50 protein-coding genes and 3 pseudogenes (2 of these 53 running past the window's edge) are annotated in these 56,975 nt (G+C 64.0%); 22 read left to right on the top strand and 31 right to left on the bottom strand.

All coding sequences use genetic code 11. The features are described from left to right. Positions 1–1,735: the 3' portion of a cytochrome c oxidase subunit I gene (ctaD, locus tag EKH55_RS20035; RefSeq protein ID WP_151612727.1), read on the top strand. The gene continues 779 nt to the left of window position 1, outside the view; the window shows 1,735 of its 2,514 coding nt (coding positions 780–2,514); the start codon falls outside the window, past its left edge; the stop codon is at positions 1,733–1,735. Further along, positions 1,732–2,076 (top strand): hypothetical protein, encoded by a 345-nt coding sequence (locus EKH55_RS20030; RefSeq protein ID WP_151612725.1) that lies wholly within the window; start codon positions 1,732–1,734, stop codon positions 2,074–2,076. The genes ctaD and EKH55_RS20030 overlap by 4 nt, the downstream gene beginning before the upstream one ends. A 173-nt stretch (positions 2,077–2,249) precedes the next feature. On the opposite strand, the gene EKH55_RS20025 is transcribed toward EKH55_RS20030, so the two are convergent. The 5 genes and pseudogenes from EKH55_RS20025 to EKH55_RS30315 all read right to left on the bottom strand — a co-directional run. Continuing rightward, entirely contained in the window at positions 2,250–3,809 is a 1,560-nt protein-coding gene (locus EKH55_RS20025; protein ID WP_192803845.1) for a PQQ-dependent sugar dehydrogenase, read from the bottom strand. Beyond that, positions 3,806–4,267: a DUF2231 domain-containing protein gene (locus tag EKH55_RS20020; protein ID WP_151612724.1), complete on the bottom strand. Its 462-nt coding sequence runs from the start codon at positions 4,265–4,267 to the stop codon at positions 3,806–3,808. Before EKH55_RS20020 ends, EKH55_RS20025 begins: the two co-directional genes overlap by 4 nt. A 126-nt stretch (positions 4,268–4,393) precedes the next feature. Further along, a complete protein-coding gene (locus tag EKH55_RS30070; RefSeq protein WP_269808420.1) occupies positions 4,394–4,516 on the bottom strand; it encodes a hypothetical protein in 123 nt (40 codons plus the stop codon). An 87-nt stretch (positions 4,517–4,603) separates the two neighbouring features. Beyond that, a pseudogene (locus EKH55_RS30320) lies at positions 4,604–4,801 on the bottom strand (thiamine pyrophosphate-dependent enzyme); the annotation flags it as partial. 412 nt (positions 4,802–5,213) lie between these two features. Further along, a pseudogene (locus EKH55_RS30315) lies at positions 5,214–6,143 on the bottom strand (thiamine pyrophosphate-binding protein); the annotation flags it as partial. A 241-nt stretch (positions 6,144–6,384) separates the two neighbouring features. Between EKH55_RS30315 and EKH55_RS20010 the strand changes: the two are divergent. Both EKH55_RS20010 and EKH55_RS20005 read left to right on the top strand, forming a co-directional pair. Next, a complete protein-coding gene (locus tag EKH55_RS20010; protein ID WP_151612722.1) occupies positions 6,385–6,828 on the top strand; it encodes a PPC domain-containing DNA-binding protein in 444 nt (147 codons plus the stop codon). Positions 6,829–6,831: 3 nt separating this feature from the next. Beyond that, positions 6,832–7,851, top strand: a complete 1,020-nt coding sequence (locus EKH55_RS20005) for an SDR family oxidoreductase (protein WP_151612720.1) — start codon at positions 6,832–6,834, stop codon at positions 7,849–7,851. 107 nt (positions 7,852–7,958) lie between these two features. Here the strand turns inward: EKH55_RS20005 and EKH55_RS20000 are convergent, their stop codons facing one another. The 14 genes from EKH55_RS20000 to EKH55_RS19935 all read right to left on the bottom strand — a co-directional run bounded on the left by EKH55_RS20000 (position 7,959) and on the right by EKH55_RS19935 (position 23,802). Further along, a complete protein-coding gene (locus EKH55_RS20000) occupies positions 7,959–8,987 on the bottom strand; it encodes a trans-3-hydroxy-L-proline dehydratase (RefSeq protein ID WP_151612718.1) in 1,029 nt (342 codons plus the stop codon). A 13-nt stretch (positions 8,988–9,000) separates the two neighbouring features. Next, positions 9,001–10,689: a cis-3-hydroxy-L-proline dehydratase gene (gene lhpI / locus EKH55_RS19995; RefSeq protein ID WP_151612716.1), complete on the bottom strand. Its 1,689-nt coding sequence runs from the start codon at positions 10,687–10,689 to the stop codon at positions 9,001–9,003. After that, on the bottom strand, positions 10,686–11,687 hold the full coding sequence (locus EKH55_RS19990) for a 4-hydroxyproline epimerase (protein WP_151612714.1): 1,002 nt from the start codon (positions 11,685–11,687) through the stop codon (positions 10,686–10,688). Before EKH55_RS19990 ends, lhpI begins: the two co-directional genes overlap by 4 nt. Positions 11,688–11,701: 14 nt before the next feature. Continuing rightward, positions 11,702–12,946 (bottom strand): NAD(P)/FAD-dependent oxidoreductase, encoded by a 1,245-nt coding sequence (locus EKH55_RS19985; protein WP_151612712.1) that lies wholly within the window; start codon positions 12,944–12,946, stop codon positions 11,702–11,704. Between the two features lie 101 nt (positions 12,947–13,047). Next, entirely contained in the window at positions 13,048–14,001 is a 954-nt protein-coding gene (locus tag EKH55_RS19980; protein WP_151612710.1) for a dihydrodipicolinate synthase family protein, read from the bottom strand. Positions 14,002–14,177: 176 nt separating this feature from the next. Continuing rightward, complete coding sequence (locus EKH55_RS19975; RefSeq protein ID WP_151612708.1) at positions 14,178–14,888, bottom strand: GntR family transcriptional regulator; 711 nt, start codon at positions 14,886–14,888, stop codon at positions 14,178–14,180. A 76-nt stretch (positions 14,889–14,964) separates the two neighbouring features. Further along, on the bottom strand, positions 14,965–16,212 hold the full coding sequence (gene lhgO, locus EKH55_RS19970; protein ID WP_246231952.1) for an L-2-hydroxyglutarate oxidase: 1,248 nt from the start codon (positions 16,210–16,212) through the stop codon (positions 14,965–14,967). 76 nt (positions 16,213–16,288) lie between these two features. Next, on the bottom strand, positions 16,289–17,245 hold the full coding sequence (locus EKH55_RS19965) for a YihY/virulence factor BrkB family protein (RefSeq protein WP_151612706.1): 957 nt from the start codon (positions 17,243–17,245) through the stop codon (positions 16,289–16,291). A 103-nt stretch (positions 17,246–17,348) separates the two neighbouring features. After that, complete coding sequence (locus EKH55_RS19960) at positions 17,349–18,311, bottom strand: DUF3618 domain-containing protein (protein WP_151612704.1); 963 nt, start codon at positions 18,309–18,311, stop codon at positions 17,349–17,351. Then, the gene (locus EKH55_RS19955; protein WP_151612702.1) at positions 18,308–18,727 is read right to left on the bottom strand and encodes a phage holin family protein; all 420 of its coding nucleotides are present in this window, start codon (positions 18,725–18,727) and stop codon (positions 18,308–18,310) included. The genes EKH55_RS19960 and EKH55_RS19955 overlap by 4 nt, the downstream gene beginning before the upstream one ends. After that, positions 18,720–19,301, bottom strand: a complete 582-nt coding sequence (locus tag EKH55_RS19950; RefSeq protein ID WP_151612700.1) for a nutrient deprivation-induced protein — start codon at positions 19,299–19,301, stop codon at positions 18,720–18,722. The genes EKH55_RS19955 and EKH55_RS19950 overlap by 8 nt, the downstream gene beginning before the upstream one ends. 506 nt (positions 19,302–19,807) lie before the next feature. After that, positions 19,808–22,690, bottom strand: a complete 2,883-nt coding sequence (locus EKH55_RS19945; protein WP_151612698.1) for a cation-translocating P-type ATPase — start codon at positions 22,688–22,690, stop codon at positions 19,808–19,810. A 419-nt stretch (positions 22,691–23,109) separates the two neighbouring features. Then, positions 23,110–23,331 carry a hypothetical protein gene (locus EKH55_RS19940; protein ID WP_151612696.1) on the bottom strand — a complete coding sequence of 74 codons (222 nt, stop codon included), beginning with the start codon at positions 23,329–23,331 and terminating at the stop codon, positions 23,110–23,112. A gap of 183 nt (positions 23,332–23,514) precedes the next feature. Beyond that, positions 23,515–23,802 (bottom strand): hypothetical protein, encoded by a 288-nt coding sequence (locus EKH55_RS19935; protein ID WP_151612694.1) that lies wholly within the window; start codon positions 23,800–23,802, stop codon positions 23,515–23,517. A gap of 112 nt (positions 23,803–23,914) precedes the next feature. Here EKH55_RS19935 and EKH55_RS30310 point away from each other — a divergent pair, with 112 nt between their 5' ends. Further along, positions 23,915–24,862 (top strand): Crp/Fnr family transcriptional regulator, encoded by a 948-nt coding sequence (locus EKH55_RS30310; protein ID WP_427915869.1) that lies wholly within the window; start codon positions 23,915–23,917, stop codon positions 24,860–24,862. A 108-nt stretch (positions 24,863–24,970) separates the two neighbouring features. Here the strand turns inward: EKH55_RS30310 and EKH55_RS19925 are convergent. The 3 genes and pseudogenes from EKH55_RS19925 to EKH55_RS19915 all read right to left on the bottom strand — a co-directional run. After that, positions 24,971–25,468: pseudogene (locus tag EKH55_RS19925) on the bottom strand (hypothetical protein); the annotation flags it as partial. 79 nt (positions 25,469–25,547) lie between these two features. After that, a complete protein-coding gene (locus EKH55_RS19920; RefSeq protein ID WP_151612692.1) occupies positions 25,548–25,769 on the bottom strand; it encodes a DUF378 domain-containing protein in 222 nt (73 codons plus the stop codon). A 51-nt stretch (positions 25,770–25,820) separates the two neighbouring features. Next, positions 25,821–26,276 (bottom strand): fasciclin domain-containing protein, encoded by a 456-nt coding sequence (locus EKH55_RS19915; RefSeq protein WP_246231988.1) that lies wholly within the window; start codon positions 26,274–26,276, stop codon positions 25,821–25,823. 206 nt (positions 26,277–26,482) lie between these two features. On the opposite strand from EKH55_RS19915, the gene EKH55_RS19910 reads away from it, so the two are divergent. From EKH55_RS19910 to EKH55_RS19890, 5 genes are all read left to right on the top strand, one after another. After that, a complete protein-coding gene (locus EKH55_RS19910; protein WP_151612688.1) occupies positions 26,483–27,073 on the top strand; it encodes a helix-turn-helix domain-containing protein in 591 nt (196 codons plus the stop codon). A 328-nt stretch (positions 27,074–27,401) separates the two neighbouring features. Then, the gene (locus tag EKH55_RS19905; protein ID WP_345790242.1) at positions 27,402–28,628 is read left to right on the top strand and encodes an NRAMP family divalent metal transporter; all 1,227 of its coding nucleotides are present in this window, start codon (positions 27,402–27,404) and stop codon (positions 28,626–28,628) included. Between the two features lie 175 nt (positions 28,629–28,803). Continuing rightward, positions 28,804–29,760, top strand: a complete 957-nt coding sequence (locus EKH55_RS19900; RefSeq protein WP_151612684.1) for an SDR family oxidoreductase — start codon at positions 28,804–28,806, stop codon at positions 29,758–29,760. A gap of 501 nt (positions 29,761–30,261) precedes the next feature. Then, positions 30,262–32,037, top strand: a complete 1,776-nt coding sequence (locus EKH55_RS19895; protein ID WP_151612682.1) for an SLC13 family permease — start codon at positions 30,262–30,264, stop codon at positions 32,035–32,037. A gap of 238 nt (positions 32,038–32,275) precedes the next feature. Next, positions 32,276–33,298: a glycerophosphodiester phosphodiesterase family protein gene (locus EKH55_RS19890; RefSeq protein ID WP_069457656.1), complete on the top strand. Its 1,023-nt coding sequence runs from the start codon at positions 32,276–32,278 to the stop codon at positions 33,296–33,298. A 203-nt stretch (positions 33,299–33,501) separates the two neighbouring features. Here the strand turns inward: EKH55_RS19890 and EKH55_RS19885 are convergent, their stop codons facing one another. Beyond that, entirely contained in the window at positions 33,502–34,338 is an 837-nt protein-coding gene (locus EKH55_RS19885; RefSeq protein WP_246231986.1) for an endonuclease/exonuclease/phosphatase family protein, read from the bottom strand. A 34-nt stretch (positions 34,339–34,372) separates the two neighbouring features. On the opposite strand from EKH55_RS19885, the gene EKH55_RS19880 reads away from it, so the two are divergent. After that, on the top strand, positions 34,373–35,311 hold the full coding sequence (locus EKH55_RS19880) for a putative bifunctional lysylphosphatidylglycerol flippase/synthetase (protein ID WP_192803844.1): 939 nt from the start codon (positions 34,373–34,375) through the stop codon (positions 35,309–35,311). Here the strand turns inward: EKH55_RS19880 and EKH55_RS19875 are convergent. After that, positions 35,209–36,786, bottom strand: coding sequence for a phospholipase D-like domain-containing protein (locus EKH55_RS19875; protein ID WP_151612678.1), 1,578 nt, complete (start codon positions 36,784–36,786; stop codon positions 35,209–35,211). The two genes, EKH55_RS19880 and EKH55_RS19875, sit on opposite strands and share 103 nt — an antisense overlap. Positions 36,787–37,147: 361 nt before the next feature. Here EKH55_RS19875 and EKH55_RS19870 point away from each other — a divergent pair, with 361 nt between their 5' ends. The 3 genes from EKH55_RS19870 to EKH55_RS19860 all read left to right on the top strand — a co-directional run bounded on the left by EKH55_RS19870 (position 37,148) and on the right by EKH55_RS19860 (position 39,796). Then, positions 37,148–37,576, top strand: a complete 429-nt coding sequence (locus EKH55_RS19870) for an FKBP-type peptidyl-prolyl cis-trans isomerase (RefSeq protein ID WP_151612676.1) — start codon at positions 37,148–37,150, stop codon at positions 37,574–37,576. A 305-nt stretch (positions 37,577–37,881) separates the two neighbouring features. Then, complete coding sequence (locus EKH55_RS19865) at positions 37,882–39,270, top strand: DUF2254 domain-containing protein (RefSeq protein WP_151612674.1); 1,389 nt, start codon at positions 37,882–37,884, stop codon at positions 39,268–39,270. Between the two features lie 124 nt (positions 39,271–39,394). Beyond that, positions 39,395–39,796 carry a hypothetical protein gene (locus EKH55_RS19860; RefSeq protein ID WP_151612672.1) on the top strand — a complete coding sequence of 134 codons (402 nt, stop codon included), beginning with the start codon at positions 39,395–39,397 and terminating at the stop codon, positions 39,794–39,796. Between the two features lie 55 nt (positions 39,797–39,851). Here EKH55_RS19860 and EKH55_RS19855 read toward each other — a convergent pair whose 3' ends face one another. Beyond that, entirely contained in the window at positions 39,852–40,061 is a 210-nt protein-coding gene (locus EKH55_RS19855) for a dodecin (protein ID WP_069457663.1), read from the bottom strand. A gap of 298 nt (positions 40,062–40,359) precedes the next feature. On the opposite strand from EKH55_RS19855, the gene pepT reads away from it, so the two are divergent. Continuing rightward, positions 40,360–41,592, top strand: coding sequence for a peptidase T (gene pepT, locus EKH55_RS19850; protein ID WP_151612670.1), 1,233 nt, complete (start codon positions 40,360–40,362; stop codon positions 41,590–41,592). Here pepT and EKH55_RS19845 read toward each other — a convergent pair. From EKH55_RS19845 to EKH55_RS19830, 4 genes are all read right to left on the bottom strand, one after another. After that, complete coding sequence (locus tag EKH55_RS19845; protein WP_246231950.1) at positions 41,589–42,440, bottom strand: N-formylglutamate amidohydrolase; 852 nt, start codon at positions 42,438–42,440, stop codon at positions 41,589–41,591. The genes pepT and EKH55_RS19845 overlap by 4 nt on opposite strands. A 22-nt stretch (positions 42,441–42,462) precedes the next feature. Next, positions 42,463–43,809, bottom strand: a complete 1,347-nt coding sequence (locus tag EKH55_RS19840) for a glutamine synthetase family protein (RefSeq protein WP_151612666.1) — start codon at positions 43,807–43,809, stop codon at positions 42,463–42,465. A gap of 133 nt (positions 43,810–43,942) precedes the next feature. After that, complete coding sequence (locus EKH55_RS19835; protein WP_151612664.1) at positions 43,943–44,605, bottom strand: cysteine hydrolase family protein; 663 nt, start codon at positions 44,603–44,605, stop codon at positions 43,943–43,945. Beyond that, entirely contained in the window at positions 44,602–45,531 is a 930-nt protein-coding gene (locus EKH55_RS19830) for a MurR/RpiR family transcriptional regulator (protein ID WP_151612662.1), read from the bottom strand. Before EKH55_RS19830 ends, EKH55_RS19835 begins: the two co-directional genes overlap by 4 nt. Positions 45,532–45,724: 193 nt before the next feature. On the opposite strand from EKH55_RS19830, the gene EKH55_RS19825 reads away from it, so the two are divergent. From EKH55_RS19825 to EKH55_RS19810, 4 genes are all read left to right on the top strand, one after another. Next, complete coding sequence (locus EKH55_RS19825; protein ID WP_151612660.1) at positions 45,725–47,596, top strand: branched-chain amino acid ABC transporter ATP-binding protein/permease; 1,872 nt, start codon at positions 45,725–45,727, stop codon at positions 47,594–47,596. A gap of 22 nt (positions 47,597–47,618) precedes the next feature. Continuing rightward, positions 47,619–48,782 (top strand): ABC transporter substrate-binding protein, encoded by a 1,164-nt coding sequence (locus EKH55_RS19820; RefSeq protein WP_151612658.1) that lies wholly within the window; start codon positions 47,619–47,621, stop codon positions 48,780–48,782. 72 nt (positions 48,783–48,854) lie between these two features. Further along, a complete protein-coding gene (locus tag EKH55_RS19815) occupies positions 48,855–49,592 on the top strand; it encodes an ABC transporter ATP-binding protein (protein ID WP_151612656.1) in 738 nt (245 codons plus the stop codon). A 131-nt stretch (positions 49,593–49,723) separates the two neighbouring features. Beyond that, positions 49,724–50,611, top strand: coding sequence for a branched-chain amino acid ABC transporter permease (locus EKH55_RS19810; RefSeq protein WP_192803843.1), 888 nt, complete (start codon positions 49,724–49,726; stop codon positions 50,609–50,611). Between the two features lie 82 nt (positions 50,612–50,693). On the opposite strand, the gene EKH55_RS19805 is transcribed toward EKH55_RS19810, so the two are convergent. Further along, a complete protein-coding gene (locus EKH55_RS19805) occupies positions 50,694–52,655 on the bottom strand; it encodes an elongation factor G (protein ID WP_151612654.1) in 1,962 nt (653 codons plus the stop codon). Between the two features lie 288 nt (positions 52,656–52,943). Beyond that, the gene (gene hutC / locus EKH55_RS19795; RefSeq protein WP_106407788.1) at positions 52,944–53,645 is read right to left on the bottom strand and encodes a histidine utilization transcriptional repressor HutC; all 702 of its coding nucleotides are present in this window, start codon (positions 53,643–53,645) and stop codon (positions 52,944–52,946) included. 388 nt (positions 53,646–54,033) lie between these two features. Here hutC and repA point away from each other — a divergent pair, with 388 nt between their 5' ends. From repA to repC, 3 genes are all read left to right on the top strand, one after another. After that, entirely contained in the window at positions 54,034–55,230 is a 1,197-nt protein-coding gene (repA, locus tag EKH55_RS19790; protein ID WP_151612652.1) for a plasmid partitioning protein RepA, read from the top strand. A gap of 3 nt (positions 55,231–55,233) precedes the next feature. Continuing rightward, positions 55,234–56,238, top strand: coding sequence for a plasmid partitioning protein RepB (gene repB, locus EKH55_RS19785; RefSeq protein ID WP_069457667.1), 1,005 nt, complete (start codon positions 55,234–55,236; stop codon positions 56,236–56,238). Between the two features lie 156 nt (positions 56,239–56,394). After that, positions 56,395–56,975 carry the beginning of a plasmid replication protein RepC gene (gene repC, locus EKH55_RS19780; RefSeq protein ID WP_151612650.1) on the top strand. It continues 715 nt past the right edge of the window, so the window shows 581 of its 1,296 coding nt (coding positions 1–581); it begins with the start codon at positions 56,395–56,397; its stop codon lies off the right edge, out of view.

Genomic DNA, 56,975 nt, shown 5'->3' with positions numbered 1-56,975 from the left:
GTTCGGACATCCGGAGGTGTATATCATCTTCCTGCCGGCGGCAGGGGCGATCTCAACCATCCTGCCTCCCCTCGCCGGGGCCCCGCTCGCCGGCTACCGGATGATCGTGGCTGCTCTTGTCGCCATGGCATTCCTGTCTTTCGGGCTATGGGTTCATCACATGTACGCAGCCGGGATCCCGCACGTGGCGCTGTCCTTCTTTTCGGCCGCCAGCGCGCTCGTCGCGGTGCCGACGGGCATTCAGATCTTTGCGTGGCTCGCCACCCTCGCCCAAGGGAGCGCGCGCTTCTCCGTACCGATGCTGCACATGTTCGGCTTTCTGTGCACCTTCGTGATCGGTGGACTGACCGGCGTGATGCTGGCCATGGTCCCGTTCGACTTGCAGGCCCACGACACGCATTTTGTGGTGGCGCACCTCCACTATGTGCTCATTGGCGGTTTCGTCTTCCCGATGCTCGCCGCCACTTATTACTGGCTGCCGCATCTGAGTGGCCGCCAACCCGTGCAGCATCTTTCATACGCGGCTTTCTGGATGGTGTTCATCGGTTTCAACGTGACGTTCTTCGCGATGCACCTGACCGGGTTGCGGGGCATGCCGAGGCGCATCTTCGAGTATCCGATCGAATCCGGCTGGGAGACGCTAAATTTCATCTCCTCGATGGGAAGCTTCGTGATGGCCATGGGCTTCGCGCTCGTCGCTCTCGATTTTATCTTGCTCTTCCGCTTCGGTCGTCGTCGTCGTCGCAACCCGTGGGGAGCCGGTACGCTGGAGTGGGCGATGGCGACGCCGCCTCCGTCCTACAACTTCGCATCGCTTCCTTCGATCGAACGTCGCGCCGACCTGCTCGACCCGGACCGATTGGGCTCGCAACTGGCGTCGGGCAAGGGCTATCTCGGCGCGCCTAACCGTGGCCGCATGGAGTTGCTGGCTGTCGAGATGATTTCCGGCAACCCGGAGCACGTCGTGCGCCTGCCGAGGCGGACTTTCCTCCCCATCTGGACAGCCGCCGCCACAGGATGTTTCTTCCTGTCCCTGCTTTTCAAGCTTTATTGGCTGACGCCAATCACCTTCGCATCCGTCATCCTGCTGTTTCTGCTGTGGAGCGGGGATACAGCCGAAAAGACCGATGTCGGGGATCTCCCGGTCGGGGGCGGACTAAAGCTTCCGCCGCATGGCGAGACAGCGCGTCCACCGTCCTGGTGGGCTATGGTGTTTGCACTGGCCGCTGATGCGACGGCCTTCATATCGCTGTTGTTTGGATGTTTTTTTCTCTGGGTGTCCGCACCGAACTGGCCACCGCAGCAGCTCCCTCAGGTCGCGTTGGCGGGTCCGGCCATCGCGGCCATCGCATTGCTCGTGGCAGCCTGGGCGGGCCGATCCGCAGCGGCCCGTAGCCCGGATGCGATCGGCTGGCTCGCGCTGACCGGCTTCGCGCAGCTCGTCGCTGCGGCCACCCTGACGTGGCTTGCGGTGGCTGCCTTGCCGGATCCGCGCAGCCATGCGGCCGTGTCGAGCGTCTTTGTCGTTCTGGCCTATGCTGGCCTACGCAGCGGGCTTGGCATGGTCATCTCCGGCTACGGCATCTGGCGGATTCGGCGCGGCTACGTCTCTGAAAGGCGCAATGTAGATCTTCGCCTAGGAGTGCTCTGGCACGACTACAGCGCCGTGGCGGGCTTAGCCGCCGCGGGTTTCCCATTCGTCATGGCAAGCCTCGCCGGTGAGCTTTCTCGATGATCAACAATCCCCTCATGTCGATCATGGCTGGTCTTCTGCTCTGGAGCGTCGTGTTTGTGGTGCTCTATGGCGTTCAGGCGACCGGCTGCCATCTCGCCGAAGACAAGGTGTCGGCGCTCGGCGATTGGCCGGGACTTCGCGCAACTCTCACGGCGTTGTTTCTCGTTTCATTTGCAGCCGTCGTACTATTCTATTTTTTGGCGAGGCGGAGGCATCGGCGCCCCGACACCGGCACGGAAGCTTTCAGACGCGAGGTTGCAATGCATGTATGGCTGGCCGCCGCCATAGCGACGCCGTTCTGTTTCGGCGGTGTCGTTTGGCTGTCGCTCTGCGGCACGTAATCCAATCACGTCAGTCGCCTCGTCTCCGAGCAATACGGTCAGGCGCTCGCACCAATGCGTTCAAGGTGAGGAACTCGGGGACGCGGAAGATATCGGCATCGGCTCAGAGCTGTTGGCGATTCCGCAGGTTCAAGCGACCGACTACCTGCGCCGGTGACTTGTTTTCTCCCGCCCTATTGCGCGCCCTCCGGGGACGTCGCCGGGGCAGTCTCCATCTGCGCCGGTCTCGGGGGCTGAGCACGCCCGCCTTCGGCCGCCGGCTTGGCTTGCAGCGGTTCGGCCGGTTGAGGCTCGGTCGCGCCCGTCGCGGTGGCGTCGGTCTCTTCTCCGACGTCGCTGGTGAGCGTATCCCCTTCCTGTCCGTCCGAACCGATCGGGCGCGGCGTGACCGAGCCGTCGGCCGCCGCGACACGCCAGACCGTGTTGCCTGCGTCATCGGCAATGAGGAGGGCGCCGGTGCCGTCGATGGCGACGCCCACCGGCCGGCCGCGAGCCTGGTCGCCATCGAGGAACCCGGTCACCACGTCCTCCGCCATACCGGCCGGCCGGCCGTTCTCGAACGGTATGTAGACGACCTTGTAGCCGTTGAAGGTATTGCGGTTCCAACTGCCGTGCATTCCGACGAACGCGCCGTTGGCGTAGGGCTGCGGCATGGCGGAGCCGTTGGTAAAGGCGAGTCCGAGCGCGGCCACGTGGCTGGACAGAGCGTAATCGGGGACAATCGCCTTTTCCACCATCTCCGGCCGCGGCGGGTGGACCCGTTCGTCCACGTGATCGCCGAAATAGCTCCACGGCCAGCCGTAGAAACCGCCTTCCTGAACCGAAGTCATGTAATCGGGCACGAGGTTCGGCCCGAGCTCGTCGCGCTCGTTGACGACGGTCCAGAGGGCGCCGGTTTCGGGGTGAAAGGTCAGGCCGTTGGGATTGCGCAGACCCGAAGCGAAGACGCGAGCGGCACCCGTTTCGCGGTCCACCTGCCATATGGCGGCGCGCCCCTTTTCAGCCTCCAGCCCACGCTCGCCGACATTGGAGTTGGAGCCAACCGAAGCATAGAGGAAGCGCCCTTCGGGGCTGAGGGCCAGGTCCTTGGTCCAATGGTGGTTGATCGGCCCGCCGGGAAGCGGCGTCAGCACACTCGGTGCGTCCGTGATCTCTGCCTGGCCAAGCTCATAGGGATAGGCGAGGATAGCATCGGCCGCTGCCACGTACAGCGTTCCCTTAGTCCATGCCACGCCGAAAGGAGAATTGAGCCCGGTCAGGAGATCGCGTCGTTCGTCCACCTGGCCATCGCGGTCGGTGTCTCTAAGCAGCGTGATGAGGTTGCTTTCCTTCTCGGGACCGCCCCCGCCGCCGCGCGCCATCGACATGATCCAGTCCCGGATCATGTCCTTGGGCCTCGAGACCGGCTTGCCGGGCGGTGCCCGCCCCTGCACGACGAGCACGTCGCCGTTCGGAAGGGTGTGGACCGTGCGCGGATTGACGAGATCCCTCGCATAGGCGGCAACGACCAGGTTCTCCGGCACGTCGGGCTTTTCACTTTCCTGCCATCCGACGACCTCGGCGATCTTCATGTCGGGCAGCAGTTCCGCAGAGGGTTCTGGCAGAACCGGATCGGGCCCGATCTGCCGGGAGACGTCGAAATCGGCACCGTCCTCGCCGCAACCGGCAAGTATTGGCAGGCTGACGCAGCCTGCGGCGAGCGCGGAGGCGCGCAGCATGGCGGTTCTGTTCATGATAATCCACTCCGGGCGTATCGATGGGTGCGGGGTCGACGGACGAGCAATCCGTCGATCACGGCGATGATGGCGATAAGAAGCACGGTCGCCGCCGACAGCGTCAGTCCCCACGGCACGACGGCGGTCCACCCGTCGCCGGCGTGGACAAGACTGTTCAGGAAGGCAAGTCCGAGGATCAGGACATACCCGACCGCATGGAGCCAAATCGTCCGCCCTGCAAAGCGGGCCGGGCGAAGCAGGAACTCCACCGCGCCGACCACCGCAGCGATGACACCGAAGACAAGGCCGACGAGCAACAGCCATTCGGAGAAGTTCTGCCACATGAGAAAGCCGGTTTGCCAAAAGGCGATGTCGGTCAAAAGCGTCAGCGTGAAGCAGACGACCGGAAATTGCGCGAACAGCGAATGGAACGGGGTTACCACGATTACGGCGGGGCGAGAGTCCTCCAGGGTCATCGGAACCTCCTGCTGCATGTCTTTCGAAAGCGGGGCACTAGGGCGAAACCTCATGCTTGCGCATTTGTTCCTCATGCCAGGCGGCCACATGAAGCCGCGCTTCCCGCCTGCTTGCGTCTTCGCCCATCACACAATCTCCCGCACCGTATCCGAGGCGATGGTGAGCGCGATCTTGCCCCGTGCCGGCGTGCCGCGGGCAAGCGACTCGGCAAGGTGCGCCGCCTGTTTCAGGGTTGCCTTCGGCGGCATCGGCGGCTCATGCGGGTCGACGACCGCCTCGACGAGCACCGGGCCTGGCGCGGCAAGCGCCTCACGAAGGGTTTCGGCGCATTCGGCCGCATCCTCGATGACGAAGCTCTTCAGCCCGAAGCCCCTGGCGACGGTGGCGAAGTCGATCGGCTGCAGATCGCAGACATATTCCGGATTGCCGAGGAAGACCATCTGCTCCCATTTGATCTGACCGAGCGTATTGTTCTTGATGACGACGATCTTCACGTCGAGGCCGTATTTCATGCAGGTTGCAAGTTCGCCCATCAGCATGGTCAGCCCGCCATCGCCGATGAAGCAGATGACCTGCCGACCGGGGGGCTGCGGCGATCGCGTAAGGCAGGCCGCAGGCCATGGTGGCGAGATTGCCCGAGCAGGAGAACCGCATGTTGCCCCGGATCATCAGGTGCCGGGCGGCCCAGGTGGTGATGGTGCCGGAGTCTGCGGCAATGATGGCGTCGTCCGTCAGGAGCTTGTTGAGCTCGTGCGCCACCACCTGGGGCTTCATCGGCATGTCCTGGCGGGTGCCGCGCTCGGCCATTAGGTCGCGCCACTCCTTCATGCCGGCCTGCGCCGTTTCGAGGAAGGAGCGGTCCTCGCGGTAATCGAGCCGCGGCAGCAGCGCCGCCAGCACCTTCGCGGTATCGCCGATAAGCGCCGCCTCAACGGGGTAGCGCAAGCCGACGCGCTGCGGATCGAGCTCGATCTGCACGGCGCGCGCCTGCCCCGGCTCCGGATAATATTCGATATAGGGAAAGTTGCTGCCGGCGATCAGCAGCGTGTCGCATTGCTCGAGTGCCTCCTGTGAGGGCTTGGTGCCGAGCAAACCGATGCCTCCGGTAGAATAGGGACTGTCGTCCGGCAAGACGGCCTTGCCGAGCAGCGGCTTGACGACGGGCGCGCCGAGCCGCTCGGCCAGTGCGGCAATTTCCTCCCGAGCGCCAAGCGCGCCCCGGCCGGCAAGGATCACCGTCTTTTTGCCGCCATTGAGGATGGAAGCGGCGCGGGCGACTTGCTCGTCGCTCGGCAGCTGCGCCGAGACGGCCATCAAATCGGAGACATGTTCGGCCACATTGCGCTTGGAGCGACGGCTCGAATCGACCGGCATGGATTGCACGTCGACCGGCATCGTGACGTGCGCCACGCCTCGATAGGCGAGTGCCGTGCGGCAGGCGAGCTCGACCGTGTTCTCGACATGGTTCGTCCCCATGACCCGGGCATTGTAGACGCAGACGTCGACGAACAGCTTGTCGAGCTCTACGTCCTGCTGGGTATAGGTGTGCAAAAGGTCATGGAACTGCAGACCGGTAATGGCGAGCACCGGCTGGCGATCGAGCTTGGCGTCGTAGAGCCCGTTCAAGAGGTGGATGCCGCCGGGGCCGGATGTGGCGATGCAAACGCCGAGCCTGCCGGTCCACTTGGCATAGGCACACGCCGCAAGCGCCGCAGCCTCCTCGTGCCGTACCTGGATGAAGCGGATCTGGTCCCGCCGAGTGCGCAGCGCCTCGATGATGCCGTTGATCCCATCGCCCGGAATGCCGAAGATCGTATCGACGTTCCAATCGATCAATGTGTCGACAAGGACGTCGGCTGCAGTTGGTTTGGCCATCGCTATTCTCCGGATTTCTATGGAACAAATTGCTGTCTATCGGCCCCCCGCCGGTAGCCCCCCTTGAGAGTAAACCGAGCACCAAAACTTATGTTCCCGGCGGATGCCGCCACGGTCCCGGTCACGGAACAAAGACCGTCCGCTCGGGTTTGCCGAACGACACTGCGTGCCGCGGCGGGCAAATTCGTCAACTGCCGCACGGACCACCGCGCCGGCGGCTCCGATCCGTGGAGGTCAAATCATGCAGAGCAAGCTTCTCGCCGGGAACGACGGCCAGCGCACCTTTGCCCTCGTGCTGGAAACGGGCGATAGGGTGATGGCGTGCCTTTCGGATTTCGCCGAGCGCGAGCAGCTGTCGGCATCGCAGTTTTCGGCGATCGGCGCCTTCAGCGATGCGGAAATGCGCTACTTCGACTGGGAGGCAAAGACCTATCTTCAAATTCCCGTGAACGAGCAGGTGGAGGTCGCCACTCTCAACGGCGACGTGGCGCTCGCTCCGGACGGAAAACGCGCCATCCACATCCATGCCGTGCTCGGGAGACGCGACGGCAGCGCCATTGCCGGCCACCTCGCTGAAGCGCACGTCAGGCCCACGCTTGAGATCGTGCTCACGGAATCCCCGGCACATCTGCGCAAGAAGCACGACCCGGAGACAGGATTGACGCTGATCCATCCGGAGGCCTGAACCATGACCGGACGCGCTTTCAAAACCAGAGGAAATGTCGTCGTCGTGACCGGAGCTTCGGCCGGCGTCGGCCGCGCCGCCGCGCGCCGCTTCGCTCGCGCCGGTGCCGCCGTGGCCCCGATCGCCCGCGATGCCGCCTCGCTTGAGGAAACGGCGGCGGAGATGGAGGCTGCCGGCGCGAGAGCTCTGGCGATCCCGGCCGACGTCGCCGACGCCGACGCCGTCTTTGCAGCTGCTGAAGAGGTAGAAGAAAAACTCGGTCCCATTGATGTCTGGGTGAACAACGCAATGGCAACAGTCTTTGCACCGGTCGCGGACGCGACGCCTGAGGAGTTCCGGCGCGTGACGGAGGTCACCTATCTCGGCTACGTCTACGGGACCATGGCGGCGCTGCGACAGATGCGCCGCCGCAACCGCGGGGTGATTGTGCAGGTCGGATCCGCGCTTGCCTATCGCGGCATTCCGCTCCAGGCGGCCTTTTGCGGGGCAAAGCACGCCATCCGCGGATTCACGGATTCCTTGCGCTGCGAGCTTCTGCACGAGAGTAGCGACATTCGCCTCACAATGGTGCAGTTGCCAGCTGTCAACACGCCGCAATTCGACTGGGCCCGCAGCCATCTCGACCATGAACCCCGTCCGGTTCCTCCGGTCATACAGCCGGAAACGGCGGCGGCGGCCATCTTCAGGGCCGCGCACCAGCACGATCGCGAGATCTGGGTCGGATTCAGCACCGTCAAGGTCATCCTCGGAAACATCGTTGCTCCGGGCTTTCTTCACCGCCTCCTGTCAAGGCAGGCTTTCGAGGCGCAAGAGACGCAACGACTTTTGCCGGCCGACCGGAAGGACAATCTCGAAACGCCCGTGCGGGGTCTGCACCGCACGCGCGGGTCCTTCGGCACCGAGGCCAGCACCTTCGCGTCCGTCGTCTCCGGCCGGGCCGCACGCGTTGGCGCCGCTTCGCTCTTTCTCGGGCTGATCGCCGCCGGCAGTTGGCTCGCGAGGCGGCGATCGGCACCGCGTTAGAGCGCCGATCTCCCTGTATCAGATCGGCGCTCTAATGCTTTCTTTTTGACGCATGATCTTATCGATCCTCGTTTCACTCCGGTCGGATCATGCGCTAGCCTGCTCATTCAACGCGCACCCCAGGTGTCGGTCAGACGATAACCCTCCGGCCACGGATCCGACGGATCGAGCATGTGCTGGTGGATGCCGGTGATCCAGGCGCGGCCCGAAATTTCCGTCAGAATGGCCGGCCGGTCGCCGACCCTGGTCGTGCCGACGATACGGCCGGAAAAGGTCGAGCCGATCAGCGATACCGCCGTCAGTTGCTCCCCCTCGCCCATCTCGCCGCGCGCCTTGAGCACGGCCATCCGCGCCGAGAGCGCCGTGCCCGTCGGCGAGCGGTCGATCTTGCCCGGCTGGATCGCGACGGCCGCACCGGTGCGAAGGCCCTCTTCACCGCGCTCGACGGCGCCGGCGAAGAGGCAGAAGGAGAAATGCTTCCAGTCGGGGTTATCCGGGTGATGGAAGCCGAGCTGGGTATTGGCCGCCTTGGTGATCCGGACCCCGAGGCGGGCAATGTCATGCGCCTCCTCCGCAACGAGCCCGAAGCCCATGGACGGCGCATCGACGATCACGAAACTGTCGCCGCCATAGGCGGTGTCTACGGTCAGAGTGCCGAGCCCCTCGACCTCCAGCTTGGCCCCCAGCCGGTCGGCAAAGCTCGGCAGGTTGCGGACTAAGATGCGTTCGGCCTTGCCGTCGCGACACTCCGCGCGCACCCGGACGAGCCCGCCGGGGGCTTCCAGGGTGATCTCCGTCACCGGCTCCTTCATCGGCAGAATGCCGCTGTCGAGCAGCACCGTCGAAACGCAGATCGCATTGGACCCCGACATCGGCGGTGTGTCTTCCGGCTCCATGATGATGAAGGCCGCGTCGGCCTCCGGGTGCTTCGGCGGCACCAGGAGATTGACGTGGCGGAAAACTCCGCCGCGCGGCTCGTTGAGGACGAAGTTTCGCAGGCTCTGGTCACGGGCGATCCAGCGGCTCTGCTCCCAGATCGTCTCGCCGGGCGGAGGCGCGACACCGCCGACGATCACGTCGCCGACCTCACCTTCCGCATGAGCAGAGATCACATGAATGGTCTTGGTGCTGCGCATCGAAATCTCCCTCTCAGGAAAGCCAATCCGGCAGCCGCGCGGGGACACGCCCGGTCAAAGCCGCCTCGACGCAATCGGCGAGGCTGCCGAAACGGACGCGGCGACCGGAGAGAGCGGGACCGTAATGGGCGTATTTGCCGGAATTCGTCATCACCGCGCGGGTCGCCACCGGGAACACCGGTTCCGAGATCGAGCACCAGCAGAGATCGGGCAGGACCTCCACGCCGCTTGCCTCGAGCCGTGCGAGCGTGCCATCGCTGCGTGCCGCCGCGATCACCTCCTGCCCCGCCGTGACCAGCACGGCGACGCCCGGGTGCCGCCTGCGGCCTGAAAAGGCCGCAGCCAGGGCGCGACATTCCGGCAGCGAGGCGTGCGGGCTGCCGATGGCGACGAGTTGCACCTCCTCCGGCCCTTCGTTCAGGAGCGACCAGGCGGCGATCATGTCGGCACGGCTGATCTTCGCCCTGTCCGCGTCGGCAGCGGCGCCGTCCGCCTCGGGCGTCACGCCCTCGATATGCAGCATCGGCGCGGCCGACGTCGTGCCGAAGGCGGCACAGAGCGCCTTCAGGTCATCGCGCGAGGGCTCTGCCGGAGCGAGACCGCGAAGGAGCGGAATGCAATCGGGGGCGACCCGACCGGCGAGATAGCCGATCAGCGGCCAGAACGCATCGTCCACGCCGTCGGGCAAGTCCACGTCAATGACGCGCCGGGCCTGGCGATTGTGATCGAGATAGACACCGGAGCGTGGCGCCCGTCCGGTGAGCGCGATGCAGAGGTCGAGAAAATCGGGGTGCTTGGCGGTGCGCGCGCCGAGCACGCTGTTGGCGAAGGTCACGGCGTTCGACTCCGCCCAAGCGATCACGTCGCCGGCCACGGGCGCATCGCCGAGCAGATAGGGCGCGCAGGTAAAGCTCGGCCGGCATCCCATGCGGACATAGGCGTCGGCAAGGCGCGCCGCCGCCTTGCCGAAGGCCGGCGGAACGCCCTGCTGCGGCCAGTTGGCGTAGTCGACGGAAATGGCGTTCATGGTGGTCGGCACTCGGACCTTGGAACCGAGTTCGGCCATCCTCTCGGCAAAGGTCAAGTTCGCGGGGCTCGCATAGATGCAGCCGTCGATATGGCCGCGGGTCACGTCCACGAGATCGCGCGCGCCCTGCGCGACCGCCATGGCGCAGATGATGCGCATGGCCTGCTGCACCGCAATGCCCTCGCGCCCGTCCAGCATGGCCCGGTCCGCCTCCGAGAGGTCGAGCACGGCGGTGGCGGGCGGGGAGACCGGGATCGTCAGGCCGTCGGCTTCTATCGCGTCGTCGCCAATCCGGGCCGACTTCGCTCGAGAAACGGCCGCGAAGGCATCCGGCGCCAGGCGCAGGACCGGCAGCGTTTTTTCGAACATCTCGGACGCGATCAGCGCGCCGAGCGTCAGCACGTCCTCGGCCTCCGAAAATATGAGCGCGGCGGGGGCACGACCGGTCAGCACGAGGTCCAGGAGCACGCCCGACCCCGAACAGGACCCGCGGCTCGACGGCATCATGAGAATGGACCCGCCGAGCGAGGCGCCATGCAAAGGGTGGTGCACGTCGATCACACACCCGCTCGCGGGATCGACCCCGCCCCAGAAGCTCAGCGCCTCGTGCGCAACGATGACCGGCCCCTCGGCCGAGCCCCTGAGAATACCGCGGGCGGGGTGCCGCTCGCTCATTTCACCACGAAACCATGCGCGAAGGGATCGCGGTCGTCGATGAAGATCGTGTTGTAGCCGGTCATCCGCGCCCAGCCGGCGACCGACGGGATGATCGCATCTCGACCCGCGACCTCTGTCGCCGCCTCGACCCTACCTTTGAACAGAGAGCCGATGATCGATTCATGCACGAATTCGTCGCCGATCTTGAGCTTGCCCTTGGCGGCGAGTTGCGCCATCCGGGCGGAGGTGCCGGTGCCGCAGGGCGAGCGGTCGATCGCCTTTTCGCCATAGAACACTGCGTTGCGGGCATGGGCGCCCGGCTGCGTCGGCCTGCCCGTCCACTGGACATGGCTCAAACCCCGGATCTCCGGATGGTCCGGGTGGATGAATTCGTACTTGGCGTTGAGGGCGGCCCGCAGCTTCGGGCTCCAGCCGACAAGTTCCCCCGCCGTATGGTCGGCCATGTCGCGGAAGTTCTTCTGCGGCTCGACGATGGCATAGAAGTTGCCGCCATAGGCGACGTCCACGACGATTTCGCCGAGCCCCTCGACCTCTGCCGTCAGCCCTTCCGCATGAAGGAAGCCGGGCACATTGGTAAGCCGCACCTCCTCGACGAAGTGTCCTTCCTGCCGGTAGGTGATGTCCACCCTGCCGGCCGGCGCGTCGATCGACAGTTTCCCGGGCTCGCGCGGGGTGATCAGGCCGTTTTCGATCCCCATGGTGATCGTGCCGATCGTTCCGTGCCCGCACATCGGCAGGCAGCCTGAGGTCTCGATGAAAAGCACCGCCACGTCGCAATCCGGCCGCGTCGGCGGATAGAGGATGGAGCCGGACATCATGTCATGGCCGCGCGGCTCGAACATCAGGCCGGTGCGGATCCAGTCGAACTCGCGCAGGAAATGCGCCCGCTTTTCCAGCATGGTGGCGCCCTCAAGACGCGGGCCGCCGCCGGAAACGAGCCGGACGGGGTTCCCGCAGGTATGCCCGTCGATGCACGAGAAGGTGTGGGTGGTCATGCTCGAAACCTCTGTCAGAATCTTTGCGGCGAAAAGGATGCGATGTCGATAGCGGGTGTCGCGCCGGTCAGCAGATCGGCGACGATGCGGGCGGTGCCGGCGGATTGGGTGAGACCGAGATGACCATGGCCGAAAGCATGGATCACCCGCGGCGTCGCACGGGCGCGGCCGATCGCCGGTAGGCTGTCCGGCAGCGAGGGGCGGAATCCCATCCACTGGACGCCGCCCTCGGACTTCAGCCCCGGCAGGAAGGCCAGCGCCTTCTTCAGCATGGCCTCCGACCGCCGGAAATTCGGCGGACGTTCGAGACCGCCGAGTTCGACGGCGCCGCCGACGCGGATGCCGGGCGCGAGCCGCGTGACGACGAAGCCGTGGCCTCCGAAGGTGATCTGGGTGCGCAGATCGAAGGCATCGGAGGGAAGCGTGGTGTTGTAGCCGCGCTCGGTCTCGAGCGGGATGCGCTCGCCAATGGTTCTGGCAATCCGGTGGGAGAAGGCCCCCGCCGCAAGCACGACCTGCGCCGCCCGTCGGGCTCTTCCGTCCCCAGTCATCACGTCCACCCCGCCCTCGACTGGCTGAAGCGCTTTGACCTCCGCCCGTTCGATCGCGCCGCCTTTTGCGCGGAGGTGATCCGCCAGCGCCAGCGTATAGAACTTGGGGTCGGCTATGGAATACCAGCCGGGCGTGAAGGTCCCGTGGGTGAAGCGCGGCGCGAGGCCCGGCTGGATCTCGGCCATGCCGGCCGCGTCGAGGTGGCGGAACGCGATGCCGTGCTCCGCCCGCGCCCTCCAGCCGCCAAGCGAAGCCTTGAACTCCGCTTCGCCCTCATAGACCTGGAGGTTGCCCTCCTTGCGCAGCATCGGCATCGTGCCGGTCTGCGTCAGGAACGGCTCCAGTTCCGCCTTCGAGAGATCCATCAGGGCCGTTTGCGCAGCCATCGAATGGGCGACGCGCCCGGGCGCGCAGGCGCGCCAGAAACGGAACATCCACGGCGCGATCTGGAGCGCATAGGCGGGCGGCACCGTCAGCGGCCCGAGCGGATCGAGAAGCCATTTCGGCGCCTGCCTCAAGATTCCCGGCGAGGCGAGCGGCAGGATGTCGGTAAAGGCGAAGGCGCCGGCATTGCCGGCGGATGCGCCGGCGGCAGGCCCCTGCCGGTCGAGCACGGTGACCGACAGTCCGCGCGCCTGCGCGGCAATCGCCGCGGAGAGCCCGATGACCCCGGCACCGATCACGATGACGTCTGCTTCGCCCGTCATCGGCGGCGAGTAGCGCGGTGGTCGCGCTTCGAGATGACGGCCATTCGCGTTCCCTTTGTCAAAACCGTCAAGCGTGGAGCGTCCGACTTCGGCGTCACGCGCTAGGCCTCCACGGTGCCGGAGCGCTTGCTCCACTCGGCATACCAGCTGTTGAACAGCTTGAACTGTGCCTCGACATAGCCGCGCTGGCTATCGGTCAGCACATCGGTTTCGTTGAAATGGAGGATATATTCCTTCTCCCCTTTCAGCACCATCATGTGCTTGAAATAGAGGACGAGGTCCGGGCCTTCGTCGAAGGAGGAGAGGACTGCCAGCGCCTGCTCCAGTTCCAGTGCGCGCCGGCGTGCTTCCACATCGCCGCGGGCGGCAGCCTCCGAAAGTTTGCAGAGGTGGATCACCTGCTTCGGCAGGACGTTGCCGATACCGGTGATTGCACCGGTCGCGCCGCAATTCACGTAGCCGTGGAAGACGGCGGTGTCGACGCCGATCATCAGCGAAACGCCGTCGTCACGGCTGGTGATGTGTTCGGCCGCATAGCGCAAGTCGGCAGGTCCGCCGAATTCCTTGAACCCGACGAGGTTCGGATGCTCGGCGCGCAACGCGAAGAAGAGATCGGCTCGGGTGGCGAAGCCGTAATAGGGGCTGTTGTAGATCACCGCCGGGGTGTTCGGGGCGGCAGAAAGAATCGCCTTGAAATGCGCCTTCTGCGCGGCGAGCGAAGGCCCGCGGGAGAGGACCCGTGGGATCACCATGAGACCCCCGGCGCCCACCTTCTCCGCATGCGCCGCATGCGCGACGGCCGAGGCGCTGTTGACGGCACCGGTGCCGACGATGACGGGCACGCCCGCCTGCACCAGCCGTTCGACACCTTCCATGCGCTGCGCGTCCGTCAGCAGCGGCCAGTCGCCCATCGAGCCGCAATAGACGACCGCGGACATGCCTTCTCCGATCAGCTCCTTGCCCTTGCGGACAAGGGCATCGAAGTCCGGGCTGCGGTCTTCCTTGCAGGGCGTCATCAGCGCCGGAATGACGCCGGAAAAAATCTTCGCCTTCATGTGCGAACTCCTGTTGGCTGTCGCGCATCGGCTCGACGATCAGAACCGATTTTCGGGAATCCCGGCGCGGTGGTTCAAAGACTTGCAGCGGGAAAAGGCGCCGCCACTGGCGCGTCTTCCGACCGTTCCAGGAGAGATAATACACTTTGTATTTTATTTGTCGACAGAAATCCGGATCACAGGCTGATATTCAGCCGCCCCTTGCGGGCGAAGAGCGTCCGTATCTGATCGACGATCTGCTCGGCATGCGTCCGGGCCAGCCGGTCGGCGGTCTCGACGTCGCGTGCTGTAATGGCGGCGATCATCTCCTCGTGCTCGTCCACGAAGCGCTGCGGCAGCCGGTCGTCATAGGACTGGTAATAGAGCCGAAGGATGCGCCGCCCCTCGTCGAGCAACCGGTTGAAGAGACCGGTGAAATAGGCATTGCGTCCGGCCTCGGCGATGGCCGAGTGGAAGGCGGCATTGGTGGCGATCATCGCCAGCGGGTCCTGTGCCTCGACAGCGGCCTTGAACTCCGCCTGGCGGGCGCGGATCACCTCCAGGTCCTCAATGCGGTGGTGCTCGGCCGCCAGTCGCGCCGTCACCCGATACATCAGCACCAACGCGTCGAAATAGGTGTGCAGATTGAGGAAGTCGATGTTCGATACCATCGTCGACCGGTTCGGAAGCGTGTCGATCAGCCCTTCGCCCGCGAGCCGGACAAGGGCCTCGCGGATCGGTGTGCGCGACAGCTTGAAACGTTCGGCGAGTTGCACCTCGTCGACGGGGCTGCCGGGAGGCAGCACGAGATCGAGGATCTCATCGCGCAGGGTGTCATAGACCATCTTGACGCCGGAGCCGCGCTTGCGCTCCGGAGTGAAATTGGCGTCGGTGTCGTTTCGGGTCATCTGGCATTCCTCTTGTCGACAAGAGAAATACGTTGCCGCGCCGGTGGGAGCAACACCGTTCGCCGATCAAACGGCTTCAGGATGGGTCCGCGGTCTCGCGCGTCACCCGGTTTTCGAGCAGACGATCGACGATCATGGTTGCAATGGGGATGGCGGAGGTGGCCGCCGGCGATGGGGCGTTGCAGACATGCAGCATGCGCTCGGAGGCCACGAACAGAAAGTCGTGCACGAGGGTTCCGTCGCGCATGACCGCCTGCGCCCGGATGCCGGCGCCCGGCCGCGTCAGATCGGCAAGCGTTAGCGACGGACAATATGTGCGGCACTTTTCGAGATAGCGCCGCCTGGACAGCGAACCACCGAACTCGTCGAGACCGGAGCGCCAGTTCTTGGCCAACACCCGCCAGAAGCCGGCAAAGCCGGTCATGTCGGCCATGTCCTTCCAGTCGACGCTGCCCTTTTCATAGCCTTCGCGGGCGAAGCCGAGCACGGCATTCGGCCCGACCGTGACGCTGCCATCGATCATCCGCGTCAGATGCACGCCGAGAAAGGGCAGCTCCGGATCCGGGATCGGATAGATCAGGTGCCGGACGATTGTCGCCCGGCTTGCCGGCAGCGTGTAATATTCGCCCCTGAAGGGTACGATCCGGTGATCGATCGCCAGGCCCGCGAGAAGCGCCAGCCGGTCCGATTGCAGGCCGGCACAGGCGACGAGCCGAGCGGCGCGGAACGTCTCGCCGCCCGCCTCGACCGTGACGCCGCTCTCCCGCTCGTCGATTGCGGTCACCCGCGCCTTGAACGCGACTTGGCCGCCCCTCTCGACGATCTCCGCGGCCATGGCCGCGCAGACGGCGCCATAGTCGACAATGCCGGTGGACGGCACAAGCAATGCGCCAAGTCCCGTGATCGACGGTTCGGCAGCCCGCAGCCGACCATGATCGAAATGTTCGAACCCGATTCCGTTCTGCACGGCACGGGTGGCCAGCGTCTCCATGCGTTCCATTTCGAGATCGTTCGTGGCGACGAGAAGCTTGCCGCACTCCTCGAAGGCGATCCGGTTGCGCGAACAGAACTCCTTCGTCGCCCGCGCTCCCTCCCGGCAGAGCCGCGCCTTCAGGGACCCGGGCTGATAGTAGATGCCGGCATGAATGACGCCACTGTTGTGACCGGTTTGATGAAGGCCCGGCCGATCCTCCTTTTCCAGCACGAGCAGCCGCGCTCCGGGCTCCCGCCGGATTAGTTCACCGGCCGTTGCCAGGCCGATGATCCCGCCACCGATCACGCAGTAGTCATAGTCGTTCCGAGCAACCATCGCGCGCTTCAACATTGCGACCGCCTTCGCTGTGGAATTCCGCACCGCTACTATAGGAGGAATGGGCGGCGGAGAGAAAGGGCCGCCATCGCTAATCCTTCGCGCCGCCGGCCCTGTCCGTGCCGGCGCCTTGGCCGGCTTGTCCAGATTCCCGCGCCGTCTTTTCCAGAACGGCGTTGAGTTCCGCCCCGACGATCACAATCAAGGTGGAGAGCCAGGTCCAGAGCATGAAGCCGATCGCGGCACCCAACGTGCCGTAGGTCGCATTGTAGTTGGCGAAGTTGTCGATGTAATAGGAGAACAGCACCGAAGCGGCCAGCCACGCGACCAGGCTGAAACCCACGCCCCAGGCCAGCCACTTGAGCTTGCCCGGGTCGCGGCTCGGACCGTAGCGATAAAGCACCATGATTCCCGCGCCGACGACCAGGAGCAGCACGGGCCACCGCACGAGCTTTGCCAAGTTTTCCAGCCAAAGCTCACCGGGGAACAGAGCAAAGAAGGCAGGCAGGATCGCGATTGCCGCGATGAGGACGGCAATGAGCAGGAGGCCGCCCAATGTGAAACCGAGGCTCAACAGCGTCAGCCGAACGATGCCGCGCTCCTCTTCCTCGTCATAGGCGATGTTCATCGCCTCGAACAACGCCGAAATCCCGTTGCGCGCGCTCCAGAGCGCGACGAGCAATCCCGCCAGGAAACCGATGCTGAGGCTCGATGCCCTCTGCGAGACCAATGTATTCAACTGGTCCGTGACGATTTCGAGCGACTCGGACGGCAGCACCGCCGAAAGGAAGGCGATCTGATTGGCAATGGTGGCCGGATCCGAGACGAGGCCATAAATCGAGACGAGCGTGGTCAGCGCTGGAAAAAGAGAGAGAATGAGGTAGAAGGTGACGCCCGCCGCCACCAGCGTTACGCGGTCGTCCCTGATCTGGGCAACGAGACGCCAGAAAACGTCGCGCAGGTCATTGAGCGAGATCGGATTTCGTGCCCCCTCCGCCTCCTGGCGCGTGCCTTTCGTCGCCTCGTTTGCTTCTTCGCGAAGGATCATCTGACGATTCCCGCTCGTTTGCCGATCAGCCTGTCGAAGCCCTTCGCTTTGCAGCGCCCCTCGTCGTTTCAGACGCGCGGCGCTGCCGGACCGACGGCACCGATCACTCCCGCAGCGTTTCCCGTAGCCGCTCCAGCGCCGCGTCATGGGCTTCGAGCGCGGCATCGCTCGATTTCTGCACGACCTTCTCGGCAGCACCCACAGCCTCGCTGGCCGCTTCACTCGCCCTGTCGGCGATATCTTCGCGCACCCGGTCCGACGCCTCCCCCATAGCCTCGTCCTCGGCTTCTGTGCGGGGTAGCGCGGCTCCGATGGCAGCGCCGACGGCGAATGCGAGCGCTCCGCCGACCAGAGGCTGATCGCGAAAATGCTTGAGGATGGCTGCGTTCAGGCGGGCAGTCTCCTCTCCCACCGACCCGCCGGCGGTGCGTACGCTACCGGCGACGGATCTGCCGGTTTCGGCGATGGAGTGGGCCATGCGGCTCGTCGATTCGCTCACCTGCCGCCATGTCCGCGATGTCCAGCCGGTGGCCTCTTCGAAAAGAGCGCCGGTTTCGTCGCGTATGTCGTCGATCTGCTTGCCCGCGGCGTCGGCGAAGCCACGATACATCTTGCCACCTTGGTCGACGAAGTGCCCTGCGCGGCGACCGGTGGCATCCGTGAGCGCCCGGAAGCGGTTGCCCGTTTCATCGGCAAAGTGGCTGTAGCGTTCGCCGAAGCTCTCTTCCACGGGGCCGGTGCGCCTGATCGGGCCGTTGACCGTTGCCAGCGGATATTGGTCAGGCTCGGGTTCGTTGTATTTGGGCGCCCGGGAGCCTGGGTTGGCGATCAGCCATGCAATGCTGATCCCTGCAAGCGCGACCGGAATGGGATTCGACCGCAGGGCCACGCCGAGATTGTGCAGATAGTCGTTGCCGCCGCTCGCCCTGGCGTAGTGGATCACCTCATCCATCAGCTGGCCGGGCGACATGCGATCCTGGATCGCATGGAGCCGTGCTTCGATTTTCTCGCGGTCGGCCTCAATCTCTCGCTGCAGCTCGGCAGCCGAGTGCGCGTAAGCGTTCATGGCACTCTCTCCTTCACGACGTCGACATCACGCCGCAACGACGCTGCCGTTCTGTCGAACTTGAAACTCCCGTCCCGCAGTGTCGAAAGGCCACGCGACACCATTGCCCAGGCGAGCAAGGCGACGACGGCACCGACGACGGCGGCGGACAGCGCGTCGGCATTCGGCTCGGTCATGCCTTGGGCGACGAGAAATGCCGCCAGCCCCTTTACGACCGCCGCCAGCAGCACGCCGATGGCGCCGATGGCGAAGACCAGCCCGATGAGAAGCGTTTCTATGCTGCCGACCGCACGGTTGAGGTTTTCCGATGCCTCGGCCTTTGCAAGATCGATTTCCTTGCGGAAGAGCCCGGATATGTCCGATACCAGCCCGGTCAGGAGCTCGGTCAGCGGGCGATCATCTCGTTGATTAACCATTGCGCAGGTCCTCCTGGGTTTGACGCGGCCCTTCCGGCAAGGGCGATTGCCCGGCTTCCCGTCGGGTACGGCGTTCAGAAGAGGCGACGAGGAAGCGGCTGGCGCTCAAACCCGCAATGGCCGCAAGGCCGAGAAAGGCGAGCGGCTGCCTGCGGCCGAAATCTTCGGCCACGGCGGCGATCTCGCCGAGGCTTCGGCCCTCCACCTGGCGGGCAAATTTCTGAAGCGAACTGCCGATCTGTTTGGCATAGCGGCCGAGCGCCTGTCGATCGGACTGCTCGAGTTCGGCGCCGACCTTCTCGATGGCCGTTCCGACGCCGCTCAACTGGCGTGCCGCCACGTTCTTCTGGCCTTCGGCCTTGCGGGTGACGTCCGTCTTGACTTGCTCGACTTGCTCCTTGGCAAACCGCCGGCCCTCGTCCAGGTCTTCCCAAAGCGCTTTCTGCAGGTCGCGCCCCGCTCCGGTCTCGCGCGTTCTCTCGATGCCTTCGTCCTGTGGAACATCGGCGCCGGGTGAGGTTCTTGGCAGGCCGGATGGATCACTCGGCACGCGGGAATTGTCTTCGTTGCTCATTCTGGCTCCTCCCGGGATTGTGTGGCCAAATTCTGATTTGATTCGAACTATCAACGCGCAGCCTTGTTCCCTCGGAGCGGAAACAACGGACTTCCGGTGTGGCCTTGGAGGGCTGCTGGGCACTTCGGAGAGGTCTCGGCACCCCCTCCCAGCGGGGCTTCGGCCAACCAGAGACCCGGATCGATTCGAAATCCGGACCGAACAAGCGAAATGCGCTCCGGTTCGGCCGATGAGGCACAACCGGACGGGGTAAACCAGTGGAGCTGATTTGGGAAGCGCTCTACCACGGCCCCGGGGGCATATTCTGGAAAACGCGCTCTACGGCGCCGCGCGTCTTTTCAGACGCTTTTAGACGGGCAAAGATTGTAACTCTTTGAAATACTGCACGTCTTTGTCCTTAAATCGAGGTCGATTAAATGAGACATGCAAGTAGGAACTGATTTTCGGATACGCCATTTCCGCATCCATCTGCTCGTCACAGGCGAGCAGATGGCCGAAGGCGCGGGTCATGGCTCAGTGGGCATCGGCCCTTCGGTCGCCCGCGCAGGACCGATTTTGGCGACCAGCCGGCGCGTGAAGACCTTCTCGATCTCGCGCAGCCACAGCACGGAACTCGCCGCGGCGGCGCAGAACGCCCAATCGCCAACGCCGATTGCGACGGTGGAGAATGCCGCCTGCAAAAACGGCAGGTAGATCACGGCGGCATGCAAGGCGAGCGAGAGGCCGACCGCGACCCAGAGCCATCGGTTGGCGAACAGGCCGACAAATGCGCTCTGCTCGTCGGAGCGCGCGCTGAAAACGTTGAAGAGCTGGAACAGCATCAAGGTGGTGAACGCCATGGTCCGACCATAGACGAGCGTGCCAGAGCCGTCGATGAAGCCGCCCGGCAGCGAGGCATCGAGCACGAGGATGGTGCCTGCCGCCATGATGACGCCGACGAAGGCGATCCCCATCCACATGCGCGGCGTGACCGCCCCCTCGTCGCGCGGTCGCGGCGGTCTGCTCATCTGATCGGGATCGGCCGGGTCGGCCCCGAGCGCCAGGGCGGGGGCTCCATCCGTGACCAGGTTGATCCAGAGGATTTGGGTGGCCAGCAGCGGCAGCACGATGCCGCCGCTTCCCGCTGCCCTGAGCCCGATCGCTTCTGCCAGGAGCACGCCGAAGACCATCGTCATGACCTCGCCGATGTTCGAGGAGAGCAGGTAACGCATGAATTTGCGGATATTGGCGAAGATCGTCCGTCCTTCCTCGACGGCAGCGACGATCGTCGCGAAATTGTCGTCCGCCAGCACCATGTCCGAGGCTTCCTTGGAAACATCCGTGCCGGTGATGCCCATGGCGATGCCGATATCCGAGGTCTTGAGTGCCGGCGCGTCGTTGACTCCGTCGCCCGTCATGGCGACGGTGAGGCCCGCCCGCCGGAGGGCCTCGACGATGCGCAGCTTGTGCTCCGGGTCGACGCGGGCAAAGACCGAGGTCTCCGCAACGACACGGTCGATATCCTCATCGGACATGGTTTCGAGTTCGGTGCCGGTCACGGCCCGCTCGTCCTCGGTGATGCCGAGCTCGCGCGCGATCACGGCCGCGGTACGGGGATGGTCCCCCGTGACCATGACCGGCCGGATGCCGGCCGAACGAGCCCGCGCAACCGCCCGCTTCGCCTCCTCCCGCGGCGGATCCATGATGCCGATAAGGCCGAGGAAGATGAGGTCCCGTTCCGCCGATCTGCCGTCACCTCCGCCAAGCTCAGCGGAAGGCAGCGAACGATAGCCCGTTGCAAGCGTTCTCAGCGCTTGCCCCGCGAGTTCTTCATTGGCGGACTGAATTGCCGAGCGCCGTTCCTCAGTAAGCGGCCGAGGCTTTGAGCCGACCAACTCCTGCGTCGAGCGCGACAGAAGCACTTCCGGCGCCCCCTTTGTGAAGAGGCGAATGGGGCCCGCGTCGCCGTCCTCATGGATCGTGCTCATCAGCTTGCGCTCGGAGGAGAAGGGGATTTCGTGCACCCGCTCGAAGCGGTCGGCGACCTCTTCGCCGAGCCCCGCCCTGCATGCGGCGACAACGAGTGCCCCCTCCGTCGGATCACCCTTGACCGTCCAGCGACCTTCCTCATTCTCGATCCGAGCATTGTTGGCGCGGGCGCCGGCGGCCAGTGCAAGCAGCACCTCCTCCTTGAGTGCGCCCTCGACCGCCTCGCCTCCTGGACGATGCATGGCGCCCTCGGGCGCATCGCCCGTCCCTTCGAACTCGACCGCCCCGCTCGCCGTCACCACCCGCCGGACCGTCATTTCGTTGCGGGTCAGCGTGCCGGTCTTGTCGGAGACGATGACGTCGGCGGAGCCGAGTGTTTCGACCGCCGTCAGGTGGCGGATGACCGCATTGCGCGCCGCCATGCGCTGTACCCCGATCGCGAGCACGGTCGTGATGATCGCCGGAAGCCCTTCCGGCACCGCGGCAACCGCGATCGCGACGCCGAAGATCAGGACGTCGAACAGGGCGGTGAGTCCGTCGATCTCTTCGATCAACAGGATCATCGCGATGATGGAGGTGGCGATGACGACGACCGCTGCGCCGAGGAAGCGGCCGAGCCGGTCGAGCTCGCGCTGGAGCGGCGTCCGCTCATCCCGCGTCACCTTGAGCAGTCCGGCGATCCGCCCCATTTCCGTCCGCATGCCGGTAGCCGTGATGATCGCGCGGCCGCGCCCGCGGGCGACGGAGGTCCCGCTGAAGACCATGTTGCTGCGGTCGCCGAGCGCTGCCGCCCGTGCGAGCGGCTCGGTGTCCTTGGCGACCGGCTGGCTTTCTCCGGTGAGCGCCGCCTCGATTGCGCGAAGGCTCGCCGCCTCGATCAGCCGCGCATCCGCCGAAACGGTATCGCCTTCCTCGAGCAGAAGGACGTCCCCGGGCACCAGCTCGGCAATGGCGATCTCCCGCTGCTCATTGTCGCGCAGAACCGTCGATTGAACGGCCGTCATCTGTCGCAGCGCAGAAACGGCTTCGGTCGCCCGTGCCTCCTGGAGATAGCCGATGGCGGCGTTGAGCAAGACGATGGCAAGGATTGCGATGGCCTCGTAGGGCAGTTGCGTATCCCGTTCGACCAGCCACAGCAGACCGGAGATCACCGCCGCCGCAATCAGGAGCAGCACGAGGACGTCGTTGAACTGGGAGAGAAATCGGCGCCAGCGCGAGGGCGGCTTTTCCTGTGTCAATTCGTTGCGCCCGAACCGGGACAGCCGCCGCGCGGCCTCCTCGGCGCCAAGGCCGGTTTCCGTGTCGGATTCAAGGGCCGCAGCCAGTTGCTCGACAGTCTGACGATAGGACTCGTCCTTGCGGATCGGGCCGCCCTCGGCGGCCTTATCAGGGGCTGGCGCCCGATCTGCATTGCGCGGCATGATCATCGCCTTCCGCTGAAGATTACGGCGCCCAGCGTTCCCCGGAAGCACAAGGGACGTTGTCCATCTTTGAAGCTGCGCATCCGGCACTTTCGTCAGAATGTCGGCGGCACCGTCAGGAGCTTAACCGGGAGAGCCTTGAAAAGAGATATGCCCGGCCAGCCATTCGCAAAGGGCTGGGCGAGCCGCTGCGCCTCAACTGCCGTCGCGGAGCGAAATTACTCCTGACTCACGAAAGCCAGATACATCAGCGTCAGGTAAGTAATCGGAATGGTCGCCAGTACGTTTCATCGCGATCGACTCCCGGTGCAATAGAGAAATACTGTTGCATCCGGCGCGTCGAGGGGCATTGACCACCGTCAAACCGCATCTGCTCCCGGGACCGGTACAGTTGTGTTGACGGGTCGCTCCCGGTGCGGTCAAGCGTCTTTCCGACCGTCGAAGAAGACAGCACAGTTGATCTTCACCGCCTCGGCTGCAATGGCATCGCCGATTTGCCGATCGCTCAGCCTGACATGCGGAACTCTGCGCCGCACGGCCCGGACCGCATCGCTGATCTCCACGAGCGTTCCCCGCCTGTCGCGCAGATAAGTGGCAATCGCGGCCCGCACCTCTGTCGACACTGCAAGGTGCCGGTTCATGACCGCTCCCTCCGTTGGGAAGCCGGCGGTTCCCGCCTGCTGTATGTCTCCTCAAATCGACCTCGATTTAAGGGCAAAGACATGCAGTGATCCAAAGTGCTACAGCGACCTTTGCGTCGTCTGATAAGCGCGCGGCGCTGTAGAAGCCGCCAGCGACGGTGTCGTTCCGCAAAAGGTGCGCGGTCAAAATGTGAGGATACGACGCGGGCCGATATACTCGGTCTTCAATCCGTCCGTTCGCGCGTTGTACACGAGGAGATTGACGCCAGCGAGGTCGGTCACGATGCGACCGCCATCATAGTTGAAGAGTGCCGAGCTCGCATTTGCCCTGACCCATTCATGCCCTTGCCGTGAAACGATCTGGATCTGCCATCCCGAGCTTCTGGAGTAGGTCACGCGGAAATCCGGCCCGGGTACTGTCTGCTCCTGACGCTCCACCCGGTGAAAACGGTTTGTCGAGTATGCACCCATCGTCTTCTCCCAATCTGTCAGCACGGCCAGGCGAATATTGTCTTAAGTCGTGCTAAAATAGCCAAAACAATCCACAGCGATCATTGATCCAGATCATGGACAGTCATCATCAATGGGCCTTGCCTGCCCTGCGCAAACCTGCAGTATGCGTGTGCGAGGACGCGCGGCGCCCTACAGCCCGTTCCAGCGCTCCCGCAGGCGGTGCACCCTCAGGTTGGCAGGGGACGATCACGAACGGAAGGGAGCTATGATACGATTTGTCCGTCATCTTCCTCTCGCTGAATCGGAAAAGCAGGCGATCCTGAATACCCCAAGAGAAATCCGCCGGTTCCAGCGAGGTGATACGATATACAGGCCGGAAGAACCCGCCGACGCCGCAAGGATACTGGTCGAAGGACTGGCGGTTCAGTACCGGATCCTGCGGAACGGTGAGAGGCAGAGCGCGGATCTGGTCTTTCCGACGCGGTTCTGTGACCTCGGCTGCATTCTTTTCGGCGAGTCGAACCATTTTCTTGCCGCGCTGACGGACGTGGAGATCGTGGAGATCTCGGCCAGCAGGGTTCTCGACCTGTTTGCACGCTATCCGCAGATACCAATCCTGCTCCTGCACCAGGAGACTCGTGATCGCTCCATCCTGTTCGAGCGCCTGCTGAGCGTGGGTCGACGCCCTGCGATCCGGCGGCTGGCGCACCTGCTGACCGAATTCCGCCTGCGCCGGGAGCTCGCCGGCGTCTCGCCGTCGCGCGCGAGGCGTATCCTGCTGCCGCAACGGTGGATCGGTGACTTCCTGGGCCTGACGACGGAACATGTCAGCCGCACAATCGGCAAACTCAAGGCGATGGGGCTGATCGAGCAACACCGCAACGGCATCATAATCCGGGATCCGGCGGGCCTCGCGCGACTTGCCGAATTCGATCCCGGCTATCTGCATCCCGGCGCCGAGGCGGCGCCGCAACCCGTTTCGGCAAGTCGCGGGCGCGAAGAGGGCCCGTCGATTATGAAAGTCCGGGATCGCGCTTCGGATCGGGAGGGCTCGAAAAGAGCGGCAAACAAGGGTTAGAGCCGGCGAAGGGCCGGCGTGCGATCCAGGTCCCAGGGCGGCCGTGGGTTTGTTCGCCGATTCTCCTTGGCGATGACGTCGCAGGCTTGGCTGCGGCCCTTCAAATCCACGGCTGTCATAAGCCCATTGAAGCAGCGCCTGGCGCTGCCGCGGGCGGCAGCGCCATTCGCACGGCTCGCAATGGCGGCGAAGCTGGGCCAGATGGCGCCGCATGGCATTCCATCGCCCGATCTGGCGGTCGTCTTCACCCGGCCACCGCCGACCCAGGAAATAGCGGCAGTACCACTGGAACCAGCCGCGCGGATCATCGGGATGGATCCACCCTTTGGCACGCCACACGCTGAGCGGCTGACCGGCATCGACTCCGAAGTAGTTGAGTTCCGGGTCTCGTCGCGGCGACAGCCGCGCGCCCACGAACCACTCTTCCGGGAACTCGTCCAGGCAATCCGTCATATATTTCCCGCCGAACACCCCAAGGGCCAGCATCTCGGCAGGTGTGAGCTCCGGCGTGAAGTCCTCATGAAAGTTTTCCCCGGCGGTCGCGGTCAAGGCATAATGGTAGCCCTGCTGCATGCGGTCGTTCACTTCCACCCATTTGACAGACATGATCCTTCGCCTTTGGTGATGCCCGCGTCGGGAGGCAGCCAGTGCTCCAGCGACCTTTGCGTCCGATTGCCTCTGATCATCAGCCCCGTTCGGCGGTGAATTTGCCGCCACCGAAGCCGGAGAAGAGCGGCACGAGCTGCGCCGCGGCGGCAACACCAACCGCGACATAGACGATGCGGGACAGTGCCGAGCCGGCGCCGAACAGGGCAGCCACAAGATCTAGTCCGAAAAGGCCGACAAGACCCCAGTTCAATCCCCCCACCACAATGAGCGCGAGCGTGATCAGATTCACAGTCTTCATGGTTTCCTCCATCGAGGGGGCGCCGACGGCGCACCCCTCCAGCACCCCTTATCAGCCTTCCGGCGGCAGGATCACCTTGTCGATGACGTGGATGACACCGTTAGACGCGTCAACGTCGGCCGCCGTCACATGAGCGTCGTTGACCATTACGCCGTCGCCGGAGCTCTTGATTGAAACCGCCTTGCCATTGACGGTCCTTGCCTCGTTCAGCTTCACGACGTCCGCCGCCAGGACCCTGCCCGGGACCACGTGATAGGTGAGCACGCTAACGAGCTTTTCCTTGTTCTCCGGCTTCAGAAGGCTCTCGACCGTGCCTGTGGGCAGTTTCGAAAAGGCGTCGTCGGTCGGGGCGAAAACCGTAAAGGGACCGGCTCCCTTCAGCGTCTCGGTGAGACCTGCCGCGTCGATAGCCGCAGCAAGCGTCTGAAACTGCCCGGCCGCGGCGGCCGTGTCGACGATGTCCTTTTCCGCGGCAACGCCCGCCTTCAGCCCGAGAACCAATCCCATGGTTGCGGCGGCGATGGCCGCTCTCTGTGCAAACTTGTACCTCATGCTTCAACTCCTGGTCAGAACCGTCGGCGTCATGCCTGCGGCCACCTTTCATTTAGAGAAATCTTATTTTCATTCCACTCAAGTTTTCGTGATAGTTACATTTCTTTTCATGAAATGATAAGATGCCGCATCGACAGGGCATGAGAAGAAAACAAGTTGATATGGACGGACTCTCAAAGACGCTTGAAACGGAACTGGAGCGCTATCAGATCGGACCGCGGATCCGCGCGCTGCGCCTCAAGAAGCAGCTCGCCCTGACACAGCTCGCGGCGCATACGGGGCTTTCCACCGCGATGCTGTCCAAGATCGAACGGGGGCGGCTCTTCCCCACGCTTCCCACTCTCGTGCGCATCGCATTGGTATTCGGCGTCGGCCTCGATCACTTCTTCAGCCGCGACCGGCAGCGACCGCTGGTCTCGGTCGTTCGGGCAAGTGAACGCCTGCGCCTGCCGGTGCCGCCGGCGAAGGGGCCGCCTGCCTACCTCTTCGAGAGCCTCGACTACCCGGCTCCGGATCGCCGGATGGAGAGCTACTATGCGGAATTCCCGATGGATTCGCGACCGTCCGACCCGCACCAGCACGGAAGTGCCGAGTTGGTCTTCATAATCGAGGGCGAGCTCGAACTGACGGTGGGCGCGGAGACCGTGTTGCTTGGAAAAGGGGACGCCGCCTATTTCGATTCCAGCGTGAGCCACGGCTATTGCCGAAGGGGAAGCGGACGGTGTTCCGCGATCGTCGTCACGGTGCCCTGAGTGTTTCCACAAGGCTCTGGAAGCTGGGAGGGGGTGTGGCTGATCGCCTGGAAGGCGGAACAAGATGATGGCCGCGGCATTATTCCCGCGCTCGCTTGCAAGGCGGGACCGTAGAGCGCGAAGGAATTGCGTCGGAAAGCCTGGATGACCGCTCGCAGATGGAAGTCTTCAAGTGAACATGCGCAGTTCCGCTGCTGGCGGGGAAGCGGCACGTTCGTTGCGGTCGTCGGCGATCGGACGCCTGGGGTGGCCTGATATGACGGAAACCTCGTCTCCCCAAACACCCGCGAAACCCCACACACCCGCGAAACCGAAGGCGCTGCACATTTTGAAAGGTCTGCGCGCAGGTCTCGTGACCGGGGCCGCCGATGACGACCCGAGCGGCATCGCCACCTACAGCCAAGTCGGCGCGCAATTCGGCTTCACCCTCGGCTGGACGATGATCCTCACCTACCCCCTCATGGTGACGGTCCAGGGATTGAGCGCCGGCATCGGTGCCGTTACCGGCCGTGGCGTTGCCGAGAACCTGCGCCGGCACTATCCCCTGTGGCTGGCAAGGACAGCCGTGTCGATGCTGTTTGCAGCAAACTTCATCAATATTGGCGCCAACCTTGCAGCCATGGGCGCAGCCCTTTACCTCCTGATCGACGGCCCACAGGTCCTCTACGCGGCGCTCTTTGCGATCATCTGCGTTTGCCTCGAAGTGTTTGTTCCCTACCGGCGGTATGCGCTTTTTCTCAAGTGGCTGACCCTCTCGCTTTTTGCCTATGTTGCCGTCGTCCTTGCCGTTGAGGTCCCCTGGCCGGAGGCACTGCGTGGCATTTTCCTCCCGCAGTTTTCCCTCGATGCTCGGCACGCAATGGCGCTGCTTGCGATTCTGGGCACCACGATCAGCCCCTACCTGTTTTTCTGGCAGGCGGCGCAGGAAATCGAGGAGCTCAGCCGTCGGCAGCAGTCAAGGCTGAAGGCAGAGCCCGCAGCAGCCGCACCGGAACTGGCGCGTATCCGCCTCGACACGCTTGTCGGCATGGGCTTTTCCAATCTCGTGGCGCTGTTCATCATCCTGGCGACGGCCGCCACGCTTCACCAGAACGGCGTGACCCACATCGAAACGTCGGCCGAGGCGGCGGAGGCTCTCCGGCCGATCGCCGGCGAGTTTGCCTTCGTCGTATTCTCCGCCGGAATCATCGGCACCGGAATGCTGGCAGTCCCCGTCCTGGCCGGATCCGCTGCCTATGCCGTTGCCGAACTCTTCCAGTGGCCGCAGGGCTTGAACAAGCCGCTCAAAAGGGCCAAGGCATTTTACGGGACCATAGCCGCAGCGACGCTCGGCAGCGTCGCCGTATTCCTTGCAGGCCTCGATCCGTTCCTGATGCTCTATTGGAGTGCAGTCATCAACGGTATGCTTGCTGCCCCGTTGATCGCGGCCATTACCATGATGGCCGTCAATCCGCGCATCATGGGGAAACTGACCGCGCCCTGGTGGATGGCGGCCGGCGGCGGCCTCACCGCGATAGTGATGGCCGCGAGCACCATCGCTATGCTCGCACTCTGACGCGCCAGCCCCCCGCACCAGTCATGGCTAAGGGAGACAACACCTGCCATTCGACGTGCCCGGACCACGTGAGCGTCGCAAGTTTCAGGAGGTCGACGTGTGCCGAAGCGACCGCTGTCGCGCAACTTTTGCCCTCCGGACGAGTTCTAGAGCCAGAACCGAAAGGAGCCTCCCCATGAAATCTTCAGCAACCGCCAAGAAACAACGCGAGATCCAGTCCGAAGTGGCGGCCGCCGACAAGAAGGGCAAGCCTGAAAGCAAGGGTTCGATGCAGGCCGGCGCCCGGCGCTATCCCGAACCGCCGCTTCCGAAGGTTCACCAGGCAAAGCCCGGCAGCGAAGCCGAGCTGCCGCTTCAGCCAATGTATGATGCGCCCTTCTACAAGGGGTCCGACAAGCTGAAGGACAAGGTCGCCCTGATCACCGGCGGCGATTCCGGAATCGGCCGCTCGGTCGCCGTGCTCTTCGGGCGCGAAGGAGCGGATGTGGCGATCGTGCATCTCGACGAGACCGAGGACGCAAGCGACACCCGGAGAGCCGTCGAGAAGGAAGGCCGGCGGTGCCTTACCATCCGCGGCGACGTGAAGGACCCCGCCTTCTGCCGCCGGGCGGTGGAAGAAACGGTGAAGACGTTCGGCCATCTCGATGTTCTCGTGAACAATGCGGCCTTCCAGGTTCATACCTATGACATCGAGGACCTGAGCGAGGAGCATTTCGACGAGACGCTGAAGACCAATCTCTACGGCTATTTCTACATGGCGAAGGCCGCGATCCCGCACATGCCGAACGGATCGGCGATCATCAATACCGGTTCGGTGACGGGGCTCGAGGGATCGAAGGACCTTTTGGACTATTCGATGACCAAGGGCGGCATTCACGCCTTCACGCGCGCGCTGTCCGGCCACCTCGTGCCGAAAGGCATCCGCGTCAACGCGGTCGCACCCGGCCCGGTCTGGACGCCGCTCAATCCCTCCGACAAGCCGGCCGAAGCGGTCGAGAAATTCGGATCGAACACGCCGATGAAACGGGCGGCCCAGCCGGAGGAGATCGCGCCCGCCTACGTCTTCCTCGCTTCACCGCATTGCTCCAGCTACATCACCGGCGAAATCCTGCCGATCGTGGGCGGCTATTGAGCTGACAGCGGCTTCGCGTCACATGCGGCGCCTCACGTCTGTTCTGACGCGCGGGCGCTGTGCCACCCTTGGATCCTGCGTTCGAGGCCTTTGAACAAGGTCTCGACTGGCCACGCAAGCCAGCCGGAAGGCCGGAAGGGCTTGCCGGCGTCATCCAGGATTCCGCTGCCTCCGCCATGTTCTCCGCCGTGAACCCGAGCGGCGCGCCTTGCCGTCTTCGCCGCCCTCTTGAGCGCAGGTCCGTCAAAGTCTACACGTAGCGAAATCGCTGCCGTCATGCCGAACCTCCATTTGGCACAAGACGGAGTCAATTCTCGCTGGTATAGACCCTGTGGTGTCTGCATGAGGTTTCCAACATTCGCCACGCGCTCAGCCGCCTGGGCAGATTCACCCAGCCGAACTATCCCGCATTTCTCACACTCCTTGTGCCCTGCGCCGGTTCAAAATGGCGACAGAGGAGGAGAATGGCGCGGCCCGATGTGGCTCATCCAGGGGTGATGAATGGCAAATTTCCTCGCCGGCTATGAAGCCTATGTCGCCCTGGCGATCATATTGCTTCTGCTCATCGGTTTCGTTGTGGAACGTTATCCTCCCGAAGTTACGGCGGTCGGCGGCGCGGCATTGTTCCTGCTGTTCGGCTTCGTTCCGGCAACCGACGCAATGAGCGCGTTCTCGAATTCCGCGCCAATCACGATTGGAGCGCTCTTCGTCCTTTCCGGTGCGCTGGTGAGGACCGGTGTGCTCGAGAGCCTGACAGGCATGGTGATCGCACGTGCGGCCCATCAGCCCACATTCGCGGTGGCGATCTTTCTCCTCGCGACCGTCACAGCCTCCGCCTTCATGAACAACACGCCGGTTGTTCTCATCCTTATGCCGATCGTGATGCGACTCGCGCGATCGCTCGACATCGCCGCCACCCGGCTGCTCATTCCCCTCTCCTACGCCGCGATACTCGGCGGCACATGCACGCTGATCGGCACCTCGACCAACATCCTGGTAGACGGCGTGGCGAGGTCTTCAGGACTCGCGCCCTTCTCCATCTTCGAGATAACGCCGATCGGTATGGTGGCGGCCACGGCGGGCACGATAACGATGTTGCTGCTCGGGCGTTATCTCCTGCCGGACCGTCGCGTGAACGAAGCCGCGCCAAGCGCCGAGGGAGAATTCCTGTCCGAGATCACCATCCGCGGCGACGACAAATATGTCGGCAGGAAGATCCGCGCGATTCCCGACTTCAATCGGCCTGGCCTCAGGATCCAGGCGCTGCGCAGCGCCGGCGAGGTGATCCGCACCGATCTCGGCGAGCGGATACTCAAGAAGGGCGATTCGCTGATCGTCTTCGGGACGACCTCGGAGCTTTTGACATTGAACGAGAAGCCGGAGTTGCGTGTCGGGCTGCGCCGCGGCGTGGAACGTGCCCAGGATGCCGTGCCGGTGGAAGCCGTGGTCGCACCGCATCGCGCGAGCGCCGGTGAGCGACTCGTGGATCTGGCGCTCGGCCGCCGCTATGGCATTCGTGTGCTCGGGGCCCACCGCCATCAGCATATACCCGGTCCGGACCTTGAGAATGTCAGGCTGCGCCCGGCAGACAAGCTTTTGCTTGAAGGACCGGCGGCCAATCTCGACGCGCTCATGGACGATGCCGACCTCGTCTCGGTAACTCGGGCGAGCGGCAGGCCTTACCGGCGCGGCAAGGCCCCCATCGCCGTCCTCGCGCTTGCGGCGGTTGTGGCCATCGCGGCGCTCGGCCTGATGGACATCGGCATATTGGCCATGCTGGCGGTCGCGGCCATGCTTCTGTTGCGCTGTATCGATGCCGACGAGGCCTGGAGCTCGATCGACGGTTCGATCCTGATCCTGATCATCGCGATGCTGATTGTCGGCCAGGGTCTTGCGAACACCGGCGCTGTTGCGCTCATTGTCGACAGCCTCACTCCCTGGATAGCCGGACTGCCGCCGTTCGTGACGCTCGTCGCACTTTATGCGCTCACCTCAATTTTGACCGAAGTGGTGACCAACAACGCCGTCGCCGTGTTGATCACCCCCTTGGCCATTGGCCTGGCAAATCAGCTCGGCGTGGACCCCCGGCCGTTCGTGGTGGCTGTGATGCTGGGAGCCAGCGCCAGCTTCGCCACGCCGATCGGTTACCAGACCAATACGCTGGTCTACGGCGCAGGCAATTACCGCTTCTCCGATTTCCTCAAGGTCGGCATTCCGATGAACATCATCGTCGGCGCGGCCACGTGCGTGGCGATCTATCTGCTCTTTCCCCTTTGAGGTGGCTCGCTCGCGGGTCACGATCTTCCGGGCCCACAGCCAAGGCTGCGGCCGGTCGCGACGTCAACGGCTTCGGGACGCGGCTGCCGCCGCCAGGCGCCTGATCGACCCCCCTGCCTCCCTGGATCGTCATCGTCCTGATACAAAGGGTTCATCGAGCTGTCATCGCTGATTCACGGCGCTGTCATGCCCGGCCCCTACTCGCTTCAGAACCGAAATCGGCTCAGGAGCGAATCGCATGCGCTGGACAGCTCTCTTCCTCTCCGCCCTCGTTTTCGCCTTCGTTTGCCCGCCGGCATTCTCTGCCGAGACGACACGCGCGACCCAGATCCTCGACCGGCTGAAACACGCGAACGACTGGCGGCGCCACGTCATGGTCGTCGCCCACCGCACCGGCTGGAAGGATCAGGGCCGGATGGTCCGGGCGGAGAACTCGCTCGAGGCCATCCGCAATGCCATCGCCCTCGGCGCCGAGATGATCGAACTCGATGTGCGCAAATCCGCGGACGGCACCTTCGTCCTCATGCATGACGACTTCCTCGATCGCACGACGACCTGCCGCGGCGAAACCAAGACCCGGACGGTGGCCGAGCTGAAGAACTGCCGGCTGATCGTCGAGGGCGGGGGCATCGTGACCGACGAGACCGTGCCGACCCTGAAGGAGGCGCTTCTGGTGGCGAAGGACAGGATCCTCGTCAATATCGACAACAAGCTGACGGCGGCGGTCCTGCCCGAGATCGCCGCCGAGGCGCGCGCCTTCGGAATGGCCGACCAGATCCTTATCAAGGAAAACCTCTGGAACGAGCGCCGCATCGCCGACACCCGGGCGCTGATGGCTGCGGTCGGCCCCGACGTCACCTTCATGCCGATCCTCGCCGACGACGCGGTGCATGATGCCCGCTTCATGGCCCAGGCGACCGGTACCTTCGGCGCGCCGGCGGCCGAGCTCGTCCACTGGCATGCCGACGGCACGCCCATGACGAAGGACGGCGGCGTGCTGTTTTCGGCCAAGGCTCGCGCCGAGGCTATCCGCGGCAACTGGCATCTCTGGGTCAACACCTATCCGATCGTCAACCGGCCGCCAGGCATGTTGGCGGGCGGGCGCGGCGACGAGCGTGCCGTGCTCGACGGCCTGCCGCAGGAAAGCTGGGGCTTCTGGATCGACCGCGGCGCCACCATCATCCAGACCGACGAGCCAAAGGCTTTGATCGGCTGGCTGGAAGAGAACGGCTACCGCATCCCCTACGATCTGATGAACTGAGCGACGGCCGTCTTTCGCAAGCACGGCATCCCGGTTCAGCCGTCGGAGGATGGCGTCGTCGCCGGCCGCATATCGAGCCATTGCATCAAGCGCCCGCGAGGACGGCCGCCGGCGCTATAGAGGACGTACAATCAACTTTGCCGGATGGACGGTGCAGCTCGCCCGGCGCTGATCGCCAAACGCATCGCCGGCCGGCCGGGAGGTCAGGGGAGCGGCGGAGCTCCGCTTCCGTAGGTGGGCAGGTTATCCTTTTCGATCGACCGCCTGTGAGGTTCCAGTTCCAACTCGACCAGCAACGGGAGATGATCGGAGGCCGAGCGCGCCAGCGGGCTGTCGTGCACCCGGCAGGCCTTCACGCCTATTCCGTCGCCGACAAAGACGTGATCAAGGCGCAGGAGCGGCAGTCGCGATGGAAAGGTCGGCCGCGTCCTGGCATTCGAAAGAAGCTGGGCGTCCCTGAGACGTCCGGCAAGAGCCTTGTAGGCGAACGAGCGCGCAATCGCGTTGAGGTCGCCTGCAAGCACCACGCGCGATTCCGATTGCCGTATTCCTCCAAGCCAGCCGGGACCCAGAAGCGCCGTCGCCTGACGAATCCGTTCCGCGCCGCGCAATCCGAGATGGGTGACGATGACCTGAAGTTTGAGATGGCCGATATCGACCTCGACCCAGAGCGCGCCTCTGGGCTCGCCGGACGACGGCAGAGACTCCGCCTTGACGAGGCGCATCGGCAGGGCGGTCAGCACCGCATCGCCATATCGCTCTTCCTCCAGGTGGAGGGCCGGATGAAACTGAGACTCCATGCGCAGATGTGCGGCGATCATCTGCGCCTGGTCCATCCCGCCGCTGCGCGCGCGGCCGACGTCGACCTCCTGGAGCGCGATAATGTCGGGGCCGCATTCGCGGATGACCTCGCCGATGCGCGCAGGGTCGAGCTTGCGGTCGGTGCCGAAGCAGCTGTGAACGTTGTAGGTCAGCAGGCGTATCGCTCGAGGCATTCCCTGTGCAGCCCTTTCGCATCCGGGAACACGCGGGACCTGCATTTCGTTCCGATGGACGCGACCGAGGAACGGGACCTTGCCAAAGAAGATTATTGCACGTCTGTTCATATTCACCGCCATCGGCGTCGCCGGCTGGCTGATATACCGGGCGCTCAGCCGATACACGTTCGGCGAAATCCTGGGTGTGATCCTGCAGATCCCCCTCGGCCATCTGCTCGCCGGTATCGGTTTCGTCTGCCTCTCCTATTTCTGTCTGACGCTGTTCGACACGCTTGCGGTTCGCTATGTCGGGCAAAGGCTCGCCTATCGCCGCGTGGCCATCACCTCCTTCACCAGCCTCGCGATCGGCCACAATGTAGGCGTGGCGGCCTTGAGCAGCGGAGCCATTCGGTACCGCTTCTATTCACGCTGGGGTTTCAGCGGCGAGGAAGTGGCAAAGATCATCCTGTTCTGCGCCGTTACCGTCGGCCTGGGCCTTGCCACCCTGGCCGGCCTTTCCTGTCTCGCCGTGCCGGAGAGCGCGGCGCGGATCATCGGGCTGTCGCGAACCGGGGCCCTTCTGCTCGGCATCACCTGCCTGGCGGGGTCGCTCGGCTATGTGATGCTTGCGGGCTTGCTCCGGGGATCGGTGCGTCTTTTCCAATGGACCTTCGAAATGCCCTCCCTGCCGCTTGCAGCCGGTCAGGTGGTCGTCGGCACGGCCAATTTCCTCTGCGTCAGCGCGTGCCTGCATCAACTGGTGCTGGCATTCGGGACGCCGGCTTTCCTCGAGACCGCGACCGCCTATGTCGGCGCCAATGTCGCGGCCCTTGTCAGCCACGTCCCAGGCGGAATCGGCGTGCTCGAAGCGACCATCGCCTTTCTGCTCGGCCAGACCGCCAATATCGGGGCGCTGATCGCATTCCGGGCGATCTACTTTTTTCTGCCGCTTCCGCTCGGCTTGATCTCCCTTTCAATCGCGGAGTTTCTGCGTTTCGACGAGGCGAAAAGCCTCGCAAGCAAGGCGAAAAGCTGACCGCCCCAGCGCCGCACGAGGACGAGCGAATCGTGAAGCGGCCTGACCGGCCGGCGTGGGTCGACGATGTCCGTGCCCCAGACGAGAGAAGTCGCCCCGTCCTCCTTGAGCCCGTCGAAAGGCCGCAGACCGCGCCTGTTCACGTTCAGCCTGTCGATGACGGCGACAAGGGAACCGGTCTCCCGCACCATGGTGTCGACTTCCGCCGGGTTGACGTCGAGATGTTCCGCCAGAAGGCCGTTGCGAATCTGTTGGATTGCCACGCATTGCTGATCGCTCGCGGCTTCGACGGCAACGTCGCATTCCGTATCGAGCCCTTCCGAGCGGTTGTTGAAATTCGACGAGCCGACGCGAAGGAACCGCTCGTCGATGACGACGAGCTTGGAATGGATGATCACTTCCTGTTCGGAGCCATCCGCTGCAGGGACGACCGGATAAACCACCCGCAGCCTGCCATGGCGGTCGGCCTGCTTGAGCCGCCGGACAAGGCGGTCGCGGTTGATCCCCATGAATAGTCTTTCCAGAATGCCGTGCGAACTGAAGGTGGTGACCACGACGATTTCCGGGCCATCCGGCTCCTGCAGGCGCCGGCAGAGCAGCGCGCCGATCCTTTTCGAGGCGAAATACTGGTTCTCGATATAGATGTGGCGGCTCGCGCTGCGAAGCGCATCCAGCGTCAGCCTTACGGCCTCCTGCCGCCCTCGGCGGTCGCCGTATTCCGGCTCGGTGCGCGCAATCGCGATCCGGCAATCCGTCAGGATCGGCACGGTGCCGGCCGGCCACGCGGCGGCCTGCCGCGTCGGAGGACTTATCTCTTCCCCGACCGACGATTTCCAGCGCGCGCGGCAGAGGTCGCCGATGGCTCGGCTTGCCGCACCCTCCAGCACCACCTGGATATCATGCACCGGGTCGTAGGGCTTTCCATCCGGATCGCGTCGGAGATCGTTTTCCGCCAAGTGATCCGGCCTGTCCCAGCGGCGCGCCGTAAGGTCGATGCCGCCGACGAAAGCGATGCGATCGTCGATCGAAACGAGCTTCTGATGATGCGAGCCGCGAAACGCCCGATGGTTTGCAAAGCGGAGTTCGATCTGCGGATGTGCCGCCCATTTCTGCCGGCGAAACAGCCGCAAGGACTTTCCCGAATAGATCGGTCCCATCGCCCAGATGAGAATCCGGATTCTCACCTTCGGTCTTTGCCCCGCGAGCCGCTCCAGGAATGCCCCGAGCGTCTCCGATTGCGGATCTTCGGGTCGCAGCCTAATGCGAGGATCGAAGTCCCATCCGGTGATCCAGATCTGCTCCTCCGCCTGCTCCATGACGCGCGCGACGCATGCATAATAGGCGGCGGCATCGATGAGGAAGCCCACGCGCTCTGCAGCCACGCTGCGCCAGGCGTTCTCCGCTTCCTTGATGATCGGCCGGCCTGCGCGCCGCCATGGCCGCGACTTTCCGGCAAATATCGTTTTCCAAGCCAAGCTTTCATGTCCCAGGTGGCAACTGGCGGAGGAATCCGTTTCGGCCGAAAATTGTTCCCGCCGCCGCCCGACGCTCACCCGAGAGGCGGTCGCCAAGTGGGATCGCGTCACCTTCCCTGTCGTCAGCGGTTTAAATCTGTCGTCGGCGCCCTAGATTCCCGCTGACATTACAGCGCCGCCCGTCTTTTCAGACGCGCAACGGTCGCTGTAACGCTTGGAATCTGCGCATCGAGCTTTCCGAAGATCGATTACAATTTTCGGGCGATGCGCTGGATGTCGGCAGGACCGGCATCTCGCCCGGCGCAAGGGGCTCATGGGCCCGCGACCGAAATTTCCCTCAAGCACAAGTCGAGAGCAAGCAATGACCGAAGTCAAGAACGGCGACGTGGTTCGCATTCACTACACCGCCAAGCTGGCGGACGGTTCCGCGGTCGACTCTTCGCAAGGCCGGGAGCCGCTGGAGCTCAAGGTCGGCGCGGGTCAGATCATTCCCGGGCTCGACCGCGAAATCAACGGAATGGAAGTCGGAGAAACGAATACCGTCACCGTTCCGGCGCGAGAAGCCTACGGCCCGCACGACGACGCCAAGGTGCAGACGATGCCGCGTTCGGTCGTGCCCGAAGGTGTCGCGGTCGGAACGAGACTGCAGGGGACCGGCCCGGACGGCCAGCAGATGGCCGTTACCGTCCTCGGCCTCGACGAGAACCAGGTGACGCTGGATGCTAATCACCCGCTCGCGGGCCAGGACCTCGTCTTCGACGTCACCGTTGTCGAAGTCGTCGATGGCTGAGCGGATTCCGCAAAAGCGTTGGCGTGGACGGCGCCCCACCGGCATCGCTTTGCCACAGGAGGTCGTCGCAGGCCACTTGCAAGCGAGACCGACCACGGCGCTGGAGATGACAGTGGCGGAACGGCCCCGTCCGTCAGCGACGGGACGACGAAGCGGGTCTGCCTTGCGTGATAAAGGCGCGATCGGCCGCCGGTGCTTGGCACCGGCGGAACCAACCGCACGGCCCGCATGGGAACCACCAGACCGTCTTTGGGGTTAGCCTTGCGGGATCATCGCCCGTCGTCCGAGGCTCCGTGGAGGTCCTTGTGAAGGCACGCCTCAACCAGGCTCTCGCCGCGATCGACGAGAGCTTTTGGATACTCCCGGCGATCCTCACCGCCGGGGGAGTTCTTTTTGCTTTGATGCTGGTCCGTCTCGACCAGGCCGGCGCTGTTCCTGATTGGATGGTGGAAAGCGCCTGGCTCTACAATGGCGGGGCGGAAGGCGCCCGCACGCTGCTGGGTGCGGTCGCATCCACGACGATCGGCATTGCCGGCACCGTCTTTACCATTACCATCGCGGCACTTTCACTGGCGGCCCAGCAGATGGGCCCGCGGCTGTTGCACAACTTCACGAGAGACCGCGGCAACCAGACGGTCCTGGGGGCATTTCTCGGCACCTTCTCCTACGCCCTGATGGTACTGCGGACGGTCCGCACCGAGGCCGAGGGTGCCTTCGTTCCGCATCTCGCCCTTACGGTCGGCATCGGCCTCGCTTTCGTCTGCGTCGCGATGCTGGTGTATTTCGTCGGCCACATGGCGGGGCGGATCAACGTCGACACGGTGATCGACCTGGTGAGCAAGAATGTCAGGCGTGCAATCGACGGTCTGTCCGCCGATGGACCGCAGTCTCGACCCCCACCACCGGTTTTTTGGCGCGATGCCGTCCCCGTCGTCGATCAGCGGCGCGGCTACCTCCAGCAACTCGATACCGCCAGCCTTGCGAAATGGGCCGCAGACAGGCACACGGTCATCCGCCTGCTCGTCGGGCCGGGTGATCGCGTATTCCCCGGCGCACCGATCGCTCTCGTGAAACCGCCGGTCGACGGTGTCGAACAGGCAATCCGCAGCGCCACCGCGCTCGGCTGGGACCGCAGCGGTGCCGACGACATCGAATTCGCGATAAGGCAGCTTGTCGAAGTCGCGATTCGTGCCCTCTCGCCCGGCGTGAACGACCCTCACACGGCGATCAGCGTTATCGACCGCCTCGGCGCAGCTCTGTGCGATGTGGCGCCATTGCGTCTGCCGAGCGGCGTCGTGCTCCACGAGGGCAAGCCTGGCCTGGTCATGCCGGCAGTTGAGTATGACGGGCTTGTCGACGTGATGTTTCATATGATCCGCCAAAGCGGGTCGGGCAGTACCGCAGTGCTGATCAGGATTCTCGATGTGCTGACGGCAGCCGTCAGTTGCGAACGCCAGCCGAAACGCGTCGCCACGCTTGAGCGCCACGCCGATCTCGTGATGGGCGATGCCTGCCGCACTATCGGCAATCCGGACGACCTTGGCGATGTTCAGAAGAGATATCGCGGCTTCGCGGCCATGAAGCGTTCCGGGCCCGCGGCCTATCTGGAGGCAATGGCGTCCGAGCAGAAGACGGAGAATGCCCTCGCCCCGCATCTCTATGACCGCTTAGCCGCAAATCCCGGCGAGACGTGACGCGGCGCTTTTTGAACACTGGTCCGCGCGAGGATTGCCGGACAACGGAACTCACCGAGGCAACCTGCCGTTTCTCTCCCGGACTGTCGCCCAACCGAACATGCAAGAGATGGAGGATTAGCAAATGGCACAGAACAGATCGCTCGGTTCCGCCGTTCCGCGCGGCGTCGTCGACACAAAAACCGGAAAGGTCGGCGTGCCGGAACAGAGCGTCGAGGAGCAAGTCCGCTCCCTTCGCGAACAGGTCAATGCCTTGAAGGACACGCTCACCGAAATGGGCCTTACGTCCGGCAGGGCGGTTGCCAACACCGCAGTGGATGCGAGCCGCCGGGCCGGAGCCATGGCACGCGAGCATCCGGCCTGGACCGCGCTTGCGGTAATCGGGCTCGTCGCGCTGGTCCTGGCGGCCACCGCCCGCCCCTACTGGCCTTCGCGGCGGTCCTCGCGCATGGAGGACATCATCGCAACAATCGAAGATCGCCTCGCCGATCTGAAGGACCGCTACTGGGCAGGTGGCTGGCGCTGATCTCACATTACTGCGATCCGCGAGCAGATTGCTCGCGGATCGCCAAACCCACAGCCTATTCCTCGATGCGGAATCCGACCTTCATCACCACCTGGTAGTGCGCCACCTTGCCGTTGACGATCTGGCCCCGGACCTGGTCGACTTCGAACCAGTCGAGGTTTCGCATCGACTGTGAGGCTCGGGAGATCGCCGCTTCGATGGCCTCGTCGATCGAGACCGGCGAACTGCCGATCAGTTCCACCTTCTTGTAAACGTGTCCGCTCACCTTATCCTCCTCAACGGGTTTCTGGTTGCACTCCTCCGGCGCCCTAGCGTCCTTGGGGCCGCACACAGGCGCTGCAATTCTGTGAAATAGGTTCCCACTCGCCTCTTTCGAGCCCCGCGATCGCATTCGGCGTCGGGCAAAGTGCGCCCGCCGTCGGTCAATCATGCGCCGGTTGGGATTGAAGTGCCAGCAAAAGCGCGCGAGAACGGCAATGCCGCGCGATGAAGAGCGCTCTTCCGTCCACCTTTCCGCCGGCTCAGTTCATACTTATCGGTGCAACAATGCAGTGGAACCGCCCATGATCGATACCGTTGCCGAGCGCTTCCTGCGCTACGTCGTCATCGACACCCAATCCGACCCCCTGTCGCTGACGCAGCCCTCCACGGAAAAGCAGAAGAATCTCGGCCGCCTGCTGGTCGAGGAGCTGCTGGCGATCAATCTCGCCGACGCACATATGGATGAGCACGGCTATGTCCACGCAACGATCCCGTCCAATGTCGACAGGCCGGTGCCGGTCATCTGCTTCTGCTCGCACATGGATACGGCGCCCGACTACACCGGCACGAATGTCAGGCCGCAGATCGTCCGCCACTATGCCGGCGGCGACATTCCGCTTCCCGGCGACCCCCAGCAGGTGATACGGATGCGTGACAATCCGGCGCTTGCCCACCAGATCGGCAACGACATCATAACCACCGACGGCACGACCCTGCTCGGCGCCGACGACAAGGCCGGCATCGCCGAGATCATGACGGCGGCCGAGGTCCTTGTCTCCAACCCCGACATCCCGCACGGCACGATCAAGCTGCTCTTCACCACCGACGAGGAGATCGGGCGCGGTGTCGACAAGGTGGACGTCCAGAAGCTCGGCGCCGATTTCGCCTATACGGTCGACGGCGAGACGGCCGGCCATATAGAGGACGAAACCTTCTCGGCGGACCGCGTCGACATCACCATCCACGGCGTCGCGATCCATCCGGGCTTTGCCAAAGACAAGATGGAAAACGCCGTCAAGATCGCCGCGGCGATCGTGGCGCGGCTGCCGGCGACCATGGCGCCGGAGACGACCGAGGGCCGCGACGGCTTCGTCCATCCGACCGGCCTCACCGGCTCGATGGAAAAGGCGCTGTTGAGCTTCATCGTCCGCGATTTCGAGGAGGAGGGCCTTGCCGCCAAGGAAGAGATGCTGCGGGACCTGACCAGGAGCGTGATGCTGGACTATCCCGGCTCCACCTATGCCTTCGAGGTGAAGGAGCAATATCGCAACATGAAGACAATCCTCGACCGCCATCCGGAGGTCGTCGACAATGCCATGGAGGCGATCCGTCGCGCCGGCATGGTGCCGGTGCGCGGCAGCATCCGCGGCGGCACCGACGGTTCACGCCTCTCGTTCATGGGCCTGCCGTCGGCCAATCTCTTCGCCGGCGGCCATGCCTTTCATTCGCCGCTCGAATGGATCAGCCGGCAGGACATGGAGAAAGCGGTGAAGACGATCGTCGAACTGGCGAAGATTTGGGCGGAGCGAGCTTAGCGCCGCTTCTCGCCCTGCTCCGACGATCGCCCGGGATTCGGGGCCAGAACCGCCTCCCCGACAGAGGACTTCAAATGCTGCGTCAGCCGTTCCCCCCAGGCGGCGACGCCGGCTAGGTCGCTGATCAGGTCGTGTCGCACCTCGAGTAGCACGCCCGGCAGCTTGCGCGCGTCGGCGTGGACGGGAACCGTATAATCCTCGTCCGGGTGAATGATGTAGGGCTCGTTGTCGCCGACCGTCAGCCCGCTCTCGCCACTCAAGCCCCGGATCAAGGACTGCGCAAAACGGACAGCCTCGCCGTAGAGGATGCCGACCTGCCAGGGGCGTTGCCGGCCGAAATAGACCGGCGTGAAGCTGTGAACCCCGACGATAAAGGGTCGATCGCCCCTGGCTTCGATGAGGTCCAGCCGACGCGCGACCGCGTCGGCAAAGGGCGTGAAGAGCGTGTCTATCCGCCGCTGCCGTTCCGCCAGGCTCAAATCGCGGTTCACGGGGATTTCCGTCGTCTCGCTGACCTCGGGAATGAAGGAGGGCGCCGAGAGCGGCCTGTTGCAGTCGATGACGAGCCGAGAATAGTTGGTGAAGAAGAGAGGAGCGTCGAGGCTGAGGCTCAATTGCTGCGCCAGCGCCAGCGCGCCGATGTCCCAGGCGATGTGTCGCTGGCGGTCGTGATGCGGCAGGCCCATGTCGCCGAGCGCGCGGGGAATGCGGTTGGAGGCATGCTCGCACAGGAGCAGAATCGGCGCGGCTCCGTCCGGATTGAAGACGGCATAGGGCGGCGGCTCGTCGATCGCCAGCAGCGGCTGGCTCGCGTCGTGGCGCGGTCGACCGATATCTTTGATGGCCATTGGGGACGTCATCGAACAATCCTCAATAGACGGCCGCGTAGCGGCTGCAGAGTTCGTCCGCGGACAAGTCCTCGACGATTTCGATCTCCTTGCGCTTCATCGCGGCGTAGCACTCGAGAAATTCCTTGGCGAACCACCCCGTAACGACCTCGTCTTCTGCCAGCGTATCGAGCGCTTCCGCGAGACTTTCAGGAAGACGACGAATGCCGAGCCTCTGCTGTTCTTCCGCCGAAAGCGCGGACGGATCCGAGTTGACCAGCGGCGGCTGATCGAGGCCGGTCCTGATGCCTTCGAGGCCCGCTTTGAGCACGACGCCGAGCGACAGATGCGGGCTCGCGCAGGCATCCGCGGCCCGGTACTCCATGTTGAACTGACGCGCCGGATTGCTGCCGGCGAGATCGAGCGTCGGGCAGATCCTGAGCGTCGCCTCGCGGTTCTTCTCGCCGAGGCACGTATAGGCCGCGCTCCAGTGATGCGGAACGAGCCGCCTGTAGGAAAGCACGGACGGCGCCGTGAAGGCGGCGATCGCCGGCAGGTGGCGGATGACCCCGGCGGCGAAGGCGCCGGCGACCGCCGACAGACGACCCGGTCGCGTTGGATCGTAGGTCACCGGATTGCCGTCGAGATCCGTGAAACTCACATGCAGGTGGACGCCGTTGCCCACGCCATCCGGACTGGTCTTCGGCGCGAAACTCGCATTCCAGCCGAAGAGCGCCGCAACCTCCCTGGCGACGATCCGGATCGTCGCGCCACGATCCGCGGCGGTGAGCGCGTCGGCCGCGCGACAGGTGATTTCGAACTGGTCCTTGCCATATTCCGGCAGGAACATTTCCGGCTCCGCGCCTGCCTCCGCGAGAGCCGTCATCAAAAGCGGCCCGAACGGATCTGCGCGACGCTGGGCGCGCAGGCTGAAGGACGGCGCCTCCGGCCAGTCGACGCCGAGAAGCTGGAACTCCTGCTCGACTGCGGCAACGACCTTGAGCCCGGCCTCGCGCTCGTATTCCTCGAGCGTCCGCTTCAGGAAGCTGCGGACGCAGCAGTCCCATGGGTTTCCGCCAAGGTCGGTAATGTCCGCATGGTAGAAATGCAGCGGTGTCGCATCCGGCAGGCAGGTGACACGCGCCCCGCTCTCGGGATCGGCCATGAGCCGAAGGTCCCCGGCCGAGCCCCAGGGGTTCGCCTCGGCGATCTCGTCGAATGGCGTCAGCGCCAGGTTGGCCGGCACCCAGCCGACGCCTTTTCTCAGGTAATCGCCGAGCTCACTGGCGGCGAAGCTGCGGCCGCGCGTGATGCCGGCGATATCGGTGGTCACGAACGTCGCGAGCTCCGTGAAAGCGAATGGCGCCTTGCCTGTCGCGGTCTCGGTCATGGGTCCCCTCTCCTCTTGTTCTGGTGCCGTCTTGCACCGCCCCGTCCTTCGGGACGCGCAAGGGACGCAGCAGATATTTGAATCCACTCATCGTGCTGTCCGAAAACCGGGTCCGGTTTTTCGCGTCGAGACGTCAAGCGCGGCGCAGGGCCTGAAGCCGGTCGACGACGGTTTGCGTGTCGGTCGTCCAGCAATAGCCGGCATAGGCGCGAAGTGCCGCGTCGTGGCGCTCCGGGCTATAGGTCGCACAGGCGTCCTCGACCACCGTGACGAGATAGCCACGATCGGCCGCATCGCGAACCGCCATGTCGACGCACTGGTCGGTGATGACGCCGGCGATGATCAGGTAGCGCGTATCGAGGTTGCGCAGCACGTAGTCGATATTGGTCGAATTGAAGACTCCGGAGGAGGTCTTCGGCAGCACGATCTCGTTCACCACCGGATGAAGCGCGGCAATGATTTCGCCCTCAGGCGCGCCCTTCGGGACGTGCATGTTGGAGAGCTTGTGGTCGAGCGAACGGTCGCGGCCGTCGAGCGTCAGGCTCTCGATGATGGTATGCAGAACGTTGCAGCCGGCCGCGCGGGCCGCTTCGAGGATGCGCACCTGGTTCGGGATTACGGTCTGGCGGAGCCGGCGGTGGTAATAGCTTTCGGCGCCCTGCGGATGGGTCGGGTCGAGATCGGGCTCGCACCAGATGCGCTGCATATCGACGAAGAGCAGCGCCGTGCGACCTTGCTCGTACTCGCTGTCGCGCTTCAAAACGTCGTCCCCGACCTCCGCGGTAACGGCACTCATTCGATTTCTCCCAAGCTTTCAATTTCCTTACCCACCAGCTGAAAATCATCGCTCTTCTTCGGCGGGCGGTTGAGGGCGTCTTCGGTGATGGCGTGGCTGCGTCTGAGCTCTTCCATCTTTTCGATGCGGGCGCGCGACTTGCCGGCGAGGCGCCCGGTCAGCGCCGCGACCAGCGCTTCCGTCTGGGCGACCGCCGGCACCATCGTGTCGTAGGGCGAAACGGTATCGACCGGCACCGTCAACGTGACATCGGCGAAATCGGCGATCGGGGATAACCAGCGGTCGGTGAAGAGCACGATGCGCGCGCCCTGCACCGATGCCTGCCGCGCGAACCGGATCGTGTCGTTCTGGTAACGGCGATAATCGTAGACGAAGAGCACGTCGCGCTTGCCGAGATCGACGAGGTGGTCGACCTGGTCCGCGCGGCTGCCGTTGATCCAGCGGGTATCGCCACGCAACTGCTTCATATGCGACCAGAGCAGCCCGGCGAGAAAGCCGCTGAAGCGGCCGCCAAGACAATGAATGCGGGCGCTCGGGTCGGCCGCGGCCATGACGGCCGCCTCGAAATCCTCCGACGGCAGCATCTGCATCGAGGATTCGAGCGCGTGCACGCTGGCGCGCAAGAAATGCTGATAGAAATTCTCCTGCTCCGGCGAGGGCCGACGCTCGTCCAGCATCGTGAGCGGCGAACTCATGCGCTCCTGCACTTCGCCGAGCAGCGCCTGCTGGAATTCGGGATAACCCTCGAAGCCGAGCTTGTTGGCGAAACGCACGACGGTCGGATTGCTGACGCCGGCAGACGACGCAAGATGCGCGACGGTGTTCAGCCCCGCCGCCGGATAATTCGACAGGAGCTGCCGCACGATCTTCAACTCCGACCGCGTGAAGGTGATTGCTCCGTCCGTCAACCGATCCCGGATCGCCACGATTTCTGCCTCCCAACGACAATGGTGCGCCTTCACAATCTAACGTTTGTTTCAGAATTGCAAGAGAAGAATGTTTTTTGAAACAAGATTGACATTCGGTCGAGTTGCGATAACCTGACGATCGGGAACCGGCCCTTGAAGAGCTGGCTTGAGAAGAACAGCACGGGCCGAAACAATCTGGGGAGAATGCAGGATGGTGCGCTTCAGGCGAGAAACCGTCATCGGTATCCTTTTGACATCGCTACCTCTGCTCGCAGCGGCGAGCGGCGCGTCGCTGTTCTATCCGGGCGGCGGCGAGCGGCTCGTGGCGCTCTTCATGATCAATGTCATAGCCGTGCTCGGCATCGGCATCTATGCCGGCAATTCGGGGATCGTTTCCTTCGGCCATGTCGGCTTCATGGCGATCGGCGCCTATGCGTCAGGGCTTCTGACGATCAACCCGATCGTCCAAAAGACGGCGCTGCCGCACCTGCCGGAATGGTTGGCGGGCATCGGCCTGCCCTTCCTGCCGGCGCTTGCGGTCGCGCTTCTGGTGGTCATTGCCGTCGCCGTGTTGATCGGCATCGCCGTGGCGCGTCTTAGCGGCTCCTCCGCCTCGATCGCCACGCTCGGCTTCCTGGTGATCGTGCATGTCGTGCTCGTGGCGTCGGGCGATTTCACCCGCGGCAGCCAGACCTTCTTCGGCATTCCGCGCGCCGTCAATCTCTGGATGGCGCTCCCCTTCGCGATCGCGGCGATCGCCATCGCGCGCATCTATCGGGACTCGAGCGCCGGCCTGAAACTCCGGGCCTCGCGCGAAGACGAGATCGCTTCCATCGCCGTCGGCGTCAATGTCAGGCTGCATCGCTTCATAGCCTGGGTGATCGGCGCCGCCCTTGCCGGCACGGCGGGTGCGCTGCTGGCGCATTTCCTCGGCGCCTTCTCGCCCAAGGACTTCTATTTCAATCTCACCTTCGTGCTGCTTGCCATGCTGATTCTCGGCGGCATCACCACGGTATCCGGCGCGGTCGGCGGCACCGCCGCCATCATGGTGATCGTCGAACTGCTGCGTAAACTCGAGGGCGGCGCCGATTTCGGAGTCTTCTCGCTGCCGACCGTCTTCGGCCTCACCGACATCGGTATCGGCGTCGCGATCCTCGTCGTCATGTACCGCCTGCAGGACGGCCTCTTCGGCGTGCGCGAGCTGGACGAGCGCCTGCCCTGGCTCAAAGGCTTCGGAGCCAGAACCCCGCGTCTTGAGTCCGATGGTGCCGGCACCCCGGTGACGACGGCCGGCACGCTCCGTATTGAAAATCTCGGCAAGAGCTTTTCCGGTCTCGTGGCGTTGGAAAAGGCGGACTTCGAGATAACGCCGGGTCTCGTCATCGGCCTCATCGGGCCGAACGGAGCCGGCAAGTCGACGCTGATCAACAGCGTCTCGGGCGTCGTCCCGCCGTCGACCGGCCGCGTCGTGATCGACGGTACGGAGATAGCCTCCCTGCCCGTCTACGCCGTGCCCGCCGCGGGCCTCGCCCGCACCTTCCAGAACATCCGCCTTTTCAGAAACCTGACGGTGCTTGAAAACGTCACGGTCGCGGCTAGCACCCTCAAGGACAAGACCGATCCCCGGGAGCGCGCGCGCCAGGTTCTTGCCGAAGTCGGCCTCGATGAATTCGCCGACCGGCTCGCCGGAACGCTCTCCTACGGCGCACAGCGGCGGCTCGAAATCGCCCGCGCGCTGGCGTTGAAGCCCCGCTATCTGCTGCTGGACGAGCCCGCCGCAGGCATGAATCCGGCCGAAACACAGGAGCTGATGCGTGTGCTCGACCGCATCCGCACGAAACATCGGCTGGGGCTGCTCGTCGTCGAGCACGACCTGAAGCTCATCATGCGGCTCTGCGACAGGGTCGTCGTGCTCAACAAAGGCCAGCAGATCGCCATGGGCTCGCCGGCGGAAGTCCAGTCCGATCCCGTCGTGATCGAGGCCTATATCGGCCGCCGCCGCACGCCGAAGCCGGCGCAACCCGGTCCACTCGAGGCCGCCGGCCTCAACCCCGGTGCCGCCGGTCTTCACAATCCAACCTAACGAGAAAAGAGGGAGCTTTCGGATGACATCGAACTTCAAGACCCTGTGCCTCACGACCATGCTTGGCGGCGTCATTCTGTCGCCGCTGCCAGCCTTTGCGGAAGACCTGCTGATCGGGATCGCGACCGCCCAGACCGGCGGTCTTGCACCCTACGACCAACCGTCGCTGAAGGGCTTCGAAATGGCCGTCGAGGAGATCAACGCCGCCGGCGGCGCGGCGGGCACGTTTCCGATCAAGCTGGTCACGATGGACACGCGCTCGGATGCCGCCCAAACGGCGCTCATCGCCCAGGAACTTGTCGACGAGGGCGTCAAGATCATGATCACGCCCTGCGACGCCGATCCCTCGATCGCCGCCGGCCAGGTGACGCAGGCCGCCCAGATTCCGGCCTTCTCCTTCTGCGCCACGACGCCGACCATGCCGTTCGCCGTCGGCGATTTCATGTTCGGCAACTATCCGGCCGATAACGTCCAGGCGGCCGTGCTCGCCGGCTTCGCGGCCGAGAAGGGCTACAGAAGGGCCTACATACTCAAATCGCCCGACAGCGCCTACACGCTGAAATTGCCCGAATACTTCGCTGAGGCGTTCAAGGCCAAGGGCGGTGAAGTCGTCGGCGAAGGCACCTATAGCATGGGCCAGCAGGATTTCGGGGCCGAGGTCACCAAGATCAAGGCAATGAACCCGGCGCCGGACGTCATCATGACCTCGGCCTATGAGCCCGACTTCCCCGCCTTCATCCGCCAATTGCGCGGCGCCGGCGTCACGACACCTATCCTCGGCAGCGACGGCATCGACTCGCCGACGACTTTCGGCCTCGGCACCCTGGTCGATGGTGTCGCCTTCACCACCGCCGGCTTTGCCGTCGAAGGTACGCCGCTCGCCGAGTTCAACAACAAATATCAGAAGAAGTTCGGTCAGGCGCCGGATACGGTCTACATTGCCAACGGCTATGATCTCGGCAAGGTCATCAACGCTGCCGTCACCGCCGCCGGCAGCACCGATCCGGTCGCCATTCGCGACGCGATTGCCTCGTTGGAGAATGTTGAAGGCGTGACCGGTCCGATCAGCTATGCCGGCACGCAGGGCATGCCGCTGCGATCGGTATCGCTCGTCGAAATTCAAGGCGGCGATCGGCAACTGATCAGCCAGAGCGTTCCGGATCCAGCCGATATTCCCGCACCTTGAGAAGCGCCGATGCTCTCCGGCAATCCGCCGGAGAGCATTCCGGTTTCCAACAGGTATGGCAGGATTGCCCTTATGATGCACAGTCAAATTCCCACCGCCCGGCCCTTGCTCGAGGTCAGCGGGCTCAAGGTTGCCTATGGAGCCGTCGAAGCGCTGAAAGGCATCGATCTTTCGGTCGCCAAGGGCCGGATCGTGACCCTGCTCGGCGCAAACGGGGCAGGCAAGAGCTCGACCCTGAACGCGCTGGTCGGCCTTGCCGGCAAGAAGGCCGGCCGGGTCGTCTTCGACGGACAGGACATTTCAGCAATGGCCCCGGAACAGATCGTCCGGCTCGGCATGACGCTGACACCGGAGGGCCGGCGCATTTTCCCGAGCCTGACCGTTGACGAGCACCTGCTCCTCGGTGGTGCCATGCACAAGGGCCGCGGCAATGTTGCGGAAGTCAGGGAAGACATGCTGGCGCGCTTCCCGATCCTGAAAGAAAGGCTCGACCAGAGGGCCGGCTCGCTTTCCGGCGGCGAACAGCAGATGCTGGCGATCGCGCGCTCGCTGATGTCGTCGCCCGACCTCCTGCTGCTCGACGAACCCTCGCTTGGTCTGGCGCCGCAGGTCGTGGATCTGATCTTCGATCTGATCGCCGGTCTGCGTCAGCGCGGACTTACCATCCTGCTGGTCGAGCAGAACGTCCAGCTTTCACTCGAGATCGCCGATGCCGGCTATGTGATGGCCAACGGCCGGATCGTGCTCTCAGGCACGGCGGCCGATCTTCGCAATTCAACCGAAATCCAGGGCGCCTATCTCGGCGCTTGAGACATTGGCGCGTCGGCCGAAGATCGGAACCGATTCTCGGAAAGCTCGATGCGCAGATTCAAAGAGTTACAGCGACCTTTGCGCGTCTAAAAAGACGCGCGGCGCTGTAGGCAAACCAAGAGGTCACATCGATGGACATGTTCCTGCAACAGCTCGTCAACGCGCTCAGCCTCGGCGGTACTTATGCGCTTCTGGCGCTTGGACTTGCCGTCGTCTTCTCGATCATGGGGCTGATCAATTTCGCCCATGGCGAGCTGATGACCGCCGCCGGTTACGGTCTCTGTTTCGCCATCCTTTCCGGCCTGCCCTTCCCGCTCGCCATCGCCTGTGCACTGGTTGTGGCGATCGCGCTTGCGATGCTGATGGAGCGGATTGCCTTCCGACCGGTGCGCGGCGCGAGCGGCACCACGCTGCTATTGACGAGCTTCGCCGTCAGCGCCATCCTGCGCGTCGCGTTCCAGAACTTCATCTCCGCCCGGCCGAAACCGGTGCCGATGCCCGAGAGCCTCTCGGGAACGATCGAGATCGTCGGCCTACATATCGGCATCATCCAGGCAACTTCCATTCTCGTGACGGTCCTCATGCTGACCGGATTGAACCAGTTCCTGCGCGCGACTGTGCTCGGCCGCGCCATGCGTGCGGCCGCGGAGGATTTCGCCATCGTGCGGCTGATGGGCATCCGCGCCAATGCCGTCGTCGCAACCGCCTTTGCGATCTCCGGCCTGCTTGCCGGTGTCGCCGGCATTCTCTGGGTAGCGCAACGCGGCAGCGTCGATCCGCTGATGGGCTTCCTGCCCGTCCTCAAGGCCTTCATCGCCGCGATCATCGGCGGCCTCGGCAGTCTCTCCGGCGCCGTTGCCGGCGGCTTCCTGCTTGGCTTCATCGAGGTCTTCCTGCAGGCCTATCTGCCCGAGAGCCTGCTCAGCTATCGTGACGCCGTCACGATTCTGCTCGTCATCGGGGTCCTGCTCTTCGCACCACAGGGACTGATGGCCCGCAAGACGATCGTCAAGCTCTGACGCGGGCGAGACTCACGTCAAATAATTGAAATATATGGGTTTTATGATCTTGGACCATTATCGGTCCAAGATCATGAAAAGCCTAATGCTCGTTCGCCTGGGCACTGTGCGCGGTGATGATCGCCTGCGCCTCCTTGCCGTAGAGCTCCTCGAAATGGTCGAAGCTCTTCGAGAAATAGCCGATGCCCTGCGTCGCCGATCTGAGCGAACGCGCCAGATCTTCAAGGGCGCCGCCGGGAACGAGGGCGCGAAAGATATCCCATCCCTTCGCCGCGTCGTCCCGGTCGAAGCCGAGGATTTGCCCCTTGAGGGTGGAGACGATCGGCACGAGACCGCCGGAATGGATCGAGGGCACGTGGATCTCGACCCGGAAGATCGGCTGCAACAGAACGGAGGCCGCTTGCGAAAGCGCCTGACGCACGCCGAGCTTTCCGGCCGTCCGGAAAGCGTGTTCGGAACTGTCGACCGAATGGTGCTGGCCGTCCGTGAGGACAACGCCGATATCGATCGCCTTGAAGCCGAGCGGCCCCTTGTCCATGGCCTCGCGCGCGCCGGCTTCGACCGCCGGTATGAAATTGCGAGGAACGGCGCCGCCCTTGATGGTTTCGGCGAAGGAGAACCCCTCCCCTCGCCCGTTCGGATGGACGCTCAGCTTGACGTCGGCGAATTGGCCGGCGCCGCCTGTCTGCTTGCGGTGGCGGTAGTGAACGTCGGCGGATTTCGATATGGTTTCGCGATAGACCGGGCTCGGCGCGCGATCGGTCACCGTGACGTGGAAGACATCGGCAAGCATGCGGCAGACATCGCGCAGATGCACCGGCCCCTGGGCGCAAACCATCTGAGCGCCGGTCCCCTCCTCCTGCATCACCTTCAGGCCGCGATCGGTTTCGGCAAGCTTCGCCAGCGTCTCGGAAAGCTTGTTTTCGTCGCGCTCGCTTTCCGGCACCAGGATTCGCTCGAACATCGGCGGCGGCGGGGTCGTCCAGTCCGGCGGCGCGATCGCCGCATTGGCCGTGAGCAGGGAAGGAACGGCGAGATGGTCCGATTTGACGGCGGCGAAAACCTGTCCGGCAACCGATATGCCCGAAGACATGGCCCGGCCATTGGCTGGATCCTGCAACGCGCCGAGGCCGGCACCGCCCAGCGTCGCTCCCTGTTTTACACCGTTCTGCAGAGCGCGAGCGATGACGGTCTTGCCGACGCTTTGGCGGTGATGGGCGTGGAAGCCGACGGCGGCGAGCGTCGACTCGTCGATGCCGGCGGATGCGGCCAACCGACTTCGCAGCGCCTCGACGTGCGGCGACTCATGACGAAGTGCCTTCATCAGCCGCATGATGCCATTGCTGTGGCTTGCCGCCCCCAGGAGCACCGGAATGATCTTGTTTTCTGAGAGCACCCGCGTCGAGATCTGGTAGATCGTTTCGCTTGCCGGCTCGCGATCCTCGATCAACTCTTCAAGCAGCCAGTCGTCGAACTCGGAAAGATGCTCAAGCAGTTCGGCGCGCGCCTCGTGTTCGCGCTCGGCTGCGCTCTCGGGGATTTCGAACAGGGCGGACGTCTGGCCTTCGCGATAGCGCCAGGCCCGTTCCGAAATGAGATCGCAACTGCCGATGATCTTGTCGCCGTCGCGGATGGGAATCTGCCGGAGAACAAGCGGACGGCTGCAATAATCCTGCAGCGCCGCGACGATATCTCTCAGCCGCCCGCGCGGCTCGTCCATGCGGTTGACGAAGAGAATGCAAGGCGTCCCCGAAGCCTCGATCACGCGCAGATAAGGCGCGGCCAGCACGGCCTCCTCGAGAACGGGGGAAATCGGGAGCACGCAGGCGTCGCTTGCGAGCAAAGCATCCTGTGCGAGCGGGATCGCCTCGCTGTTGCCCGGCACGTCGAGCGCGCACCACGGCTCCCCGCCGAATTCGAATTCAGTAATTGCTAAACCATAAGGGGATACTGACTTTTTCGGCTCGCCCTCCAGCGAGCTCAATCTTTCCACGAGCGTGGATTTTCCGATCTGCGAAGGACCGAGTACAGTGAAACAGCGCATCGGCGTTCCTCCCTCTGCCTGGATGACACTGTGACAGGATGCCCCTCGGAGCGCAAAAGCGCCAGAGAATGTTGACTTTTCTTGCGAAGCGCCCCAATCGCGGGCGCGAAATCGCCTGCCGGGGCCTTCTGCGCGCGAGGGCCGCTGCGGCGTTGCGTTCGAGAGGGCGCGGCCGCCGCCCTACTGCATGTCTCCTTTAATCGACCTCGATTAAAGGACAAAGACATGCAGCAATTCAAAGTGCTACAGCGACCTTTGCGCGTCTAATAAGACGCGCGGCGCTGTAGATCAGCCGACTGCACTCGGTTGAAATTCCGCCACGAGCTCGTGCCGGTCGCCCGGATAGGTCAGCCGCACGCTCGTGACCGGAGCACCGCCGCTCCAGGTCCGCCGCTCGATGACGAGGCAAGGGCTGCCGGCCGCGACGTCGAGCGACTGGGCTGCCAGCCGGCCCGCCGCCACCGCCCTGATGCGGTGCTCGGCCGTGCTCCAGGGTACCTTGCCGAGCAGCCACGAGCCCGGAGCGACCGTCTCGAACGGCTCGGCCTCGGCTTCCGGCACGGCCGCAAGGCTGATCAGCCGCTCCTCCAGGCAAAATGGCCGCCCGCCGGCGAAATGCCGGCAGGTGATTTCGAGCAGTTTCGACGAGGCCGGCAGATCGATGCGTTCGCGGTCTCCGGCACCGATCTTGCGTATGATTCGTCCGTCGCGCCGATAGGCGTAATCGAGGCCGAGCGATTCGACCTCGAGCTTGACGTCGTGGATTTCCATCACCGCCGATTGGACCTGCGGAAAGGTGACGTAACTCCCGGATTTGCGCCGGCGCTCGATCAGACCGCGCTTGACGAGCTCGGAAAGCGCCTTGTTCACCGTCATGCGCGAGCAGCCATATTGCTCCGTCAGCTCGTGCTCGAAGGGAATGCGGTGGCCCGGAGGCCAGTCCCCCGACAGGATATGCCCCTCGACCTCGCTGAGAATCTTCTGGTGCAATGAAAGGGGCTGGTCCCGGGACTCGGGCCGGAGCTTTTCATTCGATGGGCGGTCGTTGGGAATGGTCGGATCCTCGTTCAAAACCTTCGCTGCACCTTACCTTTTTACGTTGAGCGCGATAGCCCTTGCAGCCGCAGCGTCCGTATTTCTCCAATTGGAGTAACGTCGAAGTTCCGCGAATCGGAGGCCAGTTGTCCGCGGACAACCGCTCGAAAGAAGTTGTCCGCGGACAACTTCTGGACAAGAGACTTCACAAGATTGCATCGGGCGGACAGCATAAATCCGGCCTTTTGTTAAGCGTTTGTAAAATGGCAACGAATCGGCGCATAGTGTAACTGCGCAGATAGGTTGGTATTGGCGAGTTTTGCGCAGTTTTCCGGAGAATGAAATGTTGCAGCAGAGAATCCACGGTATCGATGAGCAGGAGCATCTGCCCTCCATGCTGGCTGCCGACGCCCGGGAACTCGCCCATCAACTGCAGGAACACCAAAAGAAGATCTTCTCCCCGACGGCGCAGAAAACCATGCGCCTGTTCGGCCCGGCGGAAGCCGCAGCCTTCATCGGAATCGGTGAGGGCTATCTGCGCCAGATCGCCTCAGAAGGCCATGGGCCGCAGCCCCTGTCAAACGGTCGCCGCATGTATGCGGTCGAGGACATCGAGCGCATCCGCCGCGTCCTCGACGAGGGCAGCAAGGCCGGCAAGTACCTCCCCCATCGCAGAGCCGGCGAGAAGCTTCAGGTCATCTCGGTGATGAATTTCAAGGGCGGCTCGGGCAAGACGACGACGGCGGCGCACCTCTCCCAATATCTGGCGCTCCGTGGCTATCGGGTGCTGGCGATCGATCTCGATCCGCAAGCGTCGCTCTCCGCCCTCTTCGGCCATCAGCCCGAGCTCGATGTCGGCGAGGCGGAAACCCTTTACGGTGCGATTCGCTACGAGAACCCGCGTCCTGTCGCCGATATCGTGCGCTCGACCTACACGACCAATCTTCATCTGATCCCCGGCAATCTCGAGCTGATGGAGTTCGAGCACGAGACGCCGAAGGCGATGATCGGCGGCTCGGCCGAAACATTGTTCTTCGCCCGTATCGGCGAGGTGCTGACCACGATCGAGAGCTTCTACGACATCGTCGTCATTGATTGCCCGCCGCAGCTCGGATTTCTCACCATGTCGGCGCTCTGCGCCGCCACCTCCGTGCTCATCACCGTGCATCCACAGATGCTCGACGTCATGTCGATGTCGCAGTTCCTGTCGATGACGAGCGAGCTCATGGCGGTCGTCGAAAAGGCCGGCGGGCGCACGAGCTACGACTGGATGCGCTACCTGGTGACACGTTTCGAGCCGAACGACGGTCCGCAGAGCCAGATGACCGGCTTCATGCGCGCGATCTTCGGCAATCGCATGCTTCTGAACGCCATGGTTAAATCGACCGCCATCTCGGATGCCGGCGTGACAAAACAGACGCTCTACGAGGTGGAGCGCTCGCAGTTCATCCGCGGCACTTATGACCGGGCGATGGAGTCGCTTTCGCTCGTCAATGCGGAGATCGAAGAGATGATCCGCAAAGTCTGGGGGAGGAAGTAAGCGATGGCGCGCAAGAACCTGATCGGGATCTCCGAAAGCGCGGCCGCCCCCATCGGCGCGGAGCGGCCGGCGATCGAGCGGCCGATTGCGGGGCATCAGCCGCCACAGCGCCCGAACGGCCTCGTCGGCGGCATCACGCGCTCGCTGTCGAACATCACCGAAAAAGTCGAGCGGGCCCAGGAACTTGAGCGCCGGCTCGCGGAAGGCCAGGCGATCGTCGAACTCAACCCATCGCTGATCGACGCCTCCTTCGTCGTCGACCGGTTGGCCGTGGACCCAGAAACACAGGCCGCCCTGGTTCAGCAGATCCGCGACCACGGACAACAGGTGCCGATCCTCGTCAGGCCGCATCCGACGATACCGGGCCGCTATCAGGTCGCCTACGGCCATCGGCGGCTTGCGGCGGTTCGCGAGATCGGCAGCAGGGTCAAGGCGGTCATCCGCGATTTGACCGACGAACAGCTCGTCATATCCCAGGGCCAGGAAAATAACGCCCGCACCGACCTGTCCTTCATCGAGCGTGCTCTTTTCGCCACCCGGCTCGAGGATCGCGGCTTCCTGCGCGACACCATCATGTCGGCGCTGGGCGTCGACAAGGCGGCGCTGTCGAAGATGATTGCGGTCGTGCGCCGCTTGCCGCTTGAAATCATCGAGGCCATCGGTGCAGCGCCCTCGTTCGGACGCAGGCGCTGGATGGAGCTCGCCGACCTTCTCGAGCGCGAAGGCAACGGGACGAAGGCACTTGCCGACGTGCGGCTGCCAGCGTTCCACGCGTTGAACAGCGATCAGCGCTTCGAGAAGCTCTTCGCGTCACTCAGCGCCGCCAAGGCGCGGACAAGGACGGAAACCTGGCTTGCCCCCGATCGTGTGCGCGCGGTGCGAATCCGCGAAACCGATGCAGAGACGACTCTTGCCTTCAGCAAGAGGGCGGCACCCGGTTTTGGCGATTTCGTGAGGCAGAGACTTGAGGCGCTCTACCTCGAATACCAACAGGAAACAGGAGACTAGGCAGAGCAAAAGAAAAAGGCTTCCGAACGACTAGCGCTGCGGAAACCCTTCTCTCGTGTAGCAACTTGAGATTCCCATTTCCGCGAATCACTGTCAAGCGTTTTTGACGTCGTCTCGGCGAACGGATTTCTTTTGCCTTGAAAAAGGTGAAGAAAAATGGAACGTGGAAATGTGACGACGCCCTTTGGGCGGCGGGCGATGACGTTTGGCATGCTCGCAAGTCAGATCACGGCCGGACGAGCCCAGCCGGCGCAGTCGATCGACAAATGGAAATTGTTTCGGACTCTCTGTGAGGCGAAGATGGTGATCGGCGTTTCCGATCGCTCGCTTGCCGTACTCAACGCGCTTTTGAGCTTCTATCCAGGCGCCGAGCTTTCCCGGGACAGCGGTCTCGTCGTCTTCCCATCGAATGCGCAGCTTTCGCTCCGCACCCATGGTATGGCCGAAACGACTCTGCGGCGACATCTGGCCTGCCTGGTGGAAACCGGGCTGATCATTCGGCGCGACAGCCCAAACGGCAAGCGCTATGCCCGCCGGAGCCGCAACGGATCGATCGGCGAGGCCTTCGGCTTCGATCTTTCGCCGCTCCTGGCGCGGGCAGGGGAGTTCAAGGCGGCAGCCGCCGAGATTGCAGCCGAACAGCAGCACCTCCGGCTCATGCGCGAGCGCCTGAGCCTCTGCCGCCGCGATGTCCTCAAACTGATCGAACTCGCGCTTGAGAGCGCCCCCGATGACGG

Source organism: Sinorhizobium alkalisoli (assembly GCF_008932245.1).
Taxonomy (GTDB): domain Bacteria; phylum Pseudomonadota; class Alphaproteobacteria; order Rhizobiales; family Rhizobiaceae; genus Sinorhizobium; species Sinorhizobium alkalisoli.
The sequence above is the reverse complement of the archived record's forward strand: the minus strand, read 5'-3'. Positions and strand labels throughout refer to the sequence as shown.

What these genes read in the sequence shown, in the direction of transcription:
- EKH55_RS20030 (WP_151612725.1), top strand. Translation starts at nt 1,732, where the DNA reads ATGATCAACAATCCCCTCATGTCGATCATGGCTGGTCTTCTGCTCTGG.
- EKH55_RS20025 (WP_192803845.1), bottom strand. Translation starts at nt 3,809, where the DNA reads ATGAACAGAACCGCCATGCTGCGCGCCTCCGCGCTCGCCGCAGGCTGC.
- EKH55_RS20020 (WP_151612724.1), bottom strand. Translation starts at nt 4,267, where the DNA reads ATGACCCTGGAGGACTCTCGCCCCGCCGTAATCGTGGTAACCCCGTTC.
- EKH55_RS30070 (WP_269808420.1), bottom strand. Translation starts at nt 4,516, where the DNA reads ATGCCGCCGAAGGCAACCCTGAAACAGGCGGCGCACCTTGCCGAGTCG.
- EKH55_RS20010 (WP_151612722.1), top strand. Translation starts at nt 6,385, where the DNA reads ATGCAGAGCAAGCTTCTCGCCGGGAACGACGGCCAGCGCACCTTTGCC.
- EKH55_RS20005 (WP_151612720.1), top strand. Translation starts at nt 6,832, where the DNA reads ATGACCGGACGCGCTTTCAAAACCAGAGGAAATGTCGTCGTCGTGACC.
- EKH55_RS20000 (WP_151612718.1), bottom strand. Translation starts at nt 8,987, where the DNA reads ATGCGCAGCACCAAGACCATTCATGTGATCTCTGCTCATGCGGAAGGT.
- lhpI (WP_151612716.1), bottom strand. Translation starts at nt 10,689, where the DNA reads ATGAGCGAGCGGCACCCCGCCCGCGGTATTCTCAGGGGCTCGGCCGAG.
- EKH55_RS19990 (WP_151612714.1), bottom strand. Translation starts at nt 11,687, where the DNA reads ATGACCACCCACACCTTCTCGTGCATCGACGGGCATACCTGCGGGAAC.
- EKH55_RS19985 (WP_151612712.1), bottom strand. Translation starts at nt 12,946, where the DNA reads ATGACGGGCGAAGCAGACGTCATCGTGATCGGTGCCGGGGTCATCGGG.
- EKH55_RS19980 (WP_151612710.1), bottom strand. Translation starts at nt 14,001, where the DNA reads ATGAAGGCGAAGATTTTTTCCGGCGTCATTCCGGCGCTGATGACGCCC.
- EKH55_RS19975 (WP_151612708.1), bottom strand. Translation starts at nt 14,888, where the DNA reads ATGACCCGAAACGACACCGACGCCAATTTCACTCCGGAGCGCAAGCGC.
- lhgO (WP_246231952.1), bottom strand. Translation starts at nt 16,212, where the DNA reads ATGTTGAAGCGCGCGATGGTTGCTCGGAACGACTATGACTACTGCGTG.
- EKH55_RS19965 (WP_151612706.1), bottom strand. Translation starts at nt 17,245, where the DNA reads ATGATCCTTCGCGAAGAAGCAAACGAGGCGACGAAAGGCACGCGCCAG.
- EKH55_RS19960 (WP_151612704.1), bottom strand. Translation starts at nt 18,311, where the DNA reads ATGAACGCTTACGCGCACTCGGCTGCCGAGCTGCAGCGAGAGATTGAG.
- EKH55_RS19955 (WP_151612702.1), bottom strand. Translation starts at nt 18,727, where the DNA reads ATGGTTAATCAACGAGATGATCGCCCGCTGACCGAGCTCCTGACCGGG.
- EKH55_RS19950 (WP_151612700.1), bottom strand. Translation starts at nt 19,301, where the DNA reads ATGAGCAACGAAGACAATTCCCGCGTGCCGAGTGATCCATCCGGCCTG.
- EKH55_RS19945 (WP_151612698.1), bottom strand. Translation starts at nt 22,690, where the DNA reads ATGCCGCGCAATGCAGATCGGGCGCCAGCCCCTGATAAGGCCGCCGAG.
- EKH55_RS19940 (WP_151612696.1), bottom strand. Translation starts at nt 23,331, where the DNA reads ATGAACCGGCACCTTGCAGTGTCGACAGAGGTGCGGGCCGCGATTGCC.
- EKH55_RS19935 (WP_151612694.1), bottom strand. Translation starts at nt 23,802, where the DNA reads ATGGGTGCATACTCGACAAACCGTTTTCACCGGGTGGAGCGTCAGGAG.
- EKH55_RS30310 (WP_427915869.1), top strand. Translation starts at nt 23,915, where the DNA reads ATGGGCCTTGCCTGCCCTGCGCAAACCTGCAGTATGCGTGTGCGAGGA.
- EKH55_RS19920 (WP_151612692.1), bottom strand. Translation starts at nt 25,769, where the DNA reads ATGAAGACTGTGAATCTGATCACGCTCGCGCTCATTGTGGTGGGGGGA.
- EKH55_RS19915 (WP_246231988.1), bottom strand. Translation starts at nt 26,276, where the DNA reads ATGGGATTGGTTCTCGGGCTGAAGGCGGGCGTTGCCGCGGAAAAGGAC.
- EKH55_RS19910 (WP_151612688.1), top strand. Translation starts at nt 26,483, where the DNA reads ATGGACGGACTCTCAAAGACGCTTGAAACGGAACTGGAGCGCTATCAG.
- EKH55_RS19900 (WP_151612684.1), top strand. Translation starts at nt 28,804, where the DNA reads ATGAAATCTTCAGCAACCGCCAAGAAACAACGCGAGATCCAGTCCGAA.
- EKH55_RS19895 (WP_151612682.1), top strand. Translation starts at nt 30,262, where the DNA reads ATGGCAAATTTCCTCGCCGGCTATGAAGCCTATGTCGCCCTGGCGATC.
- EKH55_RS19890 (WP_069457656.1), top strand. Translation starts at nt 32,276, where the DNA reads ATGCGCTGGACAGCTCTCTTCCTCTCCGCCCTCGTTTTCGCCTTCGTT.
- EKH55_RS19885 (WP_246231986.1), bottom strand. Translation starts at nt 34,338, where the DNA reads ATGCAGGTCCCGCGTGTTCCCGGATGCGAAAGGGCTGCACAGGGAATG.
- EKH55_RS19870 (WP_151612676.1), top strand. Translation starts at nt 37,148, where the DNA reads ATGACCGAAGTCAAGAACGGCGACGTGGTTCGCATTCACTACACCGCC.
- EKH55_RS19860 (WP_151612672.1), top strand. Translation starts at nt 39,395, where the DNA reads ATGGCACAGAACAGATCGCTCGGTTCCGCCGTTCCGCGCGGCGTCGTC.
- pepT (WP_151612670.1), top strand. Translation starts at nt 40,360, where the DNA reads ATGATCGATACCGTTGCCGAGCGCTTCCTGCGCTACGTCGTCATCGAC.
- EKH55_RS19845 (WP_246231950.1), bottom strand. Translation starts at nt 42,440, where the DNA reads ATGGCCATCAAAGATATCGGTCGACCGCGCCACGACGCGAGCCAGCCG.
- EKH55_RS19840 (WP_151612666.1), bottom strand. Translation starts at nt 43,809, where the DNA reads ATGACCGAGACCGCGACAGGCAAGGCGCCATTCGCTTTCACGGAGCTC.
- EKH55_RS19835 (WP_151612664.1), bottom strand. Translation starts at nt 44,605, where the DNA reads ATGAGTGCCGTTACCGCGGAGGTCGGGGACGACGTTTTGAAGCGCGAC.
- EKH55_RS19825 (WP_151612660.1), top strand. Translation starts at nt 45,725, where the DNA reads ATGGTGCGCTTCAGGCGAGAAACCGTCATCGGTATCCTTTTGACATCG.
- EKH55_RS19820 (WP_151612658.1), top strand. Translation starts at nt 47,619, where the DNA reads ATGACATCGAACTTCAAGACCCTGTGCCTCACGACCATGCTTGGCGGC.
- EKH55_RS19815 (WP_151612656.1), top strand. Translation starts at nt 48,855, where the DNA reads ATGATGCACAGTCAAATTCCCACCGCCCGGCCCTTGCTCGAGGTCAGC.
- EKH55_RS19810 (WP_192803843.1), top strand. Translation starts at nt 49,724, where the DNA reads ATGGACATGTTCCTGCAACAGCTCGTCAACGCGCTCAGCCTCGGCGGT.
- EKH55_RS19805 (WP_151612654.1), bottom strand. Translation starts at nt 52,655, where the DNA reads ATGCGCTGTTTCACTGTACTCGGTCCTTCGCAGATCGGAAAATCCACG.
- repA (WP_151612652.1), top strand. Translation starts at nt 54,034, where the DNA reads ATGTTGCAGCAGAGAATCCACGGTATCGATGAGCAGGAGCATCTGCCC.
- repB (WP_069457667.1), top strand. Translation starts at nt 55,234, where the DNA reads ATGGCGCGCAAGAACCTGATCGGGATCTCCGAAAGCGCGGCCGCCCCC.